General features: G+C 61.5%; 61 protein-coding genes (1 of these 61 running past the window's edge). 15 read left to right on the top strand and 46 right to left on the bottom strand.

Features of this window, described 5'->3' with window-relative positions; genetic code table 11:
- Positions 1-106, top strand: the 3' end of a protein-coding gene (locus tag APH25_RS16165; RefSeq protein ID WP_060482605.1) for a MetQ/NlpA family ABC transporter substrate-binding protein. 665 nt of this gene lie to the left of the window's left edge; 106 of the gene's 771 nt are visible here — the last part of the coding sequence; the start codon falls outside the window, past its left edge; the stop codon is at positions 104-106.
- 79 nt (positions 107-185) lie between these two features.
- Here APH25_RS16165 and APH25_RS16160 read toward each other — a convergent pair whose 3' ends face one another.
- From APH25_RS16160 to APH25_RS16145, 4 genes are read right to left on the bottom strand one after another with little or no spacing between them, the layout of a single operon-like run.
- The gene (locus APH25_RS16160; RefSeq protein ID WP_028633135.1) at positions 186-818 is read right to left on the bottom strand and encodes an SCO family protein; all 633 of its coding nucleotides are present in this window, start codon (positions 816-818) and stop codon (positions 186-188) included.
- Between the two features lie 21 nt (positions 819-839).
- Positions 840-1,964 carry a heme A synthase gene (locus APH25_RS16155; protein WP_082428346.1) on the bottom strand — a complete coding sequence of 375 codons (1,125 nt, stop codon included), beginning with the start codon at positions 1,962-1,964 and terminating at the stop codon, positions 840-842.
- Positions 1,965-1,973: 9 nt separating this feature from the next.
- On the bottom strand, positions 1,974-2,555 hold the full coding sequence (locus tag APH25_RS16150) for a hypothetical protein (RefSeq protein WP_060482642.1): 582 nt from the start codon (positions 2,553-2,555) through the stop codon (positions 1,974-1,976).
- The gene (locus tag APH25_RS16145; RefSeq protein ID WP_060482643.1) at positions 2,524-3,261 is read right to left on the bottom strand and encodes an SURF1 family protein; all 738 of its coding nucleotides are present in this window, start codon (positions 3,259-3,261) and stop codon (positions 2,524-2,526) included. The genes APH25_RS16150 and APH25_RS16145 overlap by 32 nt, the downstream gene beginning before the upstream one ends.
- Before the next feature lie 63 nt (positions 3,262-3,324).
- On the opposite strand from APH25_RS16145, the gene APH25_RS16140 reads away from it, so the two are divergent.
- A complete protein-coding gene (locus tag APH25_RS16140; protein WP_054902213.1) occupies positions 3,325-3,528 on the top strand; it encodes a twin transmembrane helix small protein in 204 nt (67 codons plus the stop codon).
- Between the two features lie 10 nt (positions 3,529-3,538).
- On the opposite strand, the gene APH25_RS16135 is transcribed toward APH25_RS16140, so the two are convergent.
- The 4 genes from APH25_RS16135 to coxB are packed head-to-tail and all read right to left on the bottom strand — an operon-like array spanning position 3,539 to position 7,773.
- On the bottom strand, positions 3,539-4,426 hold the full coding sequence (locus APH25_RS16135; protein ID WP_060482604.1) for a cytochrome c oxidase subunit 3: 888 nt from the start codon (positions 4,424-4,426) through the stop codon (positions 3,539-3,541).
- A gap of 16 nt (positions 4,427-4,442) precedes the next feature.
- Entirely contained in the window at positions 4,443-5,009 is a 567-nt protein-coding gene (locus tag APH25_RS16130; RefSeq protein WP_060482603.1) for a cytochrome c oxidase assembly protein, read from the bottom strand.
- A 9-nt stretch (positions 5,010-5,018) separates the two neighbouring features.
- Positions 5,019-6,602 (bottom strand): cytochrome c oxidase subunit I, encoded by a 1,584-nt coding sequence (ctaD, locus tag APH25_RS16125; protein WP_060482602.1) that lies wholly within the window; start codon positions 6,600-6,602, stop codon positions 5,019-5,021.
- Positions 6,603-6,645: 43 nt separating this feature from the next.
- Complete coding sequence (coxB, locus tag APH25_RS16120; RefSeq protein ID WP_060482601.1) at positions 6,646-7,773, bottom strand: cytochrome c oxidase subunit II; 1,128 nt, start codon at positions 7,771-7,773, stop codon at positions 6,646-6,648.
- Positions 7,774-8,133: 360 nt separating this feature from the next.
- Between coxB and APH25_RS16115 the strand changes: the two genes are divergently transcribed.
- Positions 8,134-8,775 (top strand): hypothetical protein, encoded by a 642-nt coding sequence (locus tag APH25_RS16115; RefSeq protein WP_060482600.1) that lies wholly within the window; start codon positions 8,134-8,136, stop codon positions 8,773-8,775.
- A gap of 60 nt (positions 8,776-8,835) precedes the next feature.
- Here the strand turns inward: APH25_RS16115 and APH25_RS16110 are convergent, their stop codons facing one another.
- The 28 genes from APH25_RS16110 to prlC form a co-directional block, all read right to left on the bottom strand.
- Positions 8,836-10,368 (bottom strand): SulP family inorganic anion transporter, encoded by a 1,533-nt coding sequence (locus APH25_RS16110; protein ID WP_060482599.1) that lies wholly within the window; start codon positions 10,366-10,368, stop codon positions 8,836-8,838.
- A 193-nt stretch (positions 10,369-10,561) separates the two neighbouring features.
- Positions 10,562-11,281, bottom strand: a complete 720-nt coding sequence (locus tag APH25_RS16105; RefSeq protein WP_028633145.1) for a carbonic anhydrase — start codon at positions 11,279-11,281, stop codon at positions 10,562-10,564.
- A gap of 287 nt (positions 11,282-11,568) precedes the next feature.
- On the bottom strand, positions 11,569-12,108 hold the full coding sequence (gene traF, locus APH25_RS16100) for a conjugative transfer signal peptidase TraF (RefSeq protein WP_060482598.1): 540 nt from the start codon (positions 12,106-12,108) through the stop codon (positions 11,569-11,571).
- Positions 12,105-13,943 carry a type IV secretory system conjugative DNA transfer family protein gene (locus APH25_RS16095; RefSeq protein WP_060482597.1) on the bottom strand — a complete coding sequence of 613 codons (1,839 nt, stop codon included), beginning with the start codon at positions 13,941-13,943 and terminating at the stop codon, positions 12,105-12,107. The genes traF and APH25_RS16095 overlap by 4 nt, the downstream gene beginning before the upstream one ends.
- Before the next feature lie 46 nt (positions 13,944-13,989).
- Positions 13,990-14,529 carry an IncP plasmid survival protein KfrC family protein gene (locus APH25_RS16090; protein ID WP_060482596.1) on the bottom strand — a complete coding sequence of 180 codons (540 nt, stop codon included), beginning with the start codon at positions 14,527-14,529 and terminating at the stop codon, positions 13,990-13,992.
- 10 nt (positions 14,530-14,539) lie between these two features.
- Complete coding sequence (locus tag APH25_RS16085) at positions 14,540-15,256, bottom strand: TraX family protein (RefSeq protein WP_082428344.1); 717 nt, start codon at positions 15,254-15,256, stop codon at positions 14,540-14,542.
- 50 nt (positions 15,257-15,306) lie between these two features.
- On the bottom strand, positions 15,307-17,001 hold the full coding sequence (locus tag APH25_RS16080; RefSeq protein ID WP_060482595.1) for a DUF2235 domain-containing protein: 1,695 nt from the start codon (positions 16,999-17,001) through the stop codon (positions 15,307-15,309).
- 63 nt (positions 17,002-17,064) lie between these two features.
- On the bottom strand, positions 17,065-17,607 hold the full coding sequence (locus tag APH25_RS16075; protein ID WP_256217553.1) for a hypothetical protein: 543 nt from the start codon (positions 17,605-17,607) through the stop codon (positions 17,065-17,067).
- Positions 17,608-17,936: 329 nt separating this feature from the next.
- Positions 17,937-18,563 (bottom strand): hypothetical protein, encoded by a 627-nt coding sequence (locus APH25_RS16070; protein WP_256217552.1) that lies wholly within the window; start codon positions 18,561-18,563, stop codon positions 17,937-17,939.
- Between the two features lie 261 nt (positions 18,564-18,824).
- Complete coding sequence (locus tag APH25_RS16065) at positions 18,825-19,202, bottom strand: hypothetical protein (protein ID WP_156333201.1); 378 nt, start codon at positions 19,200-19,202, stop codon at positions 18,825-18,827.
- 334 nt (positions 19,203-19,536) lie between these two features.
- Complete coding sequence (locus APH25_RS16060) at positions 19,537-20,142, bottom strand: transglycosylase SLT domain-containing protein (protein WP_060482593.1); 606 nt, start codon at positions 20,140-20,142, stop codon at positions 19,537-19,539.
- 11 nt (positions 20,143-20,153) lie between these two features.
- Positions 20,154-20,456: a TrbM/KikA/MpfK family conjugal transfer protein gene (locus APH25_RS16055; RefSeq protein WP_060482592.1), complete on the bottom strand. Its 303-nt coding sequence runs from the start codon at positions 20,454-20,456 to the stop codon at positions 20,154-20,156.
- 13 nt (positions 20,457-20,469) lie between these two features.
- Positions 20,470-22,164 carry a P-type conjugative transfer protein TrbL gene (trbL, locus tag APH25_RS26105; protein ID WP_060482591.1) on the bottom strand — a complete coding sequence of 565 codons (1,695 nt, stop codon included), beginning with the start codon at positions 22,162-22,164 and terminating at the stop codon, positions 20,470-20,472.
- A gap of 18 nt (positions 22,165-22,182) precedes the next feature.
- Entirely contained in the window at positions 22,183-22,407 is a 225-nt protein-coding gene (gene trbK / locus APH25_RS16045) for an entry exclusion lipoprotein TrbK (protein WP_156333199.1), read from the bottom strand.
- Complete coding sequence (gene trbK, locus APH25_RS25035) at positions 22,404-22,580, bottom strand: entry exclusion lipoprotein TrbK (RefSeq protein WP_082428334.1); 177 nt, start codon at positions 22,578-22,580, stop codon at positions 22,404-22,406. Before trbK (APH25_RS25035) ends, trbK (APH25_RS16045) begins: the two co-directional genes overlap by 4 nt.
- 10 nt (positions 22,581-22,590) lie before the next feature.
- The gene (trbJ, locus tag APH25_RS16040; protein WP_156333196.1) at positions 22,591-23,370 is read right to left on the bottom strand and encodes a P-type conjugative transfer protein TrbJ; all 780 of its coding nucleotides are present in this window, start codon (positions 23,368-23,370) and stop codon (positions 22,591-22,593) included.
- A 23-nt stretch (positions 23,371-23,393) separates the two neighbouring features.
- Positions 23,394-24,719: a TrbI/VirB10 family protein gene (locus APH25_RS16035; RefSeq protein WP_256217549.1), complete on the bottom strand. Its 1,326-nt coding sequence runs from the start codon at positions 24,717-24,719 to the stop codon at positions 23,394-23,396.
- 81 nt (positions 24,720-24,800) lie between these two features.
- The gene (locus tag APH25_RS16030; RefSeq protein WP_236403921.1) at positions 24,801-25,244 is read right to left on the bottom strand and encodes a conjugal transfer protein TrbH; all 444 of its coding nucleotides are present in this window, start codon (positions 25,242-25,244) and stop codon (positions 24,801-24,803) included.
- Between the two features lie 2 nt (positions 25,245-25,246).
- The gene (trbG, locus tag APH25_RS16025) at positions 25,247-26,137 is read right to left on the bottom strand and encodes a P-type conjugative transfer protein TrbG (RefSeq protein WP_060482587.1); all 891 of its coding nucleotides are present in this window, start codon (positions 26,135-26,137) and stop codon (positions 25,247-25,249) included.
- 10 nt (positions 26,138-26,147) lie between these two features.
- On the bottom strand, positions 26,148-26,906 hold the full coding sequence (locus tag APH25_RS16020; RefSeq protein WP_060482586.1) for a VirB8/TrbF family protein: 759 nt from the start codon (positions 26,904-26,906) through the stop codon (positions 26,148-26,150).
- Entirely contained in the window at positions 26,903-29,461 is a 2,559-nt protein-coding gene (locus APH25_RS16015; protein WP_060482585.1) for a VirB4 family type IV secretion/conjugal transfer ATPase, read from the bottom strand. The genes APH25_RS16020 and APH25_RS16015 overlap by 4 nt, the downstream gene beginning before the upstream one ends.
- Complete coding sequence (locus tag APH25_RS16010) at positions 29,458-29,769, bottom strand: conjugal transfer protein TrbD (protein WP_060482584.1); 312 nt, start codon at positions 29,767-29,769, stop codon at positions 29,458-29,460. The genes APH25_RS16015 and APH25_RS16010 overlap by 4 nt, the downstream gene beginning before the upstream one ends.
- Positions 29,770-29,772: 3 nt before the next feature.
- A complete protein-coding gene (locus tag APH25_RS16005; protein WP_060482583.1) occupies positions 29,773-30,171 on the bottom strand; it encodes a TrbC/VirB2 family protein in 399 nt (132 codons plus the stop codon).
- A gap of 14 nt (positions 30,172-30,185) precedes the next feature.
- The gene (trbB, locus tag APH25_RS16000) at positions 30,186-31,136 is read right to left on the bottom strand and encodes a P-type conjugative transfer ATPase TrbB (RefSeq protein ID WP_328804850.1); all 951 of its coding nucleotides are present in this window, start codon (positions 31,134-31,136) and stop codon (positions 30,186-30,188) included.
- Positions 31,137-31,702: 566 nt separating this feature from the next.
- Positions 31,703-32,761: a PA0069 family radical SAM protein gene (locus APH25_RS15995; protein ID WP_060482582.1), complete on the bottom strand. Its 1,059-nt coding sequence runs from the start codon at positions 32,759-32,761 to the stop codon at positions 31,703-31,705.
- Positions 32,762-32,826: 65 nt separating this feature from the next.
- Positions 32,827-34,830, bottom strand: coding sequence for a M3 family metallopeptidase (locus APH25_RS15990; RefSeq protein ID WP_060482581.1), 2,004 nt, complete (start codon positions 34,828-34,830; stop codon positions 32,827-32,829).
- A gap of 106 nt (positions 34,831-34,936) precedes the next feature.
- Positions 34,937-35,218: a YheV family putative zinc ribbon protein gene (locus APH25_RS15985; protein WP_028633148.1), complete on the bottom strand. Its 282-nt coding sequence runs from the start codon at positions 35,216-35,218 to the stop codon at positions 34,937-34,939.
- Positions 35,215-37,302 (bottom strand): oligopeptidase A, encoded by a 2,088-nt coding sequence (prlC, locus tag APH25_RS15980; protein ID WP_060482580.1) that lies wholly within the window; start codon positions 37,300-37,302, stop codon positions 35,215-35,217. Before prlC ends, APH25_RS15985 begins: the two co-directional genes overlap by 4 nt.
- 66 nt (positions 37,303-37,368) lie before the next feature.
- Here prlC and APH25_RS15975 point away from each other — a divergent pair, with 66 nt between their 5' ends.
- Both APH25_RS15975 and APH25_RS15970 read left to right on the top strand, forming a co-directional pair.
- Entirely contained in the window at positions 37,369-37,917 is a 549-nt protein-coding gene (locus APH25_RS15975; RefSeq protein WP_028633150.1) for a gamma carbonic anhydrase family protein, read from the top strand.
- A 58-nt stretch (positions 37,918-37,975) separates the two neighbouring features.
- The gene (locus tag APH25_RS15970; protein ID WP_028633151.1) at positions 37,976-38,626 is read left to right on the top strand and encodes an HAD family hydrolase; all 651 of its coding nucleotides are present in this window, start codon (positions 37,976-37,978) and stop codon (positions 38,624-38,626) included.
- On the opposite strand, the gene APH25_RS15965 is transcribed toward APH25_RS15970, so the two are convergent.
- Complete coding sequence (locus tag APH25_RS15965; protein WP_060482636.1) at positions 38,605-39,696, bottom strand: aminopeptidase; 1,092 nt, start codon at positions 39,694-39,696, stop codon at positions 38,605-38,607. The genes APH25_RS15970 and APH25_RS15965 overlap by 22 nt on opposite strands.
- A gap of 76 nt (positions 39,697-39,772) precedes the next feature.
- On the opposite strand from APH25_RS15965, the gene APH25_RS15960 reads away from it, so the two are divergent.
- Both APH25_RS15960 and APH25_RS15955 read left to right on the top strand, forming a co-directional pair.
- Entirely contained in the window at positions 39,773-40,186 is a 414-nt protein-coding gene (locus APH25_RS15960; RefSeq protein ID WP_060482579.1) for a hypothetical protein, read from the top strand.
- 54 nt (positions 40,187-40,240) lie between these two features.
- On the top strand, positions 40,241-40,654 hold the full coding sequence (locus APH25_RS15955) for a hypothetical protein (RefSeq protein ID WP_028633154.1): 414 nt from the start codon (positions 40,241-40,243) through the stop codon (positions 40,652-40,654).
- A gap of 33 nt (positions 40,655-40,687) precedes the next feature.
- Here APH25_RS15955 and APH25_RS15950 read toward each other — a convergent pair whose 3' ends face one another.
- Positions 40,688-40,921 carry a DUF1161 domain-containing protein gene (locus tag APH25_RS15950; protein ID WP_060482578.1) on the bottom strand — a complete coding sequence of 78 codons (234 nt, stop codon included), beginning with the start codon at positions 40,919-40,921 and terminating at the stop codon, positions 40,688-40,690.
- Positions 40,922-41,000: 79 nt separating this feature from the next.
- Positions 41,001-41,426 (bottom strand): OsmC family protein, encoded by a 426-nt coding sequence (locus APH25_RS15945; protein ID WP_060482577.1) that lies wholly within the window; start codon positions 41,424-41,426, stop codon positions 41,001-41,003.
- A 153-nt stretch (positions 41,427-41,579) separates the two neighbouring features.
- On the opposite strand from APH25_RS15945, the gene APH25_RS15940 reads away from it, so the two are divergent.
- A complete protein-coding gene (locus tag APH25_RS15940; RefSeq protein WP_060482576.1) occupies positions 41,580-42,587 on the top strand; it encodes an LLM class flavin-dependent oxidoreductase in 1,008 nt (335 codons plus the stop codon).
- Between the two features lie 40 nt (positions 42,588-42,627).
- Here the strand turns inward: APH25_RS15940 and APH25_RS15935 are convergent, their stop codons facing one another.
- Together APH25_RS15935 and APH25_RS15930 are read right to left on the bottom strand one after the other, a co-directional pair.
- Positions 42,628-42,849 (bottom strand): DUF1161 domain-containing protein, encoded by a 222-nt coding sequence (locus tag APH25_RS15935; RefSeq protein WP_028633158.1) that lies wholly within the window; start codon positions 42,847-42,849, stop codon positions 42,628-42,630.
- Positions 42,850-42,949: 100 nt separating this feature from the next.
- Positions 42,950-43,165, bottom strand: a complete 216-nt coding sequence (locus tag APH25_RS15930) for a dodecin (protein ID WP_060482575.1) — start codon at positions 43,163-43,165, stop codon at positions 42,950-42,952.
- Positions 43,166-43,311: 146 nt separating this feature from the next.
- On the opposite strand from APH25_RS15930, the gene APH25_RS15925 reads away from it, so the two are divergent.
- Positions 43,312-43,635: a YqjD family protein gene (locus APH25_RS15925; protein ID WP_028633160.1), complete on the top strand. Its 324-nt coding sequence runs from the start codon at positions 43,312-43,314 to the stop codon at positions 43,633-43,635.
- Here APH25_RS15925 and APH25_RS15920 read toward each other — a convergent pair.
- Positions 43,632-44,528 carry a LysR family transcriptional regulator gene (locus APH25_RS15920; RefSeq protein WP_060482574.1) on the bottom strand — a complete coding sequence of 299 codons (897 nt, stop codon included), beginning with the start codon at positions 44,526-44,528 and terminating at the stop codon, positions 43,632-43,634. The two genes, APH25_RS15925 and APH25_RS15920, sit on opposite strands and share 4 nt — an antisense overlap.
- 110 nt (positions 44,529-44,638) lie before the next feature.
- Here APH25_RS15920 and trpB point away from each other — a divergent pair, with 110 nt between their 5' ends.
- A complete protein-coding gene (trpB, locus tag APH25_RS15915) occupies positions 44,639-45,856 on the top strand; it encodes a tryptophan synthase subunit beta (RefSeq protein ID WP_060482573.1) in 1,218 nt (405 codons plus the stop codon).
- Complete coding sequence (gene trpA, locus APH25_RS15910) at positions 45,853-46,662, top strand: tryptophan synthase subunit alpha (RefSeq protein ID WP_028633163.1); 810 nt, start codon at positions 45,853-45,855, stop codon at positions 46,660-46,662. The genes trpB and trpA overlap by 4 nt, the downstream gene beginning before the upstream one ends.
- 50 nt (positions 46,663-46,712) lie before the next feature.
- On the opposite strand, the gene APH25_RS15905 is transcribed toward trpA, so the two are convergent.
- Positions 46,713-47,045, bottom strand: coding sequence for a DOPA 4,5-dioxygenase family protein (locus APH25_RS15905; protein ID WP_060482635.1), 333 nt, complete (start codon positions 47,043-47,045; stop codon positions 46,713-46,715).
- Positions 47,046-47,109: 64 nt separating this feature from the next.
- Positions 47,110-48,009, bottom strand: a complete 900-nt coding sequence (locus APH25_RS15900; protein WP_060482572.1) for a LysR family transcriptional regulator — start codon at positions 48,007-48,009, stop codon at positions 47,110-47,112.
- Between the two features lie 109 nt (positions 48,010-48,118).
- On the opposite strand from APH25_RS15900, the gene betC reads away from it, so the two are divergent.
- Genes betC through APH25_RS15885 form a run of 3 tightly spaced genes read left to right on the top strand, consistent with a single transcriptional unit; the run spans position 48,119 to position 52,206 of the window.
- Positions 48,119-49,636, top strand: coding sequence for a choline-sulfatase (gene betC, locus APH25_RS15895; protein WP_060482571.1), 1,518 nt, complete (start codon positions 48,119-48,121; stop codon positions 49,634-49,636).
- Between the two features lie 14 nt (positions 49,637-49,650).
- Complete coding sequence (choX, locus tag APH25_RS15890; protein ID WP_060482570.1) at positions 49,651-50,580, top strand: choline ABC transporter substrate-binding protein; 930 nt, start codon at positions 49,651-49,653, stop codon at positions 50,578-50,580.
- A 60-nt stretch (positions 50,581-50,640) separates the two neighbouring features.
- Positions 50,641-52,206 (top strand): SulP family inorganic anion transporter, encoded by a 1,566-nt coding sequence (locus APH25_RS15885; protein ID WP_060482569.1) that lies wholly within the window; start codon positions 50,641-50,643, stop codon positions 52,204-52,206.
- Positions 52,207-52,249: 43 nt separating this feature from the next.
- Here APH25_RS15885 and aroE read toward each other — a convergent pair whose 3' ends face one another.
- Together aroE and hemF are read right to left on the bottom strand one after the other, a co-directional pair.
- Positions 52,250-53,074 (bottom strand): shikimate dehydrogenase, encoded by an 825-nt coding sequence (gene aroE, locus APH25_RS15880; protein ID WP_060482568.1) that lies wholly within the window; start codon positions 53,072-53,074, stop codon positions 52,250-52,252.
- Positions 53,075-53,099: 25 nt separating this feature from the next.
- Positions 53,100-54,011 carry an oxygen-dependent coproporphyrinogen oxidase gene (gene hemF / locus APH25_RS15875; protein ID WP_028633170.1) on the bottom strand — a complete coding sequence of 304 codons (912 nt, stop codon included), beginning with the start codon at positions 54,009-54,011 and terminating at the stop codon, positions 53,100-53,102.
- Between the two features lie 133 nt (positions 54,012-54,144).
- On the opposite strand from hemF, the gene APH25_RS15870 reads away from it, so the two are divergent.
- A complete protein-coding gene (locus APH25_RS15870) occupies positions 54,145-55,122 on the top strand; it encodes an NADPH:quinone reductase (protein ID WP_060482567.1) in 978 nt (325 codons plus the stop codon).
- Positions 55,123-55,220 lie beyond the last annotated feature (98 nt).

Genomic DNA, 55,220 nt, shown 5'->3' with positions numbered 1-55,220 from the left:
CAAGGATTCGGACGACATGAAAAAACTCGCGGCTGCACTGCATTCGCCTGAGGTGAAGCAGTTCATCACCGAGAAGTACAAGGGCGCCGTGGTTCCGGCGTTTTGATGTGATGGTCATGGGGCCGCGTTGCGGCCCCTGAAACCGTTGGCGCAGGCTCACCCGCGAACGGGCAGAGCCGACAGCCTCAGTCCTGCTTCACCAATGCCGGTAACCGGGCTACCAGCTTCTGGTTGTTGAACGGCGCACGTATGAACCCCCGCTGGCGCCCGTCCGGGCCGACCACCGCCAGGTTGCCACTGTGATCAACCGTATACCCCGGCTTGCTGGTATCTGCCGGGATGAACGGGATGCTCAAGGCATTGGCCAGCTTCTGCGTATCCTCGATCGACCCTGCCAGCCCGACGAAGTCCTTATCAAAGTAAGCCAGGTACTGCTTGAGCTGGTTGGGCGTGTCGCGGTTGGGGTCCACACTCACCAGTACCACTTGCAGGCGGCTTAACGCCTCCTGGGGCAGCTCGCTTTTTACCTGGCGCAACTGCGCGAGGGTGGTCGGGCAGATATCCGGGCAATAGGTATAGCCAAAGAACAGCAGCGACCATTTGCCCTTCAATTCGTCCAGGTGTACCGGCTGGCCGTCCTGGTTGGTCATGGTCACATCGGGCACCGCGCGGCTCTGCGGCAGCAGGATGATGCCTGCATCGATCAGCTCGGTGGGGTTTACCTGGCCCCGGCCGTTGAGCACCTTGTTGACGGTAAGGCCCAGGATCAGCGCGACCAGGGCAACGAGGATGAAGACGGTTTTCTGGGTTCGGGTCATAAGCTCGGCAACAGTTCGTGGTCAACGGGCGCCGCGATCAATGGCGCGCACAGGAAGCCGATAGAGTACGCGAAGGTGCTGGCCACTGCATGCGGCCGGCTGCCACGGGCCGGTATCGGCATGGGCCAGCGGGGTGAGGCGCCAGGCTGCGGTGATGCGCGGCTTGTCGACCACGCGGATGCGGAAGTTGACTAGCACCATGGCCAGCAACAGCACCGCACCCCCCGCGTTATGCAGCACGGCAACGGCCAACGGCACGTGCAGCAGCACATTGGCGACCCCCAGGCACAGCTGCAGCCCCAGCGCCGCCAGCACCATCACCGCCAGCCCGCGCAAGTGCAACCGATGCAGCTTCCAGCCAAGCAGCAACAGCACACACGTCACCATCAGCGCACCCAGGCGATGGCTGACATGGATGGCCGTGCGCGCATCGCTGTCCAGCTGCCCGCCCAGGTAGTTGGGCCCCACGTGCTGGGTGAGGTGGAAACCATTGCCGAAATCGGCGGCCGGCCACCATTGGCCATGGCAGGTGGGCAGGTCAATGCAGGCAACGGCAGCGTAGTTGGCACTCACCCAGCCACCCAAGGCAATCTGGCCGATCACCACCAGCAATGCCAGGGCTGCCGTGCGGCGCAAGCTCAACGGCAGCTTGGGCATTGGCGGCAGGCGCCCGCACAGGCGCAGCGCCAGCAAAAACAGCAGGCTCACGGTGGTGAAGCCGCCCAACAGGTGCGCAGTGACCACCTGCGGCCACAACTGCAGCGTTACTGTCCACATGCCGAAGGCCGCCTGGCCCAGCACCACCGCAAGCAGCAGCAAGGGCAGGCGCCGGGGCTGGCCATCGCCAGGGTGACCACGCAATGAGCGCAAGGCCAACCAGGCAATGACCAACGCCAGCACACCAGCGAAATAGCGGTGGGTCATCTCTGCCCAGCCCTTGGCTTGCTGCACCGGGTGGTCCGGGAAATGCCGCTCGGCGTGGGCCAGTTGGGCGTCGGTCTTGGGCACGGTGAGCATGCCGTAGCACCCCGGCCAGTCCGGGCAGCCCAACCCGGCATGGGTCAGGCGGGTGTAGGCGCCCAGCAACACGACCATCAAGGCCAGCAGGGTGGCGAACACAGCAAGGCGAAATCCAGGTCGGGCCATGGTGTTTTCCTAGCCGATGTTGGACAGCTTGAGCAGGTGGCGCAGGTCGTCGAGGACATGCTTGCCGTTCACCCCGGCGTCATAGCGCAGCACCAGGTTGCCATGAGGGTCGACGATCCACAGCTGCGGCCCGGGCTGGTTCACACGCTGCCGGTAACGCACAGCATCCAGCGCATAACGTTGCAGCCGTGGGTATTCGCGACCGAGCAGCGCCTGGTAGGGGGCGCTCAGGGGGTGGGATGCGGCCAGGGCATGGCTGGCACGGCTGGCATCGCGGCCCAGGCCAACCTGTATCTGCCGGGCCAGGTACACCAGCCGCTGGCAATCGTCGGCGCACTCCGCGGGTGCCGTGACCAGCAGCTGCCAGCGCTCATCCTGGCCCGCCACGCCCAGGTCGGCGCGGCCTTCGCCATTGCCAACCAGCACGCCATGGAAGCTGCGGCCATCCGGCACCCAGAACCCCAGCTTGTACATGCAGGTGGCCAGCACCATGGGCCCGATCACCAGCAACAGGATCAACAGCAGTTGCAAGCGCCCGCGGGCCTTGCGCTTGCCGTGTTCAGGCGCGGTCAGTGGCGTGGCGGTGGCCATGGCGTTTCTCCTTGTGCTGATGCCAGCCGAAATAGAGGTAGAGCACCACCAGGGCAATGGCCAGGGCGAACCACTGCACGGCATAGCCCACGTGCTTTTCCGGGCCCATGGCCACTGCCGGCCAGCCGAGGCGATAGGCAGCGGGGCCAGGTTCGAGCCGTAGCTCGTGGGCAAAGCCCTCACGCCCCAGCTGTTGCCACAGGCCGCCGGGGTCGACGGCCGTCAGCAGGTGGGGCCATTGCCCGCCGACAGGGTCGGCGTGCAACTGGAATGGGCTGCCGGGGGCGACATAGACAGAGGCCTGCAGTGCCAGCGCCTTGGCTGGGGTGTCGAAGCGCACCGGTACGCGCCGGTCGGGCCATGCCAGCCAGCCGCGGTTGATCAGCACCCACGCACCGCTCGGTTGGTCGTAAAAGGGTTGCAGCAGTTCCACACCGACCTGGCTATCGCGCATGCGGTTGTCCAGCAACAGGCTGTGCTCGGAGTCAAAGCGCCCGTACAACTGCACGCGGCGGAAGGCATCATCACCCGCCGGCGCCAGTTGCGCGACAGCCAGCGGCGGCTCGGTGCGCCGTTCGGCGTAGGCTGCCAGCAGCACCCGCTTCTGCTCGGCCCGCCCCAACTGCCAGCAGCCAAGCGCGATCAAGCCAGGCAGTAGCGCCAGCACCGCCAGCGTCGGCAGCCAGCCAGGGCAAAAGCGCCTCAGCGTGGCCGTACCCGGTGGCTCGCTATACTTGTCCACATTCCTGCACCTCTTCGGAGTAGCGCCATGCTCAAGGCTGCGATTGTGCTGATGCTGTTGGCCACGGTTGCCAGCCTGTTCAGTGGCCTGGTGTTTCTGGTCAAGGACGATGAAAACTCCACACGCCTGCTCAAGGCACTGACCGTGCGGGTCACCCTCGCAGCATTGACCATCGGCTTGGTGGCCTGGGGGTTCATCAGTGGTCAGTTGGTTTCACATGCCCCGTTTTAAGTGCCGGCCTTCAAACCACATACACAAAGATAAACAGCCCTATCCACACCACGTCGACGAAGTGCCAATACCAACTGGCCGCCTCGAAGCCAAAGTGTTTTTCCGGGCTGAAATGCCCACGCAGAATGCGCACGAACATCACCAGCAGAATGATCGTGCCCAGGGTCACGTGGGCGCCGTGAAAACCGGTGAGCATGAAAAACGTAGCGCCATAGATGCCGGAGCCCAAGGTCAGCCCCAGTTGCGTGTACGCCTCGTGGTACTCGTAGGCCTGCAAGGCAATGAAGCTGGTGCCTAGCACCAGGGTCAGTGCCAGCCACAGTTTCAGCGCAGTGCGGTGCACTCGGCGCAGGGCATGGTGGGCCAGGGTGATGGTGATGCTGGAACTGACCAGCAACACCGTATTGATCAACGGCAGGTGCCACGGGTCAATGACGCTCTTTGGGGGCGGGAACAGCTTGGGGTCCGGCGTGTGCAGCAACGGCCAGGTGAATTCGAAGCTTGGCCACAGCATGTGCGCCACCCCCTTGGCGCCATCGCCGCCCAGCCAGGGCCCGGCCACTACCCGCACGTAGAACAGCGCACCGAAGAAGGCCAAAAAGAACATCACCTCCGAAAAGATGAACCAGCTCATGCCCCAGCGGAACGAGCGGTCCAGCTGCGGGCTGTAGAGGCCGGCCCGGCTCTCGCGCACCACAGCACCGAACCAGCCGAACAGCATGTAGGCCAGCAGCAATGCACCGATGAAGAAGATCAACGGCCCATGGGAGCCAGCATGCCCGGCCTTGATGTCATTGAACCAGGTACCCAGCCCGAACACCGTCACCAACAGCCCGAGCGAGGCGATGATCGGCCACTTGCTCTGCGCCGGAACGTAATAGTGCTGGTGGTTTGCCATGACGGTGCTCCTTCCCTCAGCGGGCGCGCCCTGGGTCAACCGCCGAGGCCTGGGCGACGGGCGGGTGACGGGCGGTGATGTCGAACAAGGTGTAGGCCAGGGTCAGGTGCTTCACACCGGCAGGCAAGTCACGGTCGACGATGAAACGCACCGGCATCTCGATGCGCTCACCGGGCTGCAACACCTGCTGGGTAAAGCAGAAGCACTCGGTCTTGTGGAAATACGCTGCAGCCTCGGCCGGGGTGATGCTGGGGATGGCCTGGGCGCTCATCGGCCGGTCGGTGGGGTTGCGGGCAATAAAGATCATCTGGTTCACCGCACCCGGGTTCACCTGCAACTGGTCGGCGCTGGCGTAGAAGTCCCAGACCATGTCGCTGGCATTGGTGGACATGAACTGCACCCGCACCGACCGGGTTGTATCAGCCAGCTGGCTACCCTCGTACTGCCCGCCGGTCTTGCCATTGATACCAAAGGCCTTGCACATCACGTCGTAGAGCGGCACCAGGGCAAAGCCAAAGGCGAACATCACCACCGTCAGCATCAGCAGGCGCAGCACCAGGCGTTTGAGCGACAGGCCGTTCATGGCGATGGGTTACTCCACGTCAGGTGGCGTCTGGAAGGTGTGGTAGGGCGCAGGCGAGGGGACCGACCATTCCAGCCCCTCGGCCCCATCCCAGGGTTTGGCAGGGGCCGGCTCGCCGCCCCGTATGCACTTGATGACGATGAACAGGAAGAACACCTGCGTGGCGCCGAACAGAAACGCGCCAATCGAAGACACCATGTTGAAGTCGGCAAACTGCAGGTTGTAATCCGGAATACGCCGCGGCATGCCCGCCAGCCCGACAAAGTGCATGGGGAAGAAGGCCATGTTCATGCCGATGAACGACAGCCAGAAGTGCAGTTTGCCGAGGGTTTCGTCGTACATGTGGCCGGTCCACTTCGGCAGCCAGTAATACGCCGAGGCGAAGATGCCGAAAATGGCACCGGGTACCAGTACATAGTGGAAGTGCGCCACCACGAAGTAGGTGTCGTGGTACTGGAAGTCGGCGGGGGCGATGGCCAGCATCAACCCCGAAAAGCCGCCGATGGTGAACAGGATGACGAAGGCAATGGCAAACAGCATGGGCGTTTCGAACGTGAGCGAGCCTTCCCACATGGTACTGACCCAGTTGAACACCTTCACCCCGGTAGGCACCGCAATCAGCATGGTGGCGTACATGAAGAACAGCTCGCCCACCACCGGTATGCCCACCACGAACATATGGTGCGCCCATACGATGAAGGACAGGAACGCAATGGCGCCTGTGGCATACACCATGGAGGTGTAGCCAAACAGCGGCTTGCGGGAAAACGCCGGGATGATCGAACTGACCGCGCCGAAGGCCGGCAGGATCATGATGTACACCTCGGGGTGGCCAAAAAACCAGAACACGTGCTGGAACAGCACCGGGTCACCGCCACCGGCAGCGCTGAAGAAGCTGGTGCCGAAGTGGATGTCCATCAGCATCATGGTCACCACGCCGGCCAGCACCGGCATCACCGCGATCAGCAAAAATGCGGTAATCAGCCAGGTCCACACGAACAGCGGCATCTTCATCAGGGTCATGCCCGGTGCACGCAGGTTGAGGATGGTGGCAATCACGTTGATTGCCCCCATGATCGAACTGATCCCCATCAGGTGGATGGCGAAGATGAAGAAAGTGACACTGGCCGGTGCATAGGTGGTGGACAAGGGCGCATAGAAGGTCCAGCCAAAATTCGGCCCGCCGCCAGGGGTGAACAGGGTCGAGACCAGCAACAGGAACGCCGCCGGCAGCAGCCAGAAGCTGAAATTGTTCATGCGCGGCAGGGCCATGTCCGGGGCGCCGATCATCAGCGGGATCATCCAGTTGGCCAGCCCCACGAAGGCGGGCATCACTGCACCGAACACCATGATCAACCCGTGCATCGTGGTCATCTGGTTGAAGAAGGCCGGCTCCACGATCTGCAGGCCGGGCTGAAACAGCTCGGCGCGGATCACCATGGCGAACGAGCCACCCAGCAGGAACATGGTGAAGCTGAACCACAGGTACAGGGTGCCGATGTCCTTGTGGTTGGTGGTGAGCACCCAGCGCATCAGGCCCTTGGCCGGCCCATGCGCATGGCCTTGGGCGTGGTCATCGATCACTGCACTCATGTCCTGTCTCCTGCAACCTGTGGGTCGCCAAGGCCCCGGCGGTTCATTGCGCTTGCGCTTGCTTGAGGGCCAGCACATCCTGCGGCGTGACCATGTCGCCCTTGTTGTTGCCCCAGGCGTTGCGCTCGTAGGTGACCACCGCCGCAATGTCCACTTCGGAGAGCTGCTTGCCAAACGCCGCCATGGCAGTGCCCGGCTTGCCGTTGAAAACAATATTGAGGTGGCCTTCCTTGGGCCCGGTGGCAATTTTGGAGCCCTTCAGCGCCGGGAACATCGGCGGCAAGCCCTGGCCCTCGGCCTGGTGACAGGCCACGCAGGTGGTGTGGTAGACCTTGTCGCCGCGCGCCACCAGTTCGTCCAGCGTCCACTGCTTGCTGGTCAGTTCCTTGAGCTTGGCCGCGTCGGCCTTGCGCTCACTCAGCCAGGTGTCGTAATCGGCCTGGGACTTCACCTCCACCACCACCGGCATGAAGCCGTGGTCCTTGCCGCACAGTTCGGTGCACTGGCCACGGTAGATGCCGGGCTTGTCGATGCGGGTCCAGGCCTCGTTGACGAACCCGGGTATGGCGTCGCGCTTGACGGCAAAGGCGGGCACCCACCAGGAATGGATGACATCGGCAGCCGTCACCAGAAAGCGCACCTTGACACCCACCGGCAACACCAGGGGCTGGTCCACTTCGAGCAGGTAATGTTCGTCCTTGGGGGCGTTGTTGTGAATCTGCTCGGCAGGGGTGGCCAAGTTGCTGAAGAACTCCACGTCCTGGCCCAGGTACTTGTAGTGCCACTTCCACTGGTAGCCGGTGACCTGGATATCGATGTCCGAGTCGCTAGCGTCGTAGATATGCAGCAGGGTGCGCGTGGCCGGGATGGCCATCGCCACCAGAATCAGGAAGGGGATGACCGTCCACAGGATCTCGACCCGGGTGTGCTCATGGAACTGCGCCGGCTGCTGGCCGGTGGAACGGCGGTGCAGCACCATGGACCAGAACATCGCGCCGAACACCACCAGGCCGATGATCACGCAGATCCAGAAAATGGTCATGTGCAGGCTGAAGACGGCGTTGGACACTTCCGTCGCCCCAGGGTGCATGTTCACGGTCCAGGCCGCATTGGCCCGCCCCAGAACCGACCACAACAGCAGACCCATCCACGCAGATGGATGTCGCATCATTGCGGGTTCCCCTACTTGTTCTTGTTTTTCCGGAGGCAGGGCCTGCGGCAAGAGGGAACGGCGGTCAAGACTGCCTGGCTTCGACGACCGAGCCCCAGCTGAAAGCAGTCGGGCCTCATCAACGAATCACGTTCTACGGGAGTATAGACAGCAGCCGATGGGCCGCAACGAAGGCCCGGCCCGTCGAGGGGTGCTCAGCCCGTATCCCATGTGCCTGAAGGCCTGAAGCCCGGTGGTTGGCCCTGTATATGCTGAGCGAAACGCAGATTGGATCCCTTTATAACAAATGAATCTTAAGTATTTTGAATATCCAGCTAAGTTAGTGTCTTCCGTTTGAAACGTTTTGTCCCTGGAGTTGTCATGAACATCGCTGCTGTACGCGAGCAGGTGAGCCAAGCCCATCAACATGAAGGCCAGACCGGCCAGCTGAAACAGCGCCTGGCGCTGCAACTGCCGCACCTGCACCCCTCCATCCAGCTGCCGGAGCAGGACGCCCAAGGTACGTTGGCGCGCTTCGTCGGTGCCTACATCGACCAGGTGCCGGAGCTGCTGGAGGCCGCCCACGAGGTCGCCCGTGAGGCTGGCATCGAATCGCAGATCAAACCCGTATTGAAAATTGCAGAAGCGTATTTCCTGCAGCCACCCAGCGTGATGCAGGGGCATGTGGGCCTGGACTGCCTGCTGGACGAAGCCTACCTGGCGCACCGCCTGGTGGAAGAGGTCAATGACCTGTACATCCGCCACTTCCAGCAGCCGCTGATCCCGGTCGACACCACCGTGGCCAACCTGATCGCCCACCAACTGATCGGCGAGGCCTTCGCCAACCAGCTGGACGAAGTGGTGCACCACTCGGTAGACGAGATGCTGGATGACGAAAGCTTTGCCGCAGAGTCGGTGGAAAGCTACCGCGACAAACTCAGCAGCCCGGAAACCGGCGCCGCCTGGAAGCGCTGGCCGTGCCTGTCGCGCCAACTGGGCGTGGAACTGGGCCAGCCGGCCTGAGCCATCGCCCCCCTGCTGGCTGGCCCTTGGCGGTGTTACCCGCCAAGGGCCAGCCCACAGCTAGGCCCCAACACCTGCGGTAGTGCGCAAGCGCCCCTCCACCCGCCGCTTCAGGCGCCTGTGCTCGATGCGCAGCCGCGAGCCATTGGCTGCATTGCTGCGGCTCCAGTCTTCGAGCAGTTCCAGGCATGAGTGGTCGATGTAGCTGAGGTTGCCCAGGGGCACATGCAATGTTGTGCCTGCCGGTACGCTGTCCAGCACCTTGGTCAACGCCGGCACCTTCAGGAAGGTGGCCGCGCCGCTGAGCCGCAGCTCCATATGGCCGATCTTGGGCAGGCTCACCAGGTTGATCTTCAGCCGCGCGGCCTTGAAGGCCAGCTTCAGCAAGGTCAGGGCAAAGCCCAGCAGCACGCCGGTGAGCAGATCGGTGAAGATGATCGCCAGCGCGGTTGCCGCGTAGGTGAACATCGGCATGCGCCCATAACGCCCCAGGCCGCGGAACGCCTTGAAGTCCACCAGCTTGACCCCGGTGAACACCAGTACCCCAGCCAGGCTGGCGACGGGGATCTGTTGCAGCACACTGCTCAGCACCACCACGAAGGCCAACAGCCAGATGCCGTGCAGAATCGCCGAGGCCCGTGTTTGGGCACCTGCCTGCACATTCGCCGAGCTGCGCACGATCACCCCAGTCATTGGCAGCGCCCCCAGCACACCACACAGCATATTGCCGATGCCTTGGGCGGACAGCTCGCGGTCGAAGTCCGAACGCTGGCCGCTGTGCATGCGGTCCACGGCCGCAGCCGAAAGCAGCGTTTCGGCGCTGGCGATAAAGGCCAGGGCGAAAGCGGCCACCAGCAGGGCAGGGTCAGCCAGCTTCATCAGGTCATCGGGGCGTATCCAGTCGATCGCTTCCGACAGGTCGGCGGGCACCTGCACACGGTTGACCGGCAGCGCCAACCACATGCTGATGGCAGTCATCGCCGTCACCCCCAACAACGCCCCGGGGATGAACCGCAAGCGCTGTGGCCGAAACCGCTCCCAGCCCCACATGATGAGGATGGTGCCCAGGCCCAGGGCACCGGCTTGCCAACCCATGCCGGCGCTTTCCAGCGGCAGGGCAGCGGCCACCGTTGCCGGGAACTCCAGCAGGTTCTGCAGGCCCGAAGGCTGGGGCGCTGTGTCGAACATCACATGCACCTGCGACAGCACGATCAGCACGCCGATGCCCGCCAGCATGCCGTACACCACAGCAGGCGCCGTAACCCGGAACCAGCAACCCAGGCGCAGCCGCCCGGCCAGCAATTGCAATACCCCCGCCAGCAGCAGGATCGGCCCGAGCATGGCCATGCCATGCTGGCGCACCAGTTCGAACACCAGCACCGCCAAGCCTGCAGCGGGCCCGCTCACCTGCAGCGGCGAGCCGGCCAGAAACCCAACGACGATGCCACCGATGATGCCGGTGATCAGCCCCTTGGCTGGCGGCATGCCCGAGGCGATCGCGATACCCATGCACAGCGGCAACGCCACCAGGAAGACCACCACCGAGGCCAGCAACTCACGCGGCAGGGCCGCTTTCAGCTGTGTAATGTTCACCGTATTTCTCCTTTCTCGATCACATGGCCATTCCGCTGGCCATGGGCACGTTTGGGCCCCGACATGCGCGCAGGCGCGGGCTGCCAGCAGACAATGCCGGCACGCCAGTCAGGGAATTCAAGGCAGCCGAAGGCCGCGCCGCACGCCCGCAGGGTGCAGCCGGCTATTCAAGGCTCAGGGGTGTCAGGGTCGCTTAGTAGCGGCCTCTCGGAGTAGCGCAGGGGACGGGCTCGCCGGCCGCCAGGGGCATGAAGCTGTCGCTGGCCGCGTCATAGGCTTCGATCTTGCTGGTTTCGATGTCGTAGACCCAGCCGTGGATATACAGCTGGCCTGCGGCAAGGCGCGATGCCACCGAGGGGTGCGTGCGCAGGTGATGCAGCTGGGCGATGACGTTTTCCCGGGTCAGCACCTGCATGCTTTCGTGCTCACTGCCACACGAGCAGTTGTTCTCTACAACCGTGCGGGCCACCTCGGCATGGCGCAGCCAGGCGCCAACGGTCGGCATCTTGGTCAGCGACTGGGGGTTGAGCACGGCGCGCATGGCGCCACAGTCGGAGTGGCCACAGATGATGATGTGGTGCACTTTCAACGCCATCACGGCGTATTCGATGGCGCTGGATACACCGCCGTTCATCTGGCCATAGGGCGGCACCACGTTACCGACGTTACGGGTCACGAACAGGTCGCCGGGCGAGCTCTGGGTGATCAGCTCGGGGACGATGCGCGAGTCGGCACAGGTAATGAACATGGCGCGCGGTGTTTGCGCCGTGGCGAGCTTTTTGAACAGCTCTTGCTGCTCGGGGAAGACATCATGGTGAAAGCGCAGGAAGCCGTCGACGATGTGCTTGAGGGCAGCATCGGCGCTTTCCGCGGGGACCTGCGGTACGGCCTTGGATGGGTCCTTTACGGGCATGATTCATCCTCTTGACGGTGAGTAGGTAAACCCAGTTTACCGGTGAAAGATTCTGGCTATGCAGGGATTTAGATGACAGGCATTTGCCATAAATCACAGTCGGTGTGGACTGATTTCCTACGCTAGCGGGGAAAACTTAACTGAAACTTAATTCGGAGGCTCTAGAACGGCTGTTCCAGACGGAAAGGCGGGATGTCGATGGTAGCAAAAAAGCATCAAGTGACAAGCATCATTACTGTAATTATTTACTGCAATGAGTGAGGCTGGGGTTAGCTAACCCCCAGCGTTCATTTCGGTGAGCGGTCCCACACCAGCCACGGCCTGACCACCTCATTCAGTTGCACCCGGGGTATCGTACCGAAATACCGGCCGTCGAAAGACAACCGGCTGTAGTCGGAGAGCATCAGCACTTCGCCGTCGGCCAGGCGAAAATGCGCCGATGACGGGCGTGGCATGCTGCGCCCGCTTGGGTCCTTGGCCAACAGCTGGCTGCGCAGTTGCAGTTGGCCGTTGACGCTGACGCCAGCGTCGGCAATCAGCACCTCGTCGCCCGCCTCAGCGACCAGGCGCTTGATCATGTGCATGTAGCCGCCGGGGCATGAACCCCCGCTGAGGTAGCCGCGCGTATGCGCCAGGTCGAACAGGGGCAATTGGGGAGGGCAGAACATCACCAGGTCACCCTTCTCCGGTGCCTTGTCGACCACCCAGTAGATACCCGGTGGAAAGCTGCTGGTGACGTTGATGCGGGCCCCGCTGTGCATGGCCAGCGCAGACAGCAGCAAGGCCAGGATGCCCAGCAGCGCAGCCACGCTCAGCGGTCGCTTCATGCCGATGGTGCCGTCTCCCGCAGGTCGATGGTGCGGTCGCTGTCACGCGGCGCCGGTACCTTGGCGCGGGCGGTGAAGATAGGGTCCTGGAAGTACAACGGCTGCTTGCCGTAGAACGCCGGGAACCCTGCGCAGTACACCACCATGTCGCCGGCCTCCTGAATGTTACCGCTGCTGTCCTTGCGAGGGCCGGGCATGCGCAGGGCTTCGTCGGTGGTCAGCAGCGGCCGCTGCACTTCCTGGATGGTGCGCGAGACCTGCCCCAGCAGCGCGCTTGAGCGGCGCCCGCTGGTGGTGACCTGTTCCTTGACGATGGTCGTCTGGCCGGTGAGCTTGGACAGGTGTTCTGCGGTTTCCACCCGGTTTGGCGGGTAGGCGTTCTGGATATGGCAGTTGGAAGTGATGCTCTCGTTCTGCCCGTAGAATTCCTGCAGCTGCGACAAATCCTGAATGATCAGGTAGCACTTGATGCCATAACCGGCCACGAACGCCAGCGACTCTTGCATGATGTCCAGCTTGCCCAGGCTCGGGAACTCGTCGAGCATCATCAGCAAGCGGTGCTTGTAATGCGCTTTGGGGCGCCCGTCCTCGAAGTCCATCTTGTCGGCCAGCAGGCGCACGATCATGTTTACCAGGATGCGCACCAGCGGGCGCAGGCGGGCCTTGTCGTTGGGCTGGGTGATGATGAACAGGCTGACGGGGTCGTCGTGGTTCATCAGGTCACGGATCTTGAATTCCGAACGGGCGACGTTGCGGGCCACGATCGGGTCGCGGAACAGCGAGAGGTACGACTTGGCAGTGGACAGCACCGAGCCTGCCTCTTCGGCCGGGCGGTCAAGCATGTCCCGGGCTGCAGAGCCCACCAGCGGGTGGTTCTCGCCATCGAGGTGGCCGTAATGGGTCATCTCCTCCCAGAGTTCGGCAATGGGCCGGCTGGGGTCGGCGAGCATGGCATCGAGCATCGGCAGGCTGGCGAAACCGCCTTCGTCCTGCGCTCGGTAGCATAGGTGCAAAATGCAACCAACCAGCATGGCCTGGGAAGTCTTCTGCCAGTGGTCGTTGAGGCCCTTGCCGTCCGGGTCGACAATCAGCGTGGCCAGGTTCTGTACATCACCCACCTCGAACTCGGTGCCCAGGCGGATTTCCTCGAGCGGGTTCCAGCCAACGCAGCCGTTGGCCGTGGCGGGCTCGAAACGCAGCACCCGGTTGCCCGCGTGTTTCTGCCGCCAGCCGGCAGTCAATGCCCACAGTTCGCCCTTGAGGTCGGTGATCACGGCGCTGTGTTTCCACGACAGCAGCGTTGGGATCACCAACCCTACGCCCTTACCGCTACGGGTGGGTGCGAAGGTGAGGATGTGTTCAGGGCCGTTGTGGCGCAGGTAGTGCAGCTTGTTGCGCTTGTCCAGCCAGGCGCCCACATACACACCTTCGTCGGCCAGCAGGCCGGCGCTTTCGATGTCCTTGCGCTCGCCCCAGCGGGCCGAGCCGTGGAGGAAGGCGTTGGCCTGGGCGCTGTTGTTGGTGATCATGCGTATCACCACCACCGTGACCAGGCCAATGCCCGCCACCAGTACCCCCATGGAGCCCGCACGCATCAACGCGTCCTGTTGTTCGACCGACCACCGGGCGGCCCACACCAGAATCATCCAGGGCGCATACACCCCGTTGAGGTTCGGCCCCAGAGCTGCGTGATAGCCGAACTGATAGGCGAAGAACTGGGTGGCCGTGGCCAGCCCTGCGATCAGAAACGCGATGGCCAGCAACGCCTGCCAGCGGCTGGCGCCATTGCGTTTTCCGCCACGGATCTGCGGCCCGACGGCATTGTTGTGTTTCATGGATGGGCTCCGTGAACGTTAGGGTGACTGTTAAGGGCGGTAGGGCTCACGGCGTGGTTGTCCGGCCGCGGCTCAGTTCTGGGGTCAGGCTGCGACGCTGAGCTTCGGTCAGGCTGCGCTCGGCCTGGCGCTGCAGGCTCCACTGCTCGACCAGCTCAGGCTGCTCGGCGCGCAACTGACGCGCGGCCATCTCTTCGATACGTGGCGTATACAGGCCCATGCCATGGTGCAGGTCTTGCACCCGCTCCAGACGCGCCTGCAATTGCTGCAGGCGTGCCTGGCAGCGCTGGTTCGCCTGCTCCCAGGCAGCGCGGGTGGACGGCAGGGCGATCATGCCAGGGCGCAACGCCAGGCTTTGCTGCAGTTGCGCCTGCTGGCGGTCGAGCATGTTTTCCAGGCGTTGTTCCAGCGCGCCCGCCTGGTCAGCTTTCTGCTCGACCAGTTCGCCGAGGGCCTGGTCATAGCGAGCCTGCACCGAACTGCCCTGCAGCAGCGCGGCCTGCTCGGCGGCCAATGCCTGGGCCTGGGCCTCGAGACCTTGGCCGGCATCGTCTGCCGGCGGGTTGATGGGGGTCGGCATCTTCATCAGACACTCCTCATATCAGAAACAGATAACCGGCTTTTGCCATGGGTATGCGAATCAGCCACAGCGCCACGAGGTGCAGTGGGTAGTAGGCGTAGAACAGCCAGCGCCAGCGCGGCAGGTTCGGCCGAATGCCACGCGCCAGCAGCACGATGGGCAACGCAGCCATGGCCCAGGCATTGCCGTTGATATAGGTCAGCGCTGCCAGCGACAGCACCGCACCCAGTGCGGCAAAAGCATTAGGCCGCCGAACGAACCACGTTGTGCACACGCCCAGCAACACGGCGGGCCACCAGAACTCGACCAGCGCGCCCCCTACCAGAAACACCAGCAGCGCCAGGCCCCAGGCCCAGCGCTGCCCGGCCAGCGCGCGCTCGCAGGCGGCCAGGGTGAGGGTGATGACCAGCAAGGCGAACAGGATGTTCAACGGGTAGTAGCCGTACCACAACCCGCCCAAGGCAATGAATGGGGGCGTAGCGAGCAGGCCAAAGATCAACAGACGCCATGCGGTACGTCGGTGCGCGCCGGCCTGCCAGCTGTTCGGCCGGCCCAGGTTGTAACCCAGGATGATCACGAACAGCGGCATGGCGATGCGCCCCGCCTCGAACAGGTAGGGGAGCGTTTCGTTGAACAGGTACTTGTTGATGTGATCGCCGGTCATCAGCAGCAGGGCGAGCCATTTCAGGGTTTGAAGGGTGCCCTCAGCCAGCAGCGGGCGAGGGGCAAGCACAGTCTCATGCACCTGCCGCCCTGCAACTGTCCTGGCCAAATCTAGCTCGGTCACCGACGCATTGCCTGGCCCAGCCCCGTGTCCAACTCTAATTTCGGCGCTGCATTACGAGCGACCTCACCGATGCCTTTCTCATTTACGATGGCTGTACTCTTGCCCACCTGGAAGTTGCGGTTGGCATCGACGTCACGACGGTCATGGATGACAAACTGGTCGGTTTGCCCAACTTTCTGCAAGATGTGATGTTCGTCCATCCCAACCACCATCCCGCTGGTAGCCTTGCGACCGGTTTGCGATGCTTCGCCAACACTGGCAGACGGGTTGAGGCTGCGAGCCTTTTCCTCCATTGCCTTGAATGAATCGCCGCGCTGTTGGGCAAGAGGGTCTTGTTGCTGCCCTTGCAAGGCGCCATTGGGTACGGGTACTGGCTGCAGCTTCATACCTTCGATGTAGCTGGCATTTGGCCTCGATGCCTTCAGGTCACCGGACAGGCCAGATACCTGGCCCTGTGCGACGGCGGCCCTTTCAGCCTTCAGCTGATCTATCTGGTCCATGCCTTCGTCAACGGCCTGTTTGCGCGTATCGATGCCTACGAAGCGTGCGGTGGCAGAAAGTGCATTCTGGCCCAATGTCTTGAGGTTGGCACTCAGGTCTTCAAAACCTCTGGACACGCTGCTACGGCTAAGCCGATCGTCGTTTTCGAAGACTACACCGCGGCCGTTGGTTTCATGCTCGAAAGGCCTGCTCTGACGATCAAAGACATTGATGGTGCCTCGCTCCAGCGGGAACGGGGTATTATTGATGGTTTCGTATACACCGTCCTTGCCTTGGGTGAATGCCTTTTCACCTTTCAGCAGCCGAGAGTCGATCAGCGCTGCTTCAACCTTTTGTGGGTCTTTGATCAATTGGTTGTACTGTTCGACTCGCTTGACGTCTTCCTGCTGCATGGGTTTCAGCTCGATGCCTGCCGACTGCAGACGCTCGTACATCACAGCCAGAGGGCCAGCAGCGAGCACGTCATTCTGATACCCACCGCCCACCTGCGAATGCGCACCCGCGAACTTGATCTCCTCAATCTTTGAGTTGTCATCGTTGCGCAGGGCACTGGTCAGCTTGAAGGTGTCACGGTACTCGTTCATCGCCACCAAGTGGGTGGTAGAGTCAACGTTCTTGCCGATTTCCAGGTTTTTACCCAAGTGTGTATCGGTGTTGGACAACCCGTCAGTGGCGACGGTGTCGAAGATACCCAGCTTGTTGACATGGGCTTGGCCAGGTGGAATCAGAAAGTCCCCGGTAGGCTTCCCTTGCCCGTCCAATTTCGGCACACCGCTATCAATGAACTTGTTGGCCAGTGCGCGAGACTGGGAGGCGCCCCGGCTGAACCCGACAATATTCACATCAACCTGCTGGTCGGGATATTTGTTGTGAAACGCCACAATTGCATCGTAGGCTTGGTCGACACGCTCTTGCGCGCCCCGTCCGGTAGCACCCTCGATTAGTGACCGCCCGGAGGTCTGCGACTGGCTGCCAACACCGTCGAAGTAGATTTTCTCTGACTGGCCGGAACGTGCCTGGGCATCGTACTGCTGCGGGGTATGCCCCGAGTTGCGCGCCAGGTTGGTCCCTTGGGCGGTATCCAGGTCGAATAGGCGCGCAACGTTGGTCTGCGTACCCTCAGGGGTGTTCAGGTCTTTGTTGTTGCCGGTGCCGTCGAAGTACACCGTGAAACGCTTGGCATCACTCATATCATGTCCCTATGGTTCTTGCCGATAGCGGTACTGGGTGCCCAGTACCGTTTCCAACAATCTTCAGGCGCCTGGTTTGTTCAGGGTTGCAATCAAGTCGTGAACGCCATCGCCGGCACTGCTGATGTAGTTACGAAGAAACGCTTTGTCCATGTCCAGCAGCGGTGAGCCTTTAAGAGATTCAGTTGTGGCGCGCACGGCCAGTGCCCCAAAACTTTCAGCCATGTCAGCGACACTCTTGCTACGGTCTGCAGGGTTTTCATAAGGCTTTTTGTACCACGTGGCAATCTGGTACTCGACGTTCTGGGCTTCCAGTGCCTGGTTCAGATGCTGGGCCAGCGCGAACAGTGATTCACGTGCCAGCGTGGGATCAACCCCCGCTTCTTTCAGTACCACTTCAGCCCGTTTACCCGCCGCGCCCACCAAATCTTCATGGGTGTAGCCTTGCATGGGTGGGAAGACGCCCTCAGGCAGCTTCATACCTGGGGTGTAGGGTTGATACTGGCCTTGATTGTCTTGCATGGAAATCTCCTTGGCTTGAAGTAGAGATGAGGTGGCGGGCGAGAGCGCGCAGGCGCCCAGCGCCAGCGGAATGAGCAGGCTCATCCGCACTCGCGTCCAATGATGCTTGGTAAAGCGACAGGCAACGCCAACAATGGACGTACTGACGCCATGGGTTCTAATCATTCATCCTCCCTGCCACCGCCTATAGGCGGTTCCCTGGTTAAAAACGCTGCACGGTCGGGCCCGGCTAACGTGAAACAAAGAATATCGACAAAACTGTGGCCAGGGGCCACTAATCGACCGCACCTGATTTAGCCAGGTTCAACGTTACGATCAGGCCCATGCACGCCATTTCCGGCTGCGTGACTGATCCGCCCTCGGCATGCCTCCAGTACAAGAGGGTGGCCCGAGTGCATACTGCATGGGTACGATCAGGCGCCTTGATTGTTCAAGGTGATAATCACATCGCGCACGGCTTCGCCTGCAGCACCGATATAGCCCTTGTAGAATTCCCGGCCTTCGTGAAGCAGTGGCGAACCCGCCAATGACTCAGACGCTGCCTCAACGGCGGCCGACCCATACTCTTCACTCATGGCCTTGACACTTCTAGCACGCGCTTGAGGATCGTCATAAGGTTTCTGGTACCAGCTCGATACCTGATACTCCACCCCCTCACGCTCAAATTTTTCATTCATGTGAGTCGCCAATGCGATCAGAGATTCCCGCGCCAAAGTAGGATCGACAGCATGCGTCTTCAGGTAAGCCTCGACGCGTACCTGCGCAGCGGCGATCAGATCAGCATGGGTATAACCCTGCATGGGTGGGAACACGCCATCAGGCAACTTCATGCCTGGGGTGTACGGTTGGTATTTGCTCTGGTTTTCTTGCACGGAAATCTCCTTGGCGTGAAGCGCAGATGACGTGAGAGGCAGGAGCAAACAGGCTCCAAGGATTAATGAGCCCAGCGCATTCAGGCGTAGCGGTGGCCGGCTTCTCTGGATACCGATCAAACTAACCGCCAGGACGCGAATATTCGAAAGGGCGATAGAGGGGTTCATGCTAGCTGGTGTTTGGAGCTGATTCACAGTGATTCCCTGATTAGTCGAAGGCTGTTTGGCGATTCATGGCTTCCTTCAATGGCACCTTTAGGAAAATCCAAATTCTTGTTATTCCCGGCGCCCTCGGATTACACGTTAGAGCGTAGCGCTTTACGTATGTCATCTACTTATGAACGCCACTTAAACTAGACGCTTCTCCGACTCCATTACTGGATAGATTGAGTGTTTCAATAAGCGCCTGAACGCCAGCACCAGCACTAGCTAGATATCGACGTATAAGGCGTCATCCATATGTTTTAAGGGAGAGTTAATCAGCGACTCTCCTGCCGCCCTTACCGCATAAGCATTAAACTCTTTAGCCATAGCATTAACGCTTTCGGCGCGCGCCGAGGGGTCATCATAAGGTTTCTGATACCACGTAGAAACTTGATAGTCCACGTTCCGTGTATTGAAGGCTTTATTCAGATGATTAAATAGATCAAATAGCGTTTCACGTGCGAGCGTTGGATCAATGTTACTCTCCTTCAGGACCACGTCTACTTCTTGGCAAGCGGCCGTCGCCAGTTCCTCATTGGTGTAACCAGGCATCGGAGGGAATACGCCTTTAGGTAGTTTCGAATCAGTGCGGGTATCGGGCATGACGGTTTCCATATTTTGAAGGGCAAAAGAGGTAGCGGGCAGCACCAAGCAAGCTCCAATCAAGAAAGCTACAAGGGATCTCAAGCACACATGGGACCATCGTTTGAGATGCTGAAGACCCTTCAAAGCAGCGATTGTGCGTGCATTGCCCATTACACCGTTCAATTTATCTCCTTAGCCTAAAACTGGGAGGGGCAACCAGGCGTAAGCGCCGTCGAAACGACGCCTGCTCACAGCGGCATACGTCGTAAGTAGTATCGGGCTTTCCAGCCACCGGCCCGATAAAAGCAACGATGCTCGTCCTCTTCTCGGCGCCAGTACCACTCCAAAGTCATCACCTGCCCCCCATGACAAGCCCGCGAGGCACATAAGATGACGTTGCAGCAGGTTGTGTTGTAACAGCCTGCGGCTGTGCAGTGGCCTTTGCTGCAGTCGTCGTCTCAACCGCCGCGGCCGGCGTTTCGCTGGGGGCGCCGGAGAACACTGCGCCTTGCGCCACCTGCTGTGTAGCAAAGCGCTCATCCAGCCAGTCAGCCCACCAGGCCGCGCGGCGCATTACCTGCTGACGATAGCGGGCGTTGATTGTGGGCGTGCGCGAGTGATAGTTGGCCACCCGCGTCCACAAGTCACCACGGTCGTTGCGCACATGGCCGCGCAAGCGCCAGGCGGCCAGTTCGTAAGCGTAGCAACCGCCTTGCTCGACGTCCTGCGGGGTGATGCCATAACGCGAGAGCTCGCGCAGGTAGCTGGTATTGAACTGCATGGGGCCCACGTCGTAGGTGCCGTTGGTGTTGCGCACCCACTGGCCCGGCTTACCGCCTTCCTGGGCCGCGACTGCCAGCACGATGTTCACGGGCAGCTCATATTTCACAGCTGCCATGATGGAACAGACGACTGGCTCATCCAGGGGCGGTAATACCGGAGGGACGTCGATCGGCATGACGGCAGGCCCTAGATCACTTTGCCGAATTTTTTGTTGATCTTCTTGGTCGCGTCGGGGTCAGCGTGTGGGCAACTGTCGAGGAACGACTGGCGGGCATCCGCCGTGCGATCCAACCTGATCTTGCCTCTCTTCTTTTTGACGATGTTGAAATAGTCGGCAACTGGGCCATCGCAGTTTTCCACCACGCCAGCCCCTTTCAACTTGCCGAACATGCACAGCACTGTTTCGCACGGGTCGCCTGCCTGAGCAGGTACTACCACAGCCAAACTACAGGCAAACACAGCACACGCAAGATATTTCTGAGCGATCATATCGAACTCCTTGTTAGACTTTATCCTGTTTGCTGTCGCGGAATTGTGCGACTTCATCGCCGGGGTCAAAGCTCTTGCTACTCGAGCCCTTGTTTGAGTTACCACTGGTTGTGGCTTGGGCGATTTCAGCAGCCAGGCGACCACCCAATGTTTGGCTGCTGCGTGCCTGAGCCATACGGGCCATGCCAGAGACCAGGTTCGCGCCGGTATCTAGGGCCACGCGCCCGGCGGTACTCATCCGAGACCCGCCGCCCTTGGCATCTGAGCCCGATTTGGCGCCGCTACCATCACCTCCGTTGCCAGCCTTGGCTAGGCTCGCGGCGCCTGTCGAGTGGCTACCTCCCGACGATGAATCTGATGACGACGGGCCACCGCCAGAATCGCCGCCGCCAGATCCGGAATCACTACCTGATTCTGAGCCTCCGCCGCCCATAGCAGCAGCCGACATCATGCCTCCGCCCTCGCTCCCACCCGATGAGGCACCGGCGACACCCATAGCGCTGCCAAGGGGCGTCGAGCCACCTCCACCTCCGCCGCTACTACCACTGTCTCCGCCGCCGCCACCACCACCACCACCACCACCACCACCACCAAGCATGCCAGTCATGCGCGAGGCGATATCAGTCCCATTTGCCACATTCGATTGCGCACCCTTGAAGGCGGAAAAAAGTGCATTTGCTCCACCCATTGCATTGGATACGCCAGAAGCGGCCGCCGAGGCCCCACCACTGACTGCCGATACAGCAGCTGATGCGGCCATGGTGGCGGCGCTCGCCAGAGTTGCGATACCTAACGTGTTACCGATACCGCCGCCGCCAACACTTGAGCCATTAATGATCCCAGCCAGCAGAGGAGGAATTTTCGAAACCAAAGACATGAGAATAACGCAGCATACCAATAACGCCGCCATGGGTTTCAGGTTGCCCGTATCGGCCTCGCCCCCGAGTGATGCGTAATATTGCTCCAAAAACGTTTTTCCAACGGAAAGCAATAGCAACATCGCGAGAATCTGGACAGCCATCCCCAGCACAGTCTTGAAATAGTTGATGGCCATGTCTGACGTCCAGCGACTACCACCAAACCCAAGAAAAAAGATACCCGCGTAAGCCAAAATCCATGCAGAAATAATAAGCATGAGCATGTTAACGGCGATGACCACCAACACCATTAATATACCAAGCCCCATCAACATGGCCGCTAAACTGGTAGCCAACTTGGTCGGCCACACAGAAATATTGTCTACAATTTTGGAAAATATCTCGAAACCCATCTGTACAATTTCAGATGGGCTCAGGCCAAACTTATCGTCATAAAGCGGAAGTCCGCCTGCTTTGGACCCCAGTTTTGAAAGCGACTTCATGAGCGAGTCAGCAAATTTAGGACCATTCTCCAACAGCCAGAAATAAAAACCAACAAACATGATGAAGCGCAGCATCTCTGCGAAAAATTCGCCGATATCAGCTTTGCGCAACGCCATCATGCCGAAGGTCCAAACCATGCTGATCACAGCCAATGTCCAGAACAACCGGGTTGCAGCGTCATGAATAACGTCCCTCCAACCCTTCGCCGCTTGGCTGTAGCGATGCAGAATCGAATCGAAAAAACCGACGTCAGGGGTGCCGGCCGCATTTGCATGCACCGCCGTAAGTATCAGACACAGACCTAACAGATAGGGCAGCGCGCCCGAGATATCATGCTTGAGTTTCATATTCGCCAGTCAGTTCGATTAGAAGGTCTCGGGCTTTCGATATTGATAACCGCCCCGTGTCATGCATCGTTCAGCCAGTGACTCCCGAGTTTTCCCCGCACGCAGCGCATTAATATACGCAGCGGTGCACGTCGCGCTACTAGCTTCGATCATTTCATCTTTATCCTCGAAACAGCCGCTGAGCAGCACTGCAGTCAGCAGCGCCACCCAGCGGTATTTCGTCATGAAGGGTTGAGTATTCAACGCGTCATGCACCCTTCCATCAACTTCTCGCGCTTGTCGTTGGACGGTAAACTGCGGATGTGGTCAGGCTGACAGTTTTTGTCGTTGACTACATATTGCTCATCATTACCACACGCGCTCAGTGCGAGCACAGCTGCCACAAGGGTCAATGGGTAGGCGATAATTTTATACATGATGTTTTCCTTACCAAACTTCAGGGGTTGATTTTCTGTAACTACCGCTCGTCATGTTTCTTTCAGCGGCCTTCTCACGGGCATCCTGATCCTGCTTCGCTGCGGCTTGCGCCGCAAGGGCGTTTTGCTGCGCAATCATCAAACCGCGGATTTGCAACAGCTGATTGGCTTGCTGACTGGCCAATTGGTTGGCGTATTGGATGGCTTTCACTTGACCGTCCGCGGTGGACGCCGCGGCCTGCAACCGCTCAAGTTGACGCGCATCCGATTTAAGATTCTGCTGTTGTTGTTCAATACCTTTGAACATAGCAGCATTTGCTTCTTTGATTGAATCAGACTGCAGGTCTTCATTTCGTTCCAGTGCAGCCCTGTCTTCAGCCGAGCAGCCAGTGGACTGGTAGCAGGGCGAGCTTCGATAGTAGCCGATGTTCTGGAACTTATCGAGGTACGAGTCCAGGCTGCCCGCCTGCGAGGTATAATAATTCAACATGTCCTGGGCAGACATCAGCTTATTAATGGTCGAGTTAGCCTGATCCCATATGTAAGCCGCTGGCGCCACTGTATTTTGGATCATGTTCTCATATTGTTGCAGCTGCTTTTGATACTGCTGAATTTGCATGGCATATTCTTCAGCCTGTTTCACAGTCTGTACGACAGCCTCCATGGAGGTGATTTTGCTGAGTGCGACATTCGCACCATCAATCACTGGAATACCCGCGTATGCCTGCACCGTGAGCCCAACGCCTGCCAGCAGACTCAGAGCAGGTTTAAGATACGTACATTTGATCATGGTCCTCTCCTTGTACGTGCTTATCAGTAATCAAACGCTTGATACGGCTTGGAGAACGTCAGGTCTTTGGTCACCATCACATTGAAACGGAACCCTGGACGCACCTCCAAGGTAGGGGCGATGCTCAGGTTCTTGGCGATCATCTGTGCCGTCACTTGCCCCAACTGCTGGCCCAGCGCCTCGCTCATTGCACTGCTCGCACTCTCGCGCTGATTCCCACCCCCAAAGCCGCTGTTGCTACTGCTATTTCGATCCTGGCTGAGGCTGATACCCGCAACCACCCCAGACATCAGCAATGCCGACCCGAACACCCGCACGTAGTGGTTGTTGACCTTATCGTTGAGGCCGGAGTAACCAATCCCGTCCGCCCCTGGCATCGCACCAATGTCCATCGCCTTGCCATCGGGGAAAACAATCCGCTGCCAAGCCACCAGCACACGCGCTTGTCCATAAGCCACATCGCTGGAGTAGGAACCGACCAATCGAGCACCTTGCGGAACAAGCAGGTGTTTCCCGGTAGCGGTGTCGTAAACGCTTTGAGTCACCTGGCCAATGATTTGCCCGGGGAGATCAGAGTTGATCCCAGATACCAGCATCGCAGGGATAACAAATCCGGCACGCAGCTCATACGGGCTGCGCGGCGCCTGCATTTTCGCGTTAAGCGCCCAGCGATCTTCATCTTGGTCGCCTGCGAACTGATTGAAGCCCTTGTCGCGTGACGCTGACGGGGTTACCCGGAACGGTGATTCGCCAGCACCGTCGCCTTCACTCCCACCGACGATGCCGGCGCGGCGCAGCTCAGCCATTCGCGCTTTGAAGGCGGTGTTGGGATCACTGCGGGATTGCTCATCCAGTCGCTGGCGCGCCGCTGCTATGTCAGCCAACGCATCCTGAGGCCCTAATGGCCCATGAGTTGGGCGGGAGGATGCCGAACTGCGCGGCGCTTGAACCTGCACAGTACTCTTGGCCTGCACCGCCTCCTGGAACTGCTGCGCTTTCATGCGCCGAATACGCTCAAGCTCGTCAGCGTTGATATCAGGCTGCCCCCCGCGCGGCGGCAACGGCGGCGCATCAAGGTTGTCCGGGCGTACCACCTGCAAACGCTCTGGTTCCTGCACAGGCGCATTATTCAGCGCCGGTACAACAGGCGGCTCGGCCTTGCTTGGGATGATGCCGTCAGAGTCCATCCCGCTGATCTGGTTGGCAAACAGGCTGCTGTTACCGGTTTTCTCCTTTTTCTTGTCTTCAGCCTCTGGCTGTTTGTTGGCCCGATCCGATGCCACCATCAGCATGATCAGCAGAAAAATGGCAGCCGCACCGCCGATGATGTACATCGGCCAGTTGTTCACCCGGCGCACACCGCTGCTGCGGTTCAGCTTGCCGGGGGAAGCGTCTGGGGACATGGCGTCGTTCGCTTTACTCATGCCGCGTTACTCCTTGCGAACCCAGGCACCCGCGGCCAGCAGACGGTCGTTCTGCACACCGTAGGCACGGCTCAGGGTTTCTGGGCCGACACGCAGAATCACCCGGATCAACTGGGTGTCCTTGGGGGTGTCGACTACATAGTTGACCGGCAATGGCGGCACCACGCCGCGTGCCACAGGCGCAGGCTGCGCCTTGGGGTCGAACTCCTGCACGGAATAACCCGACGCACGCAGCGTGCTCAACAGCGCCACGCCATAGCCGTCGTTGGTTTCCTGGGCCAGGCGCAGGCGCGTGCTGGCCGGCGGATGCACCACCGCCAGCTGGCGCACGGTGGCCTGCGCCAGTTGCTGGTTGACTGCCGGCGAGGTGCGTTCGGCGAAGTTGCCGTACGGCCCATTGGCGCAGGCAGCCAGCCACAGGGTGGCGAACAGTGCTAGGCAAGCGCGCATGCTCATTTCCCCCGCTTGATGGTGATGCGGTCCTGAGACTTGCCGACACCGGCAATCAGGATGGCCTTGTCGAACACGGTGTCGACGATGTAGCGGTCACCCTGAACGCGGTAGTTGACCATCACTGTCTCGTCATCGCGGAACCAGCCGCCGTCCTTGCGCACCACCATCAACGACGGTGCTTCGGTCTGGGCAACGGTCTGCGGCATCTGGATGATGGTCTTGCTGCCGTCGTTATAAACCCGTACCGGCTTCCAGGATGTATCGCCTTCAACGGTGTAGTCGAAGCTCAGGTTGCCCAGGTACTCGCCGGTCTCGGGAATGGTGGAGCGCTTGCGCTCGGTGGTTTCGCGCTGCTTGATCAGGTTCCACTTGGCCAGTGCTTCCTCCGGGTAGGTGAAGGCCACTTGCGGCATGTACTGGGTACGGTGCGAGCGCAGCTTGAAGTGGTAGGTGCGGCGGTTGGTGGTCACCACCAGCGACGTTTCCAGGCCCACGTCCATCGGCTTGATGATCAGGTGCTGCACTTCGCTCGGGCCGGCGCCAGTGATGGCAGGCTCGACGGTCCAGCGTGCGGTGTCGCCCAGGTTGATCGAGTTGACCTGTTCGCCGGCCTGCAGGGCGATGTCACACACCTGCAGTACTGCGCAGACGACGCTCGGCTGCTGTGCACCGAAGATGAAGCGCGCAGTACCGTCACCACCGTCCACCGGTTTGATGCCAGTGGCGCTGGCCTGCTGCCAGCGCTGGGAAATGGCCAGGGCGGCCTTTTCCTGCGGGGTCAGGGTGGGGTTGGCCTCGGAGAAATACAGATCAGCCTGACTGGTGCCGGGCGCGGCCTGAACGAACGCAGGCAGTGCGGCGGCGAGCAAAGCGCAAAGATAACGGTTCATGGTCGGTCCTTCAAAGTTGCTTGGACCAGGAGAAGTCGCGCACATAGGTCCCGATCGGGTTCATCCGCAGTTGCTCTTCGCTGGTTTGAGTGGTGGGATCGGCGGTATAGGTGGTCACCAGGGCACGCCAGTTGGTTTTGTTCTTGACCAGGCCTTGACGGTCACGGGTGACTTCTTCCCAGTCCACCTGCCAAGTCTCGGGCGTCTGCTGCATGACCGAGCGGATATCGACGTTCACCGTCTCTTCCGCAGCGCGAACGAACGGGCTCGATTCCTTGGTGCCGTTCAGCCATTCGTTCATTTTTTGCGTAGCTGGGTCGCTCTGGCCGAGTAGCGCATAAAGACGGAAGATCGACTTGCGCAACAGTGCCACGTCGGGGGTGACGGTACGGGCATCGGCGATAAAGCCGGCCACCTGCGCTTTCACCACACGCTGGTCGACCGGCTGCGCTACTTGTGCCGGCGCTACTGCCATCGGTTGCCCCAGCTTGTCGACCTCAACCACATAGGGTACGAACTTCGACTGGCTGCCGATGTGGATAAGCCCGCCCACGCAAGCCAGCGCAATCATCATCGACAGGATGGCAACCACCTGCCACATCAGGCGCGAGGTCACCACGCTGCCAACGTGATCGTTCCAGGTGCGCCGGGCGGTCAGGTACGGGTTGTCGAGCACCGCGCCTTTCGGCGACGGGGTGCTCATGCCAGGTTCTGCAGATTCGGCGGGGCGTTTTTGCACCATCGCCTTCAAGCGTTCAGCGAGGCTCATGCGGCCACTCCATAATCGTTCAGTCTGAGGCCACGGGCGGCCAGCCATTCATTCACCCAGCCGTTGCCGTACTTGGCTTCCAGGCGCTTGATCGCAGCCACCGACTCTTTGTCGGATGCGCCGACAAAGGCCAGGGCCAGTGGACCAAGGGCCAGGTCATAGAGACGACGGCCGTTTTCCGACACGTAGTAGTACTGGCGCTTGGGCACGGCGGTGGCGAGGATCTCGATCTGGCGCGCGTTCAGCCCCATGCGCCGGTACAACAACGAAGTGTCTTCGTCACGGGCATACACGTTGGGCAGGAAGATCTTGGTGGCCGTCGACTCGACGATGACATCGAGGATGCCTGAGTTGGCGGCGTCCGAGAGGCTTTGGGTAGCCATCAGCACCAGGCAGTTGGCTTTACGCAGAACCTTGAGCCACTCGCGAATCTTCTCGCGGAAGGCCGGGTGGCCGAGCATCAGCCAGGCTTCGTCAAGAATGATTACCGCCGGCTGGCCCTTGAGGGCGCACTCGATGCGGCGGAACAGGTACAGCAGTACCGGCAGGGCGTACTTGTCGCCCAGGTTCATCAGCTCTTCGATCTCGAACACAGTGAAATCGGACAGGGCCAGGCCATCCTCATCCGCATCGAGCAGGTGACCCATGGTGCCATCGACCGTGTACTGGCGCAGGGTTTCCCGCACGTTTTCGTCCTGTACCACCAGGCAGAATTCAGACAACGTGCGCGAACCGTCCCGGTACATACTCATTACTGCGTGGCCGATTTCGTTACGCTGCGCAGCGGTGGTCTCCAGGCCGTTGAGCGCCAGAATGGTGTCCATCCATTCCATGGCCCAGGCGCGGTCGCCCTTGGTCTCGAGGAACTGCAGCGGGCAGAACGCCAGGCGCTCATCGTCTGCTGCCACGGTGAAGTGGCGGCCGGACTCGCCATTGCTTTCGGCACGAATACCGGCCGCCAGCGGGTACATGGACATACCCTTGTCGAAGGCGAAGATCGACATGCCCTTGTAACGACGCAACTGGGCGGCGATCAGCGCCAGGTGCGTGGACTTGCCCGCACCGGTCGGGCCGAACATGAAGGTGTGGCCAAGGTCACGCACGTGCAGGTTCAGGCGGAACGGTGTGGCCCCGCTGGTCACGCAGTGCATCAGCGCCGGAGACAATGGCGGGTAGAGCGGGCACGGCGCTTCGGCACTGCCTGTCCAAATGCTGCTGGTGGGCAGCATGTCAGCCAGGTTGAGCGTGTTCATCAAAGGCCGACGAACGTTTTCTACGCCGTGACCGGGAAGGCTGCCGAAGTAGGCATCCAGGGTGTTGATGGTTTCGATACGGGCCGCGAAGCCCAGGCGTTCGATGGCTTTCTCGACGCTGCGCGCAGCCTCTTCCAGCTGCTGGCGATTTTCGTCCATCAGCACCACCACGCTCGTGTAGTAGCCTTGGGCGACCAGGCCGCTGTTAACTTCAGCAATCGCGTCAGCGGCGTCCTGCACCATCGAGAGCGCATCCTGGTCGATGTTGCCGGTGTTGGTGTTGAATACCTGGTCGAAGAAGCCACGGACCTTCTGCTTCCATTTTTTGCGGTATTTTTCCAGGTGCTGCACCGCTTCATGGGTATCCATGAAGATGAAGCGGCTGTTCCAGCGGTACTCGCACGGCAGCTCGGCCAACGCGGCCAGCACACCGGGCGCCGACTCAAGTGGGAACCCCTCGATCGCCACAACCTGAATAAAGTTGCGGCCGATTTTTGGCACCACACCGCCCCACAGTTCCTTGCCGCCAAGAATGGCATCCAGGTACATGGGGTTGCTGGGCAGTTGCACCGGCTGGCTGATGCCCGTGATACAAAACTGCACCCAGCTCAGCAAGTCATCATGGGTGATCTGAGCCCCCTCTTCGGTCACAAGCGCGTTGGCTTTCAGGCGGGTGAGCTTCAGCACCGAGGACAGGCTGCCTTCTACGCCCACGCAATCGCGCTTGAACTGCTCGATGAGGTTGCGCGTACGTGCCTTGTGGTCAGGCGGCGGCGTATCGTCGTCGAACATCAGCTCGACGAATTTCTGCTGCGCCAACATCGGCGGGAAGAACGTCAAGGTCAGAACGAAGTAACCTTCGTACAGCGAGCCCAGGGATTCGAAGAAGCTACGCCGTTCCTGGTCCATCGCTTCGGTAAGCCGATCAGGGAAGTGCGAGAAGCCCTGGCCTGAATAATTCACAGCAGGGCGCCGCACTGCGTCCACGTGGATCATCCAGCCGTTGCCTAACCCCACCAGAGCCTGGTTGATGCGCAGCGATACCAGCTCGCGCTGGGCTTCAGTGCTGCTGGCGTTGTCGTCGCCGCGGTACAGCCAGGACGCCATGAAGGCACCGTTCTTGCCCACCATCACGCCGTCGTCGACCAACGCCGCATGGTTCAGCAGGTCCGACAGGCCGGCATCCTTCGAGCGGTGCTTTTTCAGCTTGAGCTCGGCATCGACCTGCAGTAGACGCTGGACCAGCAGCAGGACCAGCAAGGCACCGAGGGCTGCGATGGCATACGCAATACCTTCGATCATTTGTATTGATTTCCCTGACTTGGAGGATTGTCCCTATACGGAGTGCTACGCGCCGGGTAGTACGACTTGTAGCGTCGATGACGCAGGTACACCGGGCGCATCTTCGGGTCGGCTTTGGCCATCACCCGCAGAACAAACAGCCCGGCAAACCACAGCACCAGCCCGACTATCGTGGCGCGCAGTTCCTGGGCGCTGAAGATCAGGGCGAAGGCCAGCAGGCCGGAAAACATCACCAGCTCGCGGTCGCCGCCCATGAACAGGTTGTCGCGGTTGCCCGCACGACGGATGGGGATGGTGCGTAGCGCCATGATTCAGACCTGCCCTTGAACCAGGCTGGAATCGATTATCGGCAGCGACTGAGCCAACTCGGCACTCGTGCCAAACAGGCCTTTCATGATGTTGTTTGCACCAACGATCAGCGCCATCACCAGCACCAGGAAAATCAACGAACGGAAGAAGCCGTTCAGGTCGCCGCCAAAGATCAATACGCCGCCGGCAACGACGATGCCGATGATCGAAAGAGAGAACGCTACAGGGCCGGTTACCGAGGTACGCAGGGCCTCCAGCCAGCTCTCGTATGGCAGGGCGGTACCATTTGAGGTGGATGCGAAGGCGTTTTCCGGGGTGACCATCACGGACAGCATCAGCAGGCAGAAGGCCAGATAGCCAAACGTTTGGGCGTTGAAACGGGGCAGCGAGATAGCTTGCATGAGCAGTGGTTTCCTTAAAGGTTACGTGTGATGTAGCGGCCATCCTCATACCCGGAAACCTCGAGGATCTCCTGGATGCGGCGGCCTTCTGGGGTTCTGGCGATGGAAATGACGACGTGAACCGCTTCGCCAATCAGCGGCTCGATGTCGGCCGGGGCCGACTTGTTGCGGGAAACCAGGGATTTCAGACGGGTCAGCCCTTCGCTGGCGCTGTTGGCGTGCAAGGTCGCGGCGCCACCCGGGTGGCCGGTGTTCCAGGCATCGATCAGGTCGAGTGCCTCTTCACCGCGCACCTCGCCCACCAGGATGCGATCAGGGCGCATACGCAGCGAGGTCTTGAGCAGGTGGGTCATGCTGACGTCGACAGTGGTGTGGTACTGCACGAAATTCTTCGCCGCACACTGGATCTCGCCGGTGTCCTCGATGATGAACACGCGCTCGCTGGGGAACTCGATGACCATCTCGTTGATGACTGCGTTGACCAGGGTGGTCTTGCCGGTACCGGTACCACCGATCACCAGGATGTTGCGGTGCTCACGGATGGCGCGCTTGATGGAGTCGCACTGAGCGGGCGTCATGATCGCGGATTCGACGTACTGGTCCAGCGTATAGATAGCCACTGCCTTTTTACGGATCGCAAACGTGGCGGCGCGGACGACGGGCGGAAGCTGGCCAGCGAAGCGCGAGCCATCCAACGGCCATTCACCTTCGAGCAAAGGCTTGGTGCGGGTCACTTCCTTGCCATGGAAGCCGGCCACGGTCTTGATGATGGACTCGGCCTGTGCCGGGCGCAGATCACCGATATGCTTCATCGGCTGGCCCAGCTTCTCAAGCCAGAGTTTGCCGTCGCCGTTGCACATCAGTTCGACGGTCTGTGGATCGTTGAGGGCATCGATGATGAGCGGGCCGGCATCGCGCTCCAGCTTTTTCTTGGCGCGATCTTTCAGGCTGGCAGTTTCTGCAATTTCCACACTTATCGTCCATGAATTGACTATTACCTCCCCGGTTGGGCAGGCAATTAAAGCTCGCTGTTCGAGCAGGTCTTCAGACCGTCGATGAATCAAAGACCCTGGGCACTCGAAACAAGTCGCCTGCGCTGGCGATATTTGTTCGAGATATGAGAGGGGCTTCACAAAGGCGCGCAGGTTACCCGAGCAACAATTGCTAACGAAATGGTTGATCTCCTACAGCTTTGTAAGCATTTTCCTACAAAACTGGGACGCTCGTGCCCTGACACGGAAGCACCAGCATCGCTGAAACACGCGCCGCGTATGGGATCCAAGCCTGAGCGCAAAAAAAAAGGCAGCTAATTGCCACCATCTCATCCATTCAACAAATCAACAAAAATTAGAACTACTTCACAATTAAGCGCGGTTATTTCTTGCTGTTTGAATGACAAAAATGTTGCGAAGCGCTACCTCCTGGCGTCATTTCTGGGGAAACTTCGCGTGGTGACATCCATATGACATTGCTTAGTGGCACTTAGATATCACAGCACACTTTCGCGACGACATTTTGGCCTTGATAAAGTTCAAAATAACATCAGCTGCTCTCCAGGCGGGCTGAAAAGTGAACAGTCAAGCACCTGAGCGTCCCGCCCCTCGAAGTTCAGTCTGCGCACGGTCTTGGCGAAGCGCTGCGCCAGCATTTCGGCAAAAATTCCCTCACCTCGCATCCGCGCGCCAAAGCGGCTGTCATACAGTTCACCCCCTCGGCTTTGCCGAATCAGGCTTAGTACATGGCTGGCACGCTGCGGATAGTGGTCCTGCAGCCACTGCTCGAACAACGGTGCCACCTCCAGTGGCAGGCGCAGCATCATGTAGGCAGCACTTTGTGCACCGGCCTGCCTGGCAGCCTCCAGCAGGTGCTCCAGTTCGCTGTCGTTGATCATCGGGATGATCGGCGAGCACAGCACCCCTACGGGGATACCTGCCTCGCGCAGCACCCGTATCGCCCGCAACCGTGCATTCGGGGAGGCGGCCCTTGGCTCGAGTACCCGCTTGAGGTCAGCGTCCAGCGTGGTGAGGCTGATCATCACCCGCACCAACCGCAGGCTGGCCATTTCTGCCAGCAGGTCGAGGTCTCGCAGAATCAAAGCACCTTTGGTGACGATGGTGACCGGGTGGCGAAAGCGCAGCAGCACCTCCAGCAGCCGCCGGGTGAGCATCTGCTCCCGTTCGATGGGCTGGTAAGGGTCAGTGTTGGACCCCAGGTTGATGGGTGCGCAGACATACCCTGGCTTGCTCAACTGCTGCGCCAGCACCTCGGCGGCGTTGGTCTTGGCAATCAGCTTGGTTTCGAAGTCCAGCCCGGGGGAGAGGTCCCAATAGGCATGCGAGGGCCGGGCGTAGCAGTAGATACAGCCGTGCTCACAGCCCCGGTAGGGGTTGATGGAGCGATCGAAAGGCAGGTCGGGGGAGGTATTGCGGCTGATCACCGTTTTGGCGATTTCTACCCGTACCTCCGTGCCTTGGGTTGGCGGCACTTCCTGGTGCCAGCCATCATCCTCCACCACCGACTGGTGCGAAGCGAAGCGGTTATGCGGGTTGCACGCAGTGCCCCGACCCTTTTGCGCTGATGGAGGAATCATGACAATAACCCTTACTGTATTTATATACAGTAATCGGATAAGTCGGCGGTGACCACCCCCTCTCGTCACTCCACGCCATGCCACCGAAGATACGGCTGCACACTTGGCTTGCGCCCCAGAAACACCTGCAACCCCTCATGCAAGGGGCGTGAGGCGCCGGGGGCGATCACTGCCTGGTGAAGTGCCTGGCCGGTGGCGCGATCAAGCAGGCCCACCTGCTCGAAGCGGGCGAAGATGTCCATCGCACAGGCGTCAGCCCAGAGGTAGGCGTAATAACCCGCATCATAGCCAGTGACCAGGTAATCGAACGCGTGAGCCGAGTGTTCAAACGCGGCAAGTGGCCAGTAGCTACATTGCTCGCGGGCGAGCTCAAGCCGCTGGCGCACGGTTGTGCCGTCATTCGGGTTGGCATGCAGATCCAGGTCGAACAATGCCAGGCTCAGGTCGCGTGCTGTTTCGCCGATGGCTTCACGCTGGTAGCGCTCGATGCAGCGCTGCATCTGCCCGTGGCTGATGCGGCGGTCATCAAGGTGATGCGCCGAAATAGCCACCAGGTAATCCACGTTCCAGACCCAGCGCTCGAACAGCTTACCCAGCAGTTCGGTGCCGTCGGTGCCCAGCTCGCTGACACTGGACAGCACCTGGTTGCCCGTGCGCACCAGCAGGTGGTGCAGGGCATGGCCAAATTCATGGAACACTTTGCGCAAGGCGCGGTGGTCCAGCAGGGGCTCGTCACCCTCGGCGGCCGGTGGGATGTCGCTGTACATCATCACCACGGCTTGCTGGTAGATACCCTCGGCATCCACGCGGCGGTTATGCACATAGGTGGTGTACACGGCGTCGGGTTGCTTGCCAGGGTGCTGAACGGCGTCTAGGTAGAACAGGCCAAGCAGCGCATGGTCCTGCCAGGCCTCGAACGTGAGCACGCTCGGATGCCAGGCAGGTAAGCGCACGGCGCGCAGTTCCAGGCCGAACAACTGCTGCGCCAATTGGAGCAAAGCCCTGACCACCGCACTGAGCGGGAAGAACTCGCGCACGGCGTCGTTGGACAGCACCCGGGCAGCGTTTCGGGCCTGCGTCTGCAGAAAATCCCTGTCCCAGGGCTGGGCTTGTTCAAGCCCCGCTGCCTGGGCCGCAGCCTCAAGCCCGGCACGCCAGCGCAACACGGCAGGTGCGATGCCGCCCGCCAACGCCTGTAGAAACTGGCGCACTTGTTGCTCCGGGCCTGCGCTCTTGCGCTGCAGGCTCAGCGCCATGTGGCTGCTGAAGCCAAGCAGTTGCGCCCGCTCATGACGCAAGGCCGCCAAACGCTGCAAAACGCTGCCGTTGTCTTTTTCAGGATTGGTGTGCACACCGCGCTCATGGTAAGCGCGGTAGACACGCTCGCGAACAGTACGGTCCTGGGCTTCTTCCAGCACCTTGTCGGTGGCCCAGGCTTCACATGGGATCAACCAGCCTGCGCTACCGTTTTGCTGGGCTTGCAGCGCCAGCTCGGCCAGGCCCCGTTCGGCAATGCCGCGCAGTTGGTCGACGCTGTCGATCAGCAGCCCCGGCCTTGCCATGTTGCCCAGGAACGCTTCCTCCAGCGCCGTAATCTGCTCTTGCAATTGCTGCAGCCGTTGCTTGTGCGGCGCCGACAGGGAAGCCCCGCTGATACGAAACTTTTCAAGGTGCCAGCGTAACGTAGCCCGTTGCTGAGCATCGAGGTTGCGCCCCACGTTGCTGGCAGCCAACCGATCGTAGAGCGCGAACAGCCGGCCATCGCCATACCGGGTATTCAGGGCTGCATTCATGTTGAGGTAGAACTGCACAATAGCGTCGGCCCATGCCGCATCCTTGCCTATCAACGGCGAGGCTGCGTAGAACACGCCCAGTAGCTGTGCATCCAGGCCGTCGACCCCCAGGACCAGATCGTCCCAGGTGGGCAGGGCCTGCTGGTGTTCGATGACCCGCTCAACGCCCTGGCCATAGGTATGCAGCACATGGTCGAACGCGGCCTGCATGTTTTCGAGGGTAATAGCGTGATAGTCGACAGCGGAACCGCTGCCTTGCAGAAGGGGGTTGCTCATAGGCTCTGACTCGCTCGTTTTCAGGAACGTGCCAGCGTGCAGCGGGGCAAGCGGGGAAGGGCGCGATTAACTACTACCCGGGCGTTGCGCCCGGGTAGTACGGCGATCATTCAGCAGGCTTTTTCAGCTTGGGGTTGGGGAAGAACTGCACGGTCTGGACCTTCGCCGGCGCCGCCTTGGGCGCCTGGTGGTTCACCCGAGTGCCCAGTTCCCTGGGCACCGACAGGCCCTGCTCGTTGAGGGTGTCGGTAAAGCCGCAGGCCACGCACTCACGGTGAGGTACGCCGTCTTCGTTCCACATCATCAGCTTGTCCGGCTCGCTGCAGGCCGGGCATACCGCCCCGGCAATGAAGCGCTTCTTGGTCTTGTTCACGGCATCCTCACTCATGCGGCCGCTTCTTCACTGAGGCCGCTGTGGCGCAGCAGCGCATCGATGGACGGCTCACGGCCACGGAAGTCGACGAACAGCACCATTGGCGCACGCGAGCCGCCCCGGGCCAGGATCGCCTCGCGGAACGCACGGCCGGTTTCGGCATTGAACACGCCTTCTTCCTCGAACCGCGAGAACGCATCGGCCGACAGCACTTCAGCCCATTTGTAGCTGTAATAGCCCGCCGCATAGCCGCCGGCAAATATGTGGGCAAAGCTGTTGGGGAAGCGGTTGTACGCAGGCGGGCGCATCACCGTGACTTCGTCGCGCACGCCTTCGAGCACCTGCAGCACCGTGCGGCCGTCGCCATGGCTGGCGTGCAGCTCAAAGTCGAACAGCGAGAACTCCAGCTGGCGCACCATCATCATGCCCGACTGGAAGTTCTTGGCCGCCAGCATCTTGGCCAGCAGGTCCTGGGGCAGGGCTTCGCCGGTTTCGTAATGGCCGGAGATCAACGCCAGGCCCTCAGGCTCCCAGCACCAGTTTTCCATGAACTGGCTGGGCAGCTCCACGGCATCCCAGGCCACACCGTTGATACCCGACACACCGGCATGCTCGATGCGGGTCAGCAGGTGGTGCAGGCCATGGCCGAACTCATGGAACAACGTGGTGACTTCGTCATGGGTAAGCAACGCCGGCTTGCCAGGCGCCGCAGGGGTGAAGTTGCACACCAGGTTGGCCACCGGGCTCTGCAACTGGCCACCTGCGGTGCGGCGGCGGTCGCGGGCACCGTCCATCCAGGCGCCCCCGCGCTTGTTGGCGCGGGCATACAGGTCGAAGAAGAAGCGGCCCACGTGCTGGCCGTTTTCCTTGATCTCGAACAGGCGAACATCCGGGTGCCAGGCATCGAAGCCCTTGAGCTCGGCGATTTCAATGCCGTACAGGCGCTGCACGATGCTGAACAGGCCACCCAGCACCTTGTCGATGGGGAAGTAAGCGCGCAGGGCTTCCTGGGACACGCTGTAGCGCTGCTCGCGCAGTTTCTCGCCAAAGTAACCGGCGTCCCAACTGGCCAACTCGGGGCAACCCTGCTCGGCCGCGTAGGCCTTGAGCTGGGCGAGGTCCTGGGCGGCGAATGGCTTGGAGCGCTTGGCCAGGTCGCGCAGGAAGCTCAGCACCTGGTCGCTGGACTCGGCCATTTTGGTGGCCAGGCTCAGCTCTGCGTAGTTCTTGTAGCCCAGCAGCTCGGCCAGCTCCTGGCGCAGGTCGAGAATCTGCTGCATCACCGGGCCATTGTCGAACTGGCCGGCGTTCGGGCCCTGGTCCGAGGCACGGGTGCAGTAGGCGGCATACAGTTCTTCGCGCAGGGCGCGGTCGCTGGCATAGGTCATCACCGCGTAGTAGCTGGGGAACTCCAGGGTGATCAGCCAGCCATCGAGCCCCTTGGCCTGGGCAGCCGCAGCCATCTGCGCCTTGGCAGAGTCGGTCAGCCCGGCCAGGGCCGCTTCGTCGGTAACATGCTTGCTCCACGCCTGGGTGGCATCGAGCAGCTGGTTGGAAAAGCGGCTGCCCAGCTCGCTGAGCTTGCTTTGCACCTGGGCGTAACGCTGCTGCTGGTCTGCAGGCAGGTCGATACCCGACAGGCGGAAGTCACGCAGCGCATGCTCGAGGATGGTTTTTTGCGCCACGTCGAAGCCGCTGGCCTCAGGGCTTGCAGCCAACGCCTGGTAGGCGTCGAACAGGGCACGGTTTTGCCCCAGCTCGGTGGCATAGGCGCTCAGCGCCGGCAGGCACGCCTCATAGGCCTCGCGCAGCTCCGGGCTGTTGCACACCGCATTCAGGTGGCTGACCGGGCTCCAGGCCGCACCCAGGCGGTCGTTGAGTTCGTCCATGGCCAGTACCAGGCCGGCCCAGGTGGGGTTGCTGCCCTGGGTTTCCAGGATCTGGGCAATAGCTGTACGGTTGTCGGCCAGGATCGCTTCGATCGCCGGCAACACGTGTTCGGCACGGATTTGCGAGAAGGGCGGCAGATCGTGGGATTGCAGAAGCGGGTTGTTCGCAGTCACGGTTTGGATACCTTGGCAGAAGAAACACTGCCCCATCTTAATTACAATCGACGCCGACCGCAGCAGGCAGCCAGCCTATCGGCACAGATGAGGGAGGCTATCATGGCCATTCGAAGTTTCCGGCAACATACGCCAAGGCTCGCCGCCAGGGCCTTCGTGGACCGCTCGGCGGTGGTGCTGGGGGACGTGGAGATCGGTGAGGACAGCTCGGTGTGGCCCATGACGGTGGTCAGGGGCGATATGCACCGCATCCGCATCGGCGCGCGCACCAGCGTGCAGGACGCCAGCGTGCTGCACATTACCCACGCCGGCCCGTTCAACCCGGATGGCTTCCCGCTGATCATCGGCGACGAAGTCACCATCGGCCACAAGGTCATGTTGCATGGCTGCACCCTGGGCAATCGCATTCTGGTGGGGATGGGCAGCACTATCATGGACGGTGCCATCGTCGAGGACGAAGTCATCATCGGTGCCGGTAGCCTGGTGCCACCGGGCAAGCGGCTGGTCAGCGGCTATCTGTACATGGGTAGCCCGGTGAAGCAGGCACGGCTGCTGAACGATCAGGAGCGCGCGTTCTTTTCCTACAGCGCGGGCAACTATGTGAAGCTCAAGGACCAGCACCTGGCCGAAGGCTACGACCAACCCGAATGACCGCTTCGCAGGTTTACCTGCGAAAAACGCCATAAAGTACACAAGCGGAACGGTATACATGCACCAACAAAACATCCTGTTCGACCTCGACGGCACCCTCACCGACCCGCGCCTGGGCATCACCCGCTCCATCCAGTACGCGCTGGCCAAGCTGGGTATCGATGAACCCGACCTGGTGCGCCTGGAGCACTTCATCGGCCCGCCGCTGCTGCAGGCATTCATGCAGTTCTATGAATTCGACGAGGCCAAGGCCTGGGAGGCGGTCAACTTTTACCGGGAACGCTTCCGCGTGACCGGGCTATACGAAAACCAGGTGTTCGAGGGCGTACCCGAGTTGCTCGAGGCCCTGAATGCGCAGGGGCGAACCCTGTTCATCGCCACCTCCAAACCCTGGGAGTTCGCCCGCGAAATTGCCCGGCACTTTGCGTTCGACCGCCATTTCAAAGTGATCTACGGCAGCGAGCTGGACGGCACCCGCACCAACAAGGTCGAGCTGATTCGCCACCTGTTGGACGAAGAAGGCCTGGACCCGGCACAAACGCTGATGATCGGCGACCGCAAGCATGACCTGATCGGGGCACGCAGCAACGGGGTGCAGGCCGTGGCGGTGGGGTATGGCTTTGGTAGCCAGCAGGAGCTGATGGCCGAGTCGCCTGCGTTCCACTTCGCCACGCTGGCCGAGATGCATCAGGCGTTCGTCAAGGCGTGAGCGGCGGGCATCAGCTGCTGTAGTGCGGCTGTTCTGGCCGCTGCAGGCAGGCGTGCCAGGTGCTCGACTTCCAGGTAAAAACGGGCCCAGTCGCCGTTCACCTTCTGGAACAACGCGGTGAACGCGGGCACCCACTGGTCATACAGCCCAAACGGCAGGAGCTTGGCGTTGTTCAGCGGGGCGTATACCCAGGCGTCGTAGCGGGTGTCGCCTGACCACTGGCTGTCACGCAGTTGCCGGTATTCGCGCCTCAGGCGCTGGAATTCGGCCTGTTTGGCCAAGCGCTTGTGCACATCGTCCAGCGGGCCACTGTAAATGGCCTGCAGGCGCTCGCGGCTGGCCAGCACCAGGCGGATGAACTGCTCACGCTGCTGCCCCTGCTGTTCGCCATCGGCTGCAAGCCCCCTTGCCAGCCGCCATTGGCGCGTGCCTAGCTGCTCGACGAAGGTCGCAAACGACTCGTTGAACGCGGTGTCATCCTGCACGTAGACACGCTGGTGGGCCAGCTCGTGGAAAATCAGCGTGGCCAGCCGCTCATCGCTCCAGCCCACCATGGAAGACAGGATCGGGTCGTCGAACCAGCCCAGTGTCGAATAAGCCTCGACGCCGCCGACATACACATCCAGGCCCTGCTCGCGCATCAACGCCGCCGCCCCGCGGGCGGCGCCCTGGCGATAGTAGCCCCGGTAGGCCACGCAGCCCGCGATTGGAAAACAGTGGGTAACGGGCTGCAAGGAGAGCTCGGGGGTGGCGAACACATTCCATACCACGAAGGGGCGGCCCAGGTTGGCGTACACCCGGTAACTGCGGTTGTCGGGCAAGTGCAGCTGCTGGCTGGCGAAGTCCCGCGCTTGCTGCGCGTGCAGCAGGCGGGCGCGCAATGCGGAAGGTGTGGCGGGGTCAGCCACCACCTGTGCCACCGGCTGGCGCGCACGCAACAGCGCCCACTGCCCCTCGGCCAGTTGGCCGTAATAGCGGGCACTGGTGCAGCCGTTCAGCAGTGCAGCTGCCAGCAGCGGAACCAACAGGGTGAAAACGCGGTCGAGTGGCCCAGGGCCTGAGCGCTGCAAATGTGAACGTTCAACCATCCTGATTCACTCACGGCCTGTTTGCCTGAAGACTATCTCGCCAAAGGGGAAATTCGCCATGCGTGCACTATGGGTTGCTGGGTCACTGCTGATGGTTTCGGCCTGCTCAACCTTGCCGGACCCTGACCCGAACCAGGCCTGGATCGACCTTGAACCCCGCAAGGATACGTCCCTTGATGCGCTCCAGGTAGATGAGCGCGACTGGGCCGACAGCCGCTACTTCGAAGTGCAGCCCGGTAACCATGAGCTGACCGTGCGCTATCAGTTCCCGGTCACGCCCAGCAATATCGGGCCTGTGAAGGAGCCGCTGTGGCGTGATTGCCAGGTCAAGCTGGCATTCAACGGCTTCAATGCCGGCCAGCGTTACCAGCTGCAGGCGGGCAGCATTGGCTTCAGGCCGTGGATCAAACTGTATGACCACCAGCAAAAACTGGTAGGCCAAGGGCTGCCAGCGGGTTGCCAACGTACCTGAAGCGCGCAACGGCGCTATGCTTACAGCCTGTACATTGCAAATGAGAAACCCGCCATGCGCCAGCCTATGATGCTGATCGCCCTCAGTGCACTGGGCGCCTGCGCCAGCCCACTGCCCCCGGTAGACCCCAAGCAAGCCTGGGTCGACTTGTACACCATGACCCCTGGCAGGGTCATCATGGCTGATCGGCTCGATGGCAAGCGCCTGGACGATGGCCGCTACTTCCAGGTAACCCCCGGCAAGCATGAACTGGTGGTGCGCTTCGATTACGAGATTTACGCAGGCGGCTTTACCACCGACCCCAGGGAGCGAACCTGCTACCTGACCGTGCGCTTCAACGACTTCAAGGCGGGGGAACGCTACCGGCTGGAAGCGCGGGCACCGGTGATGGAGCCGCAGGTACTGCTTTATGACGCCAGCCGCACAGTAGTGGTGAACAAGCCGAGCCAAGTCTTTTGTATCCCCTGACCCAGGGCATGGCCGCCGCGATAACGTGTGCGGTTACTGATCGTTCTTTTGGTAGATGATCTTCTGGGTGCCGCCGTTACAGGTCCCGACCACCATGTTGGGGTCTTGCACTTCGCTGTTCGGCACGATTTCAAGCGTGTACGACGCAACCCCCTGCGCCTGGATCTTCGCTTCGATCTCGGCTTTCAGCTCTTCGCAGGGCTTTACCGCTGCCAATGTGCAGGTTGCGGTGAAAGAGGCGAAAACAGCGACTGCGAGGCGAATCATGGGGGCGGCTCCTGTAGTGGCAGCGATGCTGCCGAGGGTTGCTAGATTACCGCAAACCGCCCCCGATTCATGCATCAGCTCAACCCATCAAAGTGGCTTCCAACGTTATCTTCGCATTAAGTACTTTGGATACCGGGCAACCTTCCTTGGCCTTGTTGGCAATTTGCTCGAACTGCTCGGCGGTTGCACCAGGCACTTTGGCTTTCAACGTCAGGTGGACAGCCGTAATGGCGAAACCATCAGAGGATTTGTCCAACGTGACCTCTGCAATTGTATCGATGCGCTCAGGCGTGAAACCTGCGTCGCCCAACATCATCGACAGGGCCATCGAGAAGCAGCCCGCGTGCGCAGCGCCGATCAATTCTTCCGGGTTGGTGCCCGGGGTATCTTCGAAGCGGGTGTTGAAACCATAGGGGTTCTGCTTGAGGGCGCCGCTTTCGGTAGAAAGCAGGCCTTTACCGTCTTTCAGACCACCTTGCCAGATCGCCGATGCTGTCTTTTTCATGATGCCTCCTGGTCATTGGTTACATACCTAAGGGTTCAGAGGCACGCTGCTGCTTGAGAGTTCAGCGCAATCTGACCGCAGGCATTGAATCCAACGATTGCGCCCATACACAGTCAATAAGGCTTCTGGCCAACCACTTTTTGCGGAGGCTCCATGACGCAGTTGCGTGATCTGAACATTTCCACCCTCGACCTGGTACCGGTACGTGCCGACGCTGGCCCAGCCCAGTCGTTGCGCAACTCGCTGGACCTGGCGCAGCACGTCGAGCGTTTTGGCTACAACCGTTTCTGGGTAGCCGAACACCACAACATGGACGGCATTGCCAGTTCGGCCACCTCGGTGCTGATCGGTTACCTGGCGGGTGGTACTTCGCGTATCCGCGTGGGGTCTGGCGGCATCATGCTGCCCAACCATGCCCCATTGGTGGTGGCTGAACAGTTCGGCACGCTGGCAAGCCTGTACCCAGGGCGCATCGACCTGGGCCTGGGCCGCGCGCCGGGGTCCGACCAGATGACCGCCTACGCGCTGCGCCGCGACCGGGCCGGCAGCGCGGACGACTTCCCGGAGGACGTAGAAGAACTGGCACGCTACCTGGGCCCGCGCACCGACGATCAGAAGGTCATCGCCGTGCCAGGGCATGACACCGAAGTGCCCATGTGGCTGCTCGGGTCCAGCCTGTTCAGTGCCCAGCTGGCAGGCATGCGCGGCATGCCCTATGCGTTTGCCTCGCACTTTGCCCCGCGTTACATGCATGAGGCCATTCGTGTGTACCGCAACCACTTCAAGCCATCCACTGCGCTGGACAAGCCCTACGTGATGCTGGGTATCCCCATGGTGGTGGCGGAAACAGACGAAAAAGCCGAATACCTGGCCACCTCGGTGTACCAGCGCATCCTGTCTCTGATCCGTGGGCAGAGCCTGATGCAAAAGCCCCCGGTCGAGAGCATGGACGGCTTGTGGCTACCCCATGAGCGCGATGCGGTGGGCAGCTTCCTGGGCCTGGCGATGATAGGCAGCCCGCAGAAAGTCCGAGCCAAGGTTGAGGTGCTGCTGGAGCAGACTGGGGCGGATGAGCTGATGTTCACGTGTGACCTGTATGAGCATGCGGATCGCATCAGGTCGTATGAATTGCTGGCGCAGGCGTTGCAAGCGGGCCATTGACCCCTGCCAATCGCCGGCTTGCCGGCGATTGACGGCGACGTTAGCTGCGGCGGTACACGATTTCCTTGGTGCCGCCTTCACAGCTGCCTACAACCTTGCCTGCAGGCTCGCCTTTGTTGACGACTTCCAGGGAGTACCCCTGAACACCCTTGGCATCCAGCTTGGCCGCGATTTCAGCCTTGAGTTCCTCGCAAGGCTTGCCAGCCGCCAGCGCGCCACCGGCCAGGCTCATCAGGCCCAGCGCCAGAATCAGTTTGTTCATTACTCGCTTTCCTTGTGCAATGAAATCGGAAAAGGCGCCCGGTCAGGCGCCTCCCGTATTGATACCCCATAGCGCCAGGCGCTTCCAGCCTGGAAATGTGTCAGCTGTTGGTGATGCGGAAACCGACTTTCATCGTGACCTGGAAGTGCTCGACCTTGTTGTCGCGAATATGCCCACGGGTGCTGACCACCTCGAACCATTCGAGCATCTTGATGCTCTTGGACGCCTCCGCCAGTGCATTCTGGATCGCGTCCTCGATGCTGCTGGAGGACGAACCTACCAACTCGACCATTTTGTACGTGTGGTGATCGGACATGTGCTCTCTCCTCGGATATTGACCTGGAGCCTGGCAGGCAGGCCTGGTTTACCTGCGAGCCGATAAACCAACAGAAAGTTCGATCGCACTTTCGCCTCGCGCAGCAGTCGCATTTTCTACAGCCCACAACGCGAAGGAGAGTCAACATGCCACGCAACTCGCTGCGAAAAACATCCCTGGAAAGCATGGAAGCCGAGATCGAGAGCCTTCTGAAAAGCCTGGAAAACCTCAAGAACGACGCCTCGGAAGAGTCGCAGAAATCCCTGAAGGCCATCCGCAGCAACGCCGAAACAGCACTGCGCCATTCCCGTAGCCTGGTAAGCGACGCCTACGAAGAAGTGAAACACCGCACCCGTCAAACCGGCATCGCCACCCGCGACTATGCCCAGGAACACCCCTACACCACCGCCGGCGTCGCCATTGGTGCGCTGGGCCTGCTGGCGGCCTACCTGCTGTGCAAGCGCAACTAAGCGCTCTGCCTGGCCAATTCGGCGCGTAGCCAACGCGCCAGCTGCTCGGCGCGCCCATCTGCGGCGCGCCGTGGCACCCACAGCGCCAATGCTGCGGGTGTACGCGTAAACCCCCATGGCGCGCTCAAGCGGCCAGCACGCAAGTCATCCGCCACCAATGCCTGCGGCGCAATCGCCACGCCCAGCCCCGCGCACGCAGCTTCGAGCAAGTAGTACAGGTGCTCGAACGCCTGGCCATAGTGGATACCCTTTGGGTCCAGCCCATGCTCCATCGCCCAGGTAGGCCACGCCTGTGGGCGCGATGTGGTGTGCAGCAGCGCTTCGTCCAGCAGGCGGTCAACGGGCGCCCCTTGCAGCCGTGAAAAGCCGGCAAAATGTGGGCTGAGCACCGGCCCGATACGTTCCTCGGCCAGTACATGCACGTGCATGTCGGCAGGCCATGGTGGCTCGGCGTACACCAGCAGGGCATCCAGGCCGGGGCGACGCGGGTCCAGGTCACCCTCACCGGCTGACAGGTGCAGGCGCAACTCCGGCAAGTCAGCCTTCAAGCGCCCCAACCTGGGTATGAACCAGCGCGCCAGCAGGCTGCCTGAACAGCCGAGCACGAACGCCGCCTGGTCACTCTCGCGGCCAAGCTCACCGCACACGCTGCGCAGCCGGTCAAAGGCTTCGCCACTCACATCGCGCAGGCGAATGCCGGCATCTGTGAGTTTGATACCGCGCCCGTCCTTGACGAACAGGGCAACGCCCAGGTGCGTCTCCAGCACCTTGATCTGCCGGCTTACCGCACCATGTGTCACATGCAGCGCTTCGGCCGCCAGGCTTACGCTGTTAAGCCGGGCAGTGGCTTCAAATGCCCGCAGGGCATTGAGGGGAGGGAGATCCTGGGCCATGTTACCTGTGAGTTTTTCTGACAAGTTTGCGCAATCTTATCGGTTTTCAGCGGCGCCTGCCGTGGTTACAGTAAAGCCCATCATTCATTCGATATGCCTTGGAGCGCCTCATGACCCAGTCCCAGTACCGCCCCGGCCCAGACGCCAACGGCCTGTTCGGCTCGTTCGGTGGCCGCTACGTGGCCGAAACCCTCATGCCGCTGGTGCTGGACCTGGCCCGCGAGTACGAAGCGGCCAAGGCAGACCCTGCATTCCTCGAAGAGCTGGCGTACTTCCAGCGCGATTACATCGGCCGGCCAAACCCGCTGTATTTTGCCGAACGCCTGACGGAACACTGCGGCGGTGCAAAAATCTTCTTCAAACGTGAAGAGCTGAACCACACCGGCGCCCACAAGGTGAACAACTGCATCGGCCAGGTGCTGCTGGCCAAGCGCATGGGCAAGAAGCGCCTGATCGCCGAAACCGGCGCTGGCATGCACGGTGTGGCCACGGCCACCGTGGCGGCGCGCTTCGGCCTGCCTTGCGTGATCTACATGGGCGCCACCGACATCGAGCGCCAGCAGGCCAACGTGTTCCGCATGCGCCTGCTGGGCGCTGAAATCGTGCCGGTCACCGCCGGCACCGGCACCCTGAAAGACGCCATGAACGAGGCGCTGCGTGACTGGGTCACCAATGTGGAAGACACCTTCTACCTGATCGGCACCGTAGCCGGCCCGCACCCGTACCCGGCCATGGTCCGCGACTTCCAGTCGATCATCGGCAAGGAAACCCGCGCCCAGTTGGAGGAAAAGGAAGGCCGCCTGCCCGACAGCCTGGTCGCCTGCGTCGGCGGGGGCTCCAATGCCATGGGCCTGTTCCACGAGTTCCTCGAAGAACCAAGCGTGCAGATCATCGGCGTTGAAGCGGGTGGCCACGGCGTACACACCGACAAGCACGCTGCCAGCCTGAACGGGGGCGTACCGGGCGTGCTTCACGGCAACCGCACTTACCTGTTGCAGGATGCCGACGGCCAGATTACCGATGCCCACTCCATTTCCGCAGGCCTGGACTACCCCGGCATCGGCCCGGAGCATGCCTACCTGCACGAAGTGAAACGGGTGGAGTACGTCAGCATCACCGATGACGAGGCGCTGGATGCATTCCATGCGTCCTGCCGCCTGGAGGGCATCATCCCGGCCCTGGAAAGCGCCCACGCCCTGGCCGAAGCCATCAAGCGCGCGCCCAGCCTGCCCAAGGATCACCTGATGGTCGTGTGCCTCTCGGGCCGCGGCGACAAAGACATGCAAACCGTCATGAGCCACATGGCCGCCCAGGAGAAACAGGCATGAGCCGTCTTGAACAACGCTTCGCCGAGCTGAAAGCCGAAGGGCGCTCGGCACTGGTCACCTTCATCACCGCTGGCGACCCGGGCTACGATGCGTCGCTGCAAATTCTGAAGGGCCTGCCCGCAGCGGGCGCGGACGTAATCGAACTGGGCATGCCGTTCACCGACCCGATGGCTGACGGTGTGGCCATTCAGCTGGCAACCCTGCGCGCCCTGGATGCCGGGCAGACCCTGGCCAAGACGCTGCAGATGGTGCGTGACTTCCGTACCGGCAACCAGACCACGCCCATCGTGCTGATGGGCTACTACAACCCGATCCACCGCTTTGGCGTCGAAGCCTTCGTGGCCCAGGCCAAGCAAGCCGGTGTCGATGGCCTGATCATCGTCGACCTGCCGCCCGAGCACGATGCCGAACTGGCAAGCCCGGCCCAGGCTGCCGGCATCGACTTCATCCGCCTGACCACCCCGACCACCGACGATCAGCGCCTGCCACGGGTACTGGAGCGCAGTTCCGGGTTTGTCTACTACGTATCGGTAGCAGGCGTGACCGGCGCAGGCTCGGCCACAACCGAGCACGTCAGCGAAGCCATTGCGCGCCTGCGTCGGCACACCGACCTGCCGATCAGCGTTGGTTTCGGCATTCGTACACCCGAGCAGGCCGCCGCCATCGCACGCCTGGCCGATGGCGTGGTAGTGGGTTCGGCACTGGTGGACAAAATCGCCCAGGCCGAGCGCCCGGAACAGGCTGTAGATGACGTGCTCAGCCTGTGTGCGGCGCTGGCAGAAGGCGTGCGCGGCGCCCGTCGCTAAGCTGGCTTGCCCTTACTGCCAGTAAGCTGGCAGTAAGGGCAGCCCGGGCACTATTCACCGAATAGCGAAAGGTCCAGCGGGCGCACCGCCCCCATCCAGATCGCATGGTCGCGGTGGTCGGCCAGCTCATCCCCGGTCAGCGGGTGCATGAACACCACCAACCCCTTGCGGTTGAGCGCCAGCCACGGCAACACCACGCCGACGATTTCCGGCTCGAACGCCAGCTGGCAACTCCACTCAGGGTGCGGCCCCACTCGCTTCTGGTGCAGGCGGCCCATGGTCACCGGGAACAGCCGCGCGGCTTCCTCGCAGAGCTCACGGGCCTGCTCCAGGGTGGCGGCATCGTAATAAACGTGGGCGTGGTAACCCTTGATTCTCTGCATGTTTACCTCCGCTGCTGCAATGGCCATGACTATACCCGGCCAAAACCGATGAGCGCCCTGGAAATCACCGCTCGCGCTCCTGCTCCAACCAGCTTACAAAGCGTTCTATCAGCGCACCACGGCGCTTGCGCGGCGGCAGCACGGCGTAATACCCGCGTGCCGACCGCAGGCTGCCTTGCAGTGGCCGGCAGAGCAGGCCTTGGTCCACCAGGCTGTCCACCAGGTGCCCCCAGCCGATCGCCACCCCTTGCCCGGCAATGGCAGCCTGAATCAGCAATGTGTAGTTGTCGAAGCGTAGCTGCCCCGGCGGCGGCGGGCTGGCCACACCCAACCCACGAAACACCCCCGCCCAGTCGAACCAGCGGCTGGACTGCTCGCCCTTCAGGTGCAACAGGGGCAAACGTTGCAAAGCCTCGGCTGACAAGGGTTTGCCACCGATCAGCCCAGGGCTGCACACGGGGAAAACCTCTTCATCGAACAGCCAGCGGCTTTCCCCCTGGCGGAAGCGGCCATCGCCGAACAGCACGGCCACATCGATGTCCGGGCGCAGCATGCCTTGGCTGCGTTCCCCGGTCACCAGGCTGACATCCACCTGTGGATAAGCCTCATGAAAACGCTGCAGCCGGGGCATCAGCCAAAAGGCGGCGAATGCAAAATCGGTCGCCACCTGCAACACCTCGCGCTGGTGGCGCGCACTGGCCTGGGCGATCCCGTCATCCAGCGTGTACATGGCCTGGCTCACGTGCTCGAACAGCAGTTGGCCAGCCTCGGTTAGCTCGATGCCGCGATAAATGCGGTCGAACAACCGGTTGCCTAGGTGCGCCTCCAGCCGTTTAACCTGCTGGCTGACCGCTGGCTGAGTAGTGCCCAGCTCCAACGCGGCTGCGGTAAACCCGCGCAATCGCGCTGCCGCCTCGAACACACGCAAGGTATCCAGCGACACGTCGGCCAAATGCTCAAACATAAGAGCAGCTAATCCCAGTCATTGCCCGGCATGGGCTTTACCCATGTTATCCACAGTCGCATCTTGATAGGCAAGCGGTTCGCATAACCCTCGACGATGGAAGCTACCCATGACGCGCCCCAATATCCTGTTCATCATGGCCGACCAGATGGCGGCGCCGCTGCTGCCCATCTACGGCCCATCCCCCATCCAGATGCCCCACCTCAGCCGGCTGGCCGAGCAGGCCGTGGTATTCGACTCGGCCTACTGCAACAGCCCACTGTGTGCACCCTCACGGTTCACCCTGGTAAGTGGCCAGCTGCCCAGCCGTATCGGCGCCTACGACAATGCTGCCGACTTCCCCGCTGACGTGCCCACGTATGCCCACTACCTGCGCCGCCTGGGCTACCGCACGGCGCTGTCGGGCAAGATGCATTTTTGCGGCCCCGACCAGTTGCACGGCTATGAAGAACGGTTGACCAGCGACATCTACCCGGCCGACTACGGGTGGGCAGTGAACTGGGACGAGCCCGACGTGCGCCCCAGCTGGTACCACAACATGTCATCAGTGCTGCAAGCTGGGCCGTGCGTGCGCACCAACCAGCTCGATTTCGATGATGAGGTGGTGTTCAAGGCCCGCCAGTACCTGTACGACCATGTGCGTGAAAGCGACGGCCGGCCGTTCTGCCTGACGGTGTCCATGACCCACCCGCACGATCCCTACACCATTCCCAAGCGCTACTGGGACCGCTACGAAGGTGTGGATATCCCCATGCCCCGCGCCGAGTTCAGCCAGGCAGAGCTGGACCCGCATTCGCAGCGCCTGCTGAAGGTGTACGACCTCTGGTACAAGGCGTTGCCTGAAGAGAAGGTCCACGATGCCCGCCGTGCCTACTTCGGCGCGTGCAGCTACATCGACGACAACATCGGCCAGCTGCTGCAAACCCTCGAAGAATGCAACCTGGCCGATGACACGCTGATCGTGTTTTCCGGCGACCACGGCGACATGCTTGGCGACCGCGGCCTCTGGTACAAGATGCACTGGTTCGAGATGTCCGCCAGGGTGCCCCTGCTGATCCATGCACCAAAGCGCTTCAAGCCTGCCCATGTCGACGCGTCTGTATCAACCTGCGACTTGTTACCGACCCTGGTGGAGCTGGCCGGTGGTGCTGTGGATAAAAACCTGCACCTGGATGGCCGCTCCCTGCTTGGCCACCTGCAAGGGCACGGCGGCCACGATGAAGTGATTGGCGAATACATGGCCGAAGGCACTGTGGGCCCGCTGATGATGATCCGCCGTGGTGCCTACAAGTTCGTGTACAGCGAAGACGACCCTTGTTTACTCTATGACCTGAGCCACGACCCGCACGAGCGGGAGAACCTCACCAGCAGCCCGGACCATCAGGCGCTGCTGCAGGCATTTGTCGAGGAAGCCCGCCAGCGCTGGGACATACCCACCCTGCGCCAGCAGGTGCTGGCCAGCCAGCGCCGCCGCCGCCTGGTCGCCCAGGCACTGGCCATCGGCAAACTGAAAAGCTGGGACCACCAACCCGTGGTGGACGCCAGCCAACAGTACATGCGTAACCACATCGATCTCGATGACCTCGAGCGCAAGGCACGTTACCCACAGCCCGCACCCATGGATTGAGAAGAGAGGCCGCCATGCACAAGTTCTCCGCTACCGTGTTGACCCTGGCCATCGGCCTGGGCACCGTCACCGCTCACGCCGCTGACAGCAGCGACCAATGCACCACCGTGAAAATGGCCGACCCCGGCTGGAGTGATATCGCCACCACCAATGCCGTCGCACGCCTGCTGCTGGAAAGCCTGGGCTACAAGGTCAAAATCGACAGCCTGGCCGTACCGATCATCTACGGCGGCCTGAAGGATGGGCAAGTCGACGCCTTCCTCGGCAACTGGATGCCAGCGCAGCAAGGTTTTCATGACAAGTTCGTCGCCAACGGCGATGTTCTACAGCTGTCGCGCAACCTGGAAGGCACCGAGTTCACCCTGGCGGTGCCGGACTACGTGTGGAATGCCGGGGTGAAGGACTTCGCCGACCTGCAAAAGCACGCCGACAAATTCGACAAGAAGCTGTATGGCATTGGCTCCGGGGCGCCGGCCAACCTGTCGCTGAAAGAGATCATCGACAAGAACGCGTTCAACCTGGGGCAATGGAAGCTGGTGGAGTCCAGCGAACAGGGAATGCTGGCGCAGGTTGATCGCGCGGTGAAAAAGCAGCAGTTCATCACCTTCCTGGGCTGGACACCGCACCCCATGAACGTAAAGCTGAACATGCATTACCTCACAGGGGGCGAGCAATGGTTTGGCAGCAAAGGCGATGTCTACACGCTAACGCGCAAAGGGTATCCACAGGCGTGCCCCAATGCTGCCAAGCTGTTGGGTAACCTGAAGTTCACACTGGACATGGAAAACAGCATCATGGCCAATGTGCTGGACCAGAAGATCAGCTTCGATGAAGCCGCCAAGGCTTGGGTCAAAGCGCACCCCGAGCTGCTGGACGGGTGGTTGGCCGGGGTTACAACCAAAGCTGATGGCAATGCCGTGGAGGCTGTCAAAGCCAAGCTGTAATACCCCGTAGTGTGGGGTATCTGTGGGGGCCAGGTTTTTTTCTAACATTGTGGATAACTCATGCATCGCATTCTGCACCTGCTGCCGTTCCTGAGCTGGCTACCCCGTCAATCGGGTCGCAGCCTGCGCCAGGACCTGCTGGTGGGGCTGAGCGGTGCAATCCTGGCCCTGCCACAATCCATTGCCTATGCATTGATCGCCGGCTTGCCCGCCGAGTATGGCTTGTACGCCGCCATCGTCCCCGTGCTGGTGGCCTGCCTGTGGGGCTCGTCCTGGCACCTGATCTGCGGGCCCACCGCTGCCATTTCCGTGGTGCTCTACGCCAGCATCAGCCCACTGGCCGTGGCTGGCAGCGCCGACTACGTTACCTTGGTGCTGCTGCTGACGTTCCTGGGCGGCGTTTTTCAGTGGCTGCTGGGGCTGCTGCGGTTCGGGGCAGTGGTCAACTTCGTTTCCCATTCCGTGGTACTGGGTTTCACCCTCGGCGCAGCCATCGTGATTGCCTTGGGGCAATTGCCCAACCTGCTGGGCATGGACCTGGCCAGCCAGGCCACGGCATTGAAGACCGTTCAGGAACTGGCCCACCACGCCGGGGAGATAGACCTGCCATCCTTGCTGCTGGGTTTGGCCACGGTGGTGCTGGGCGTCACCCTCAAGCTCTGGCGCCCACGCTGGCCCAGCCTGCTGATCAGCCTGGTGGTGGTGAGCGTGCTGGCCTGGGTGCTACCAGGGTACTTCGGCCATGTGCCACGTGTGGCAGCGTTCACCGGGCAACTGCCTCCGTTCAGCCCACTGCCTCTGCTTGATGTGGAACTGATCCTGCGGCTGCTGCCAAGTGCTGTGGCGGTGGGCATGTTGGGGCTGGTGACCAGCCTGTCGATTGCCCGTTCGCTGTCGGCACGCTCGGAGCAGATAATCGACCCCGACCAGGAAATCCGCGCACAGGGCCTGTCGAACATCGCTGGCGCCTTTTGCTCGGGCTACCTGTCTGCAGGCTCGTTCACCCGCTCGGGCCTGAGTTACGAGGCCGGCGCTCGCTCGCCCATGGCAGGCGTGTTTTCGGCGCTGTGGGTGGCGGTGTTCGCCGTGACGGGGGCAGGGTTGATCGCGCAGCTGCCCATCCCGGCCATGGCCGGTAGCATCCTGTTGATTTGCTGGGGGCTGGTGGACCACAAGGCAATACGCGCACTGCTGCGCGTCAGCCGCTCGGAGTTCCTGGTGATGGCACTGACCGCCGCCGCCACCTTGTTGCTCGAACTGCAGACAGCCATCTACGCCGGGGTACTGGCGTCGCTGTTCTTCTACCTCAAGCGCACCTCCCGGCCCCGGGTGCAGCAGAGCCGGGAAGGGGACGCGGATGTGCTGCGCGTGGGCGGGTCAATCTTCTTTGGCGCGGCGCATTACCTGCAGGTGAGGTTGCAACGCTGCCAGGGGCCGCATGTGGTGATCGATGCCCGGCAGGTGAACTTCATCGACTACTCGGGTGTGGATATGCTGCACCGGGAGGCGCGGCGCTTGCAGCGGCTAGGTGGCAGCTTGACCCTGCATCACGCCAAGACGCACGTAGTCGAAGATTTGCAGAAGCTGGAAGGTGCCGACCGGTGCCCCATCCGTTTCGCTGAATGAGCGCCACAGGCCCGAAGGGGCCGCAAAGCAGCCCCGGGCACCCTCAACCGCGCGCCAGCTGCCGGCGCAACTCGGCCAGCACCGGTGCAGTATCAGGCCGCACGCCACGCCAGATGAAGAACGCCTCAGCCGCCTGCTCGGCCAGCATGCCCAAGCCGTCCAGCACCTTCGCCGCGCCCAGGTTGGCTGCCCACTCGCAAAACGGCGTCGGCGCCTTGGCGTACATCATGTCGTAGCAGACCGTACGCCCCGCCTCGACAAGGCTGTCGGCAATCGGTGGCAGCTCACCTGCCAGGCTCGCCGAGGTGGCGTTGATGATCAGGTCCACCGGCTCATGCAACCAGGCAAAACCGCTGGCCACCACCGGCCCAAGTTCATCGAACTCATGCGCCAGTTGCTCGGCCTTTTCCACCGTGCGGTTGGCGACTACCACCGACTGCGGCTTGTGCGCCAGCAGCGGCTCCAGTACACCCCGTACGGCGCCGCCGGCACCCAGGATAAGGATGCGCTTGCCGGCCAGCTCAACCCCCGCATTTACCGTCAGGTCACGCACCAGGCCAGCGCCATCGGTGTTATCGCCCTGCAACGTGCCGTCTTCCAGCTTGCTGAGGGTGTTCACCGCACCGGCGCGCTGGGCACGGGGTGTGAGGCTGTCGCACAGGCGGTAGGCCTCTTCCTTGAAGGGTACCGTGACGTTGGCGCCGCTACCTTGTTTGAAGAAACCCCAGGCGCAATCACTGAACGCGTCCAGCGGGGCCAGCAAGGTGGCGTACTCCAGGTATTCGCCGGTCTGCTCGGCAAACAGGCGGTGGATAAGTGGCGACTTGCTGTGGCCAATGGGGTTGCCAAACACAACGTACTGGTCCATGACGGCTCCTTGGGTTGCCACGGGCTTACTGGCCAAGCCAGTCACGGTCTTGCAGGAAGTATTCGGTCAGGCGCGCTTCCTCGGTACCCGGTTCGGCCTTCCAGTCGTAACCCCAGCGAACCTGGGGCGGCAGCGACATCAGGATCGATTCGGTACGCCCGCCCGATTGCAGGCCAAACAGCGTGCCACGGTCATACACCAGGTTGAATTCCACGTAACGGCCACGGCGGAACTCCTGGAATTCGCGCTGCTGCGCGGTGTAGGCCATAGCCTTGCGACGCTGCACGATTGGCACATACGCCTGGATGTAGGCATCACCGATGGCGCGGATAAAGGCGAAGCAGGTGTCGAAGTCCCATTCGTTGAGGTCATCGAAGAACAGGCCGCCAATGCCCCGTGGCTCGCCGCGGTGCTTGAGGTGGAAGTAGCGGTCGCACCAGGCCTTGTAGCGGGGGTAAACGTCGGCACCGAACGGCGCGCAGGCCTGCTCTGCCACGCGGTGCCAGTGGATGCAGTCTTCTTCGATGCCGTAGAAGGGCGTGAGGTCGAAGCCACCGCCGAACCACCACACCGGCTCTTCACCTTCTTTCTCGGCAATGAAAAAGCGTACGTTGGCGTGGGAGGTGGGCACATGCGGGTTGTGCGGGTGGATCACCAACGATACGCCCAGCGCCTGGAAGCCACGGCCGGCCAGCTCAGGGCGGTGGGCACTGGCCGACGGCGGCAGGCCGGTGCCGAACACATGGGAAAAGTTGACCCCGCCTTTTTCAATCACCTGACCGTCACCAATCACCCGCGTACGGCCCCCGCCACCGGCTTCGCGCACCCAGGCGTCCTCGACGAAGCGGGCGCCGCCGTCTTCGGTTTCGAGGGCAGAGCAAATGCGGTCTTGCAGGTCGAGCAGGTAGGCTTTCACGGCCTCGGTGCGGCTAATCATCGGGTCACCAGGAACGGGCAGGGAAGAATTCGCGCGTAGCATACCATCGCCGGCCGGCACACCGCAGTTGACGGCAGTCAAGCAAAGGCGTCCGATAGGAGGCCTTTCCCGATCCCGAAACCAGGAGTAGCAGATGGCCAAGCGTATCCAGTTCAGCCAGCACGGCGGCCCTGAAGTGCTGCAGTGGGTGGAGTTCGAGCCCGCCGCGCCCGGCCCGCAGCAAGTGCGCGTGCGCAACCATGCAGTCGGCCTGAACTTCATCGATACCTATTTCCGCAGCGGGCTGTACGCGCCACCATCACTGCCATCGGGCCTGGGTACCGAGGCAGCGGGTGTGGTGGAAGCCGTGGGCGAGGGCGTTACCCGCCTCAAGGTGGGCGACCGCGTGGCCCATGCTGGTGGCCCACTGGGGGCGTACAGCGAGGTGCACACGCTGCCAGAGGCCAACCTGGTCAAGCTGCCGGACGCTATCAGCTTCGAGCAGGCCGCAGCGGTAATGCTGAAGGGTTTGACCGTGCAGTACCTGCTCAAGCAAACCTACGCCGTACAGCCTGGCGACGTGATCCTGTTCCATGCGGCGGCGGGGGGCGTGGGCTCATTGGCCTGCCAGTGGGCAAAGGCGCTGGGTGCCAAGTTGATCGGCACCGTCAGCTCCGCGCAAAAAGCCGAACGGGCCAAGGCCCTCGGTGCATGGGCGACCATCGATTACAGCCACGAAGACGTCGCCCAGCGCGTGCTGGAGCTGACCGACGGCAAGAAATGCCAGGTGGTGTATGACGGCGTGGGTGCCGACACCTGGCTGACCTCGCTGGACTGCCTGCAGCCACGGGGTTTGATGGTGAGCTTCGGCAATGCCTCGGGTGCGGTGAGCGGGGTCAACCTGGGGATTCTGTCGCAAAAAGGCTCGCTGTACGTGACCCGGCCAACCTTGGCGACCTACGCCAACAACGCGCAGAACACCCAGGCCATGGCGGATGACCTGTTTGCGATGATTGCCAGCGGCAAGCTGGTGGTGGATATCCAGCAGCGGTATCCGCTGAGCGAGGCGGCCAAGGCGCAGGCGGAGCTGTCGGCGCGCAGGACGGTGGGGTCGACTGTGTTGCTGCCTTGATGGGGGATGTTGAGGCGGCTAGGTGTCCGCCTTGACGATTGTTCCGCCTGTAAGACCGAGCGCCGCCCGCGCGGCGCATCGCGAGCTGCGCTCGCTCC

Origin of the sequence: Pseudomonas sp. NBRC 111119 (assembly GCF_001320125.1) — a bacterium.
GTDB lineage: Bacteria > Pseudomonadota > Gammaproteobacteria > Pseudomonadales > Pseudomonadaceae > Aquipseudomonas > Aquipseudomonas parafulva.
Note: the sequence above shows the minus strand (reverse complement) of the source record. Positions and strands in the feature narration are given on the sequence as shown.

Excerpts from the sequence above, each read along its gene's own strand:
- APH25_RS15950 (WP_060482578.1), bottom strand. The coding sequence starts at position 40,921 with ATGATTCGCCTCGCAGTCGCTGTTTTCGCCTCTTTCACCGCAACCTGC.
- APH25_RS16030 (WP_236403921.1), bottom strand. The coding sequence starts at position 25,244 with ATGCGCGCTTGCCTAGCACTGTTCGCCACCCTGTGGCTGGCTGCCTGC.
- APH25_RS15945 (WP_060482577.1), bottom strand. The coding sequence starts at position 41,426 with ATGAAAAAGACAGCATCGGCGATCTGGCAAGGTGGTCTGAAAGACGGT.
- APH25_RS15970 (WP_028633151.1), top strand. The coding sequence starts at position 37,976 with ATGCACCAACAAAACATCCTGTTCGACCTCGACGGCACCCTCACCGAC.
- coxB (WP_060482601.1), bottom strand. The coding sequence starts at position 7,773 with ATGATGCGACATCCATCTGCGTGGATGGGTCTGCTGTTGTGGTCGGTT.
- APH25_RS16130 (WP_060482603.1), bottom strand. The coding sequence starts at position 5,009 with ATGAACGGCCTGTCGCTCAAACGCCTGGTGCTGCGCCTGCTGATGCTG.
- APH25_RS15935 (WP_028633158.1), bottom strand. The coding sequence starts at position 42,849 with ATGAACAAACTGATTCTGGCGCTGGGCCTGATGAGCCTGGCCGGTGGC.
- trbL (WP_060482591.1), bottom strand. The coding sequence starts at position 22,164 with ATGAAACTCAAGCATGATATCTCGGGCGCGCTGCCCTATCTGTTAGGT.
- APH25_RS16005 (WP_060482583.1), bottom strand. The coding sequence starts at position 30,171 with ATGCAAGCTATCTCGCTGCCCCGTTTCAACGCCCAAACGTTTGGCTAT.
- APH25_RS15905 (WP_060482635.1), bottom strand. The coding sequence starts at position 47,045 with ATGCAGAGAATCAAGGGTTACCACGCCCACGTTTATTACGATGCCGCC.
- APH25_RS16105 (WP_028633145.1), bottom strand. The coding sequence starts at position 11,281 with ATGCCCGTAAAGGACCCATCCAAGGCCGTACCGCAGGTCCCCGCGGAA.
- APH25_RS15925 (WP_028633160.1), top strand. The coding sequence starts at position 43,312 with ATGCCACGCAACTCGCTGCGAAAAACATCCCTGGAAAGCATGGAAGCC.
- hemF (WP_028633170.1), bottom strand. The coding sequence starts at position 54,011 with ATGATTAGCCGCACCGAGGCCGTGAAAGCCTACCTGCTCGACCTGCAA.
- APH25_RS16140 (WP_054902213.1), top strand. The coding sequence starts at position 3,325 with ATGCTCAAGGCTGCGATTGTGCTGATGCTGTTGGCCACGGTTGCCAGC.
- APH25_RS15975 (WP_028633150.1), top strand. The coding sequence starts at position 37,369 with ATGGCCATTCGAAGTTTCCGGCAACATACGCCAAGGCTCGCCGCCAGG.
- APH25_RS16155 (WP_082428346.1), bottom strand. The coding sequence starts at position 1,964 with ATGGCCCGACCTGGATTTCGCCTTGCTGTGTTCGCCACCCTGCTGGCC.
- APH25_RS15940 (WP_060482576.1), top strand. The coding sequence starts at position 41,580 with ATGACGCAGTTGCGTGATCTGAACATTTCCACCCTCGACCTGGTACCG.
- APH25_RS16055 (WP_060482592.1), bottom strand. The coding sequence starts at position 20,456 with ATGATCGCTCAGAAATATCTTGCGTGTGCTGTGTTTGCCTGTAGTTTG.
- aroE (WP_060482568.1), bottom strand. The coding sequence starts at position 53,074 with ATGGACCAGTACGTTGTGTTTGGCAACCCCATTGGCCACAGCAAGTCG.
- APH25_RS16150 (WP_060482642.1), bottom strand. The coding sequence starts at position 2,555 with ATGGCCACCGCCACGCCACTGACCGCGCCTGAACACGGCAAGCGCAAG.
- ctaD (WP_060482602.1), bottom strand. The coding sequence starts at position 6,602 with ATGAGTGCAGTGATCGATGACCACGCCCAAGGCCATGCGCATGGGCCG.
- APH25_RS16160 (WP_028633135.1), bottom strand. The coding sequence starts at position 818 with ATGACCCGAACCCAGAAAACCGTCTTCATCCTCGTTGCCCTGGTCGCG.
- trpB (WP_060482573.1), top strand. The coding sequence starts at position 44,639 with ATGACCCAGTCCCAGTACCGCCCCGGCCCAGACGCCAACGGCCTGTTC.
- APH25_RS16075 (WP_256217553.1), bottom strand. The coding sequence starts at position 17,607 with ATGAGCCTGCTCATTCCGCTGGCGCTGGGCGCCTGCGCGCTCTCGCCC.
- APH25_RS15995 (WP_060482582.1), bottom strand. The coding sequence starts at position 32,761 with ATGATTCCTCCATCAGCGCAAAAGGGTCGGGGCACTGCGTGCAACCCG.
- APH25_RS15920 (WP_060482574.1), bottom strand. The coding sequence starts at position 44,528 with ATGGCCCAGGATCTCCCTCCCCTCAATGCCCTGCGGGCATTTGAAGCC.
- APH25_RS16115 (WP_060482600.1), top strand. The coding sequence starts at position 8,134 with ATGAACATCGCTGCTGTACGCGAGCAGGTGAGCCAAGCCCATCAACAT.
- APH25_RS16070 (WP_256217552.1), bottom strand. The coding sequence starts at position 18,563 with ATGAACCCCTCTATCGCCCTTTCGAATATTCGCGTCCTGGCGGTTAGT.
- APH25_RS15960 (WP_060482579.1), top strand. The coding sequence starts at position 39,773 with ATGCGTGCACTATGGGTTGCTGGGTCACTGCTGATGGTTTCGGCCTGC.
- APH25_RS15955 (WP_028633154.1), top strand. The coding sequence starts at position 40,241 with ATGCGCCAGCCTATGATGCTGATCGCCCTCAGTGCACTGGGCGCCTGC.
- APH25_RS15900 (WP_060482572.1), bottom strand. The coding sequence starts at position 48,009 with ATGTTTGAGCATTTGGCCGACGTGTCGCTGGATACCTTGCGTGTGTTC.
- betC (WP_060482571.1), top strand. The coding sequence starts at position 48,119 with ATGACGCGCCCCAATATCCTGTTCATCATGGCCGACCAGATGGCGGCG.
- APH25_RS16020 (WP_060482586.1), bottom strand. The coding sequence starts at position 26,906 with ATGAGCCTCGCTGAACGCTTGAAGGCGATGGTGCAAAAACGCCCCGCC.
- APH25_RS16015 (WP_060482585.1), bottom strand. The coding sequence starts at position 29,461 with ATGATCGAAGGTATTGCGTATGCCATCGCAGCCCTCGGTGCCTTGCTG.
- trbK (WP_082428334.1), bottom strand. The coding sequence starts at position 22,580 with ATGTATAAAATTATCGCCTACCCATTGACCCTTGTGGCAGCTGTGCTC.
- APH25_RS16090 (WP_060482596.1), bottom strand. The coding sequence starts at position 14,529 with ATGAAGATGCCGACCCCCATCAACCCGCCGGCAGACGATGCCGGCCAA.
- APH25_RS15870 (WP_060482567.1), top strand. The coding sequence starts at position 54,145 with ATGGCCAAGCGTATCCAGTTCAGCCAGCACGGCGGCCCTGAAGTGCTG.
- APH25_RS16010 (WP_060482584.1), bottom strand. The coding sequence starts at position 29,769 with ATGGCGCTACGCACCATCCCCATCCGTCGTGCGGGCAACCGCGACAAC.
- APH25_RS16060 (WP_060482593.1), bottom strand. The coding sequence starts at position 20,142 with ATGCCGATCGACGTCCCTCCGGTATTACCGCCCCTGGATGAGCCAGTC.
- APH25_RS15885 (WP_060482569.1), top strand. The coding sequence starts at position 50,641 with ATGCATCGCATTCTGCACCTGCTGCCGTTCCTGAGCTGGCTACCCCGT.
- APH25_RS15930 (WP_060482575.1), bottom strand. The coding sequence starts at position 43,165 with ATGTCCGATCACCACACGTACAAAATGGTCGAGTTGGTAGGTTCGTCC.
- traF (WP_060482598.1), bottom strand. The coding sequence starts at position 12,108 with ATGAAGCGACCGCTGAGCGTGGCTGCGCTGCTGGGCATCCTGGCCTTG.
- APH25_RS16135 (WP_060482604.1), bottom strand. The coding sequence starts at position 4,426 with ATGGCAAACCACCAGCACTATTACGTTCCGGCGCAGAGCAAGTGGCCG.
- APH25_RS16095 (WP_060482597.1), bottom strand. The coding sequence starts at position 13,943 with ATGAAACACAACAATGCCGTCGGGCCGCAGATCCGTGGCGGAAAACGC.
- APH25_RS15990 (WP_060482581.1), bottom strand. The coding sequence starts at position 34,830 with ATGAGCAACCCCCTTCTGCAAGGCAGCGGTTCCGCTGTCGACTATCAC.
- trpA (WP_028633163.1), top strand. The coding sequence starts at position 45,853 with ATGAGCCGTCTTGAACAACGCTTCGCCGAGCTGAAAGCCGAAGGGCGC.
- prlC (WP_060482580.1), bottom strand. The coding sequence starts at position 37,302 with ATGGGGCAGTGTTTCTTCTGCCAAGGTATCCAAACCGTGACTGCGAAC.
- APH25_RS16065 (WP_156333201.1), bottom strand. The coding sequence starts at position 19,202 with ATGCCCGATACCCGCACTGATTCGAAACTACCTAAAGGCGTATTCCCT.
- trbJ (WP_156333196.1), bottom strand. The coding sequence starts at position 23,370 with ATGATCAAATGTACGTATCTTAAACCTGCTCTGAGTCTGCTGGCAGGC.
- APH25_RS16080 (WP_060482595.1), bottom strand. The coding sequence starts at position 17,001 with ATGAGTGATGCCAAGCGTTTCACGGTGTACTTCGACGGCACCGGCAAC.
- APH25_RS15985 (WP_028633148.1), bottom strand. The coding sequence starts at position 35,218 with ATGAGTGAGGATGCCGTGAACAAGACCAAGAAGCGCTTCATTGCCGGG.
- choX (WP_060482570.1), top strand. The coding sequence starts at position 49,651 with ATGCACAAGTTCTCCGCTACCGTGTTGACCCTGGCCATCGGCCTGGGC.
- trbG (WP_060482587.1), bottom strand. The coding sequence starts at position 26,137 with ATGAACCGTTATCTTTGCGCTTTGCTCGCCGCCGCACTGCCTGCGTTC.